The following is a 57,671-nucleotide window of genomic DNA, read 5'->3' as shown; positions in this document are numbered from 1 at the left end:
AAAACTGAAAAAGGCAACTGAAGAATTAGAAAATTTAAGGCAAGGTAATTTCAAAAAAGACTTATCCTTAAAACAGCTTAAAGAACTTAACAAATCACAAGAAGAAAGTATCAAAAATCTTTGATACTTTCTTCAATTGTAGCAATTTCTATATCGGACAACTCGTAGTAAGAATAAACCAATTTGTTTATTTGTGTTTTTACAGTATTTTTTGAATCAAAATCGGTATAAATTTCTTTACATAATTTAGAAATCTGGTTTTTTAATTTAACATCATTAGGAATATAGATAGTGCCTAAATCACCAATTTTTATTTGTGGTTGTTTGCCTTGTGAAAACCTTATAATATTCATTTGTTGAGCATAATAAGTTACAAAATCTGTGTTCAAAAAACCACATAAAAAATATAAAAATTCAATTGTTTCTGCCGAATTATTTCTCAATGAAAAAACATAAAGACTATTATTTGCAGCACTTTTGCCTAAATCTATTGTAGCAATTATTTCCTTTGCCGATTGCCTAATGAATAATTTTGGATTATCATAAATAATAGTTTCACCTAAACCTAATCTTTTTTTATTCTTAACACCTTGTTTTTCAAGTTCAATTTTTAACTCATCATTAATTGAATCTTGTAAGGGTTTGTGGTAATAAAAATATTTCTTGAAATCCAATTTACCATACTTTTCTGAAAGTGCTTTTGAACCTTGGTAATATGGATACAAAAAATCCTCTTCTCTACTTCCTTTATCTACGAAAGTAAATTTATCTTCCATATCTAAAAGCATCACACAGGTACGCAGATTTTTATTTGGGAATAATTGAAGTATTGTTTTATCTTTTTTGGCTTCGACCTTATCTAAAATTTGCTTTGATGTTGAGCAACCATTGTATCTGAATTTATACTCATCATTTTTATTGTACCAACTTGACTGTTCTACCAAATAACGGTTTTCTGTTTTATGATCAATGAATTGCACTTTATGGTTTATACTTTTAGTTTTTGAAAGTTTGATAATTACTTGACCACTTGCAACATCAAAATCTTTAATGTTCACCTGCAACTCATCAATAGTTGTATTATCCAATAAATATTTCCTTGTAAACTCATAAGCAGTTTCAAAAAATGAAACATCAATAATAAAACTCAACTTGCCATTTTCTTTCAAAAAATCAAGTGAGTGTTCTATGAACAACATTACAAGATTTAATTTTCCGTTTTTTACTGAACTTGGAAACTGATGATAGTTGTTTAAGTAATTTATCCTTTGTTCTTCATTTTCTTTTTTATCTCTTCGTCCATATAATGTAACGTAAGGTGGATTACCAATCACATAATCGAATGAATTATACAAACTAGAAAACGGAGTGGTTTTTATCTCATCAAATAATGATAATCCTGAAGGAACTTTGTCAGTAAAATCCCAAGTTATTCCGTTAAATGAAGCTTGAATGTCCTCATCAAATAGAAAAGTGAATAGTTCTTTAATATTTGTTTTGGTTTTTTCTACCATTTCTTCTTGTACATCAACAAAGAAAATGTTTTTTGATATAAAGTTTGAAATCAATGTGGGATCGGGAAATTTCAAATAAATGTCGGAGAGTAATTTTAAAATAAAAATACCCTGACCACAAGAAGGTTCAAGTATTCGTTTTGCGAAAATTTCTGAATCAATTATAACAATATCTAATAAGTTTTCGACTGTACTAACCGAGTTGGTTAAGAAAACACCTTTTTTCTTTCTATCTATTTTGTTTAGACCTTGCTCATATCCATTTTGCCCAAGAGCAATCCTACTAAGAAAAGACGAAATTTGATCAATGCTTTTAAGTTCTTTAACCAACATTTTACTAAGCCTTTTAAGTAACTTGGTAAAGATAAACAAAAAAATTAAAAATGATACTTATAATCTACAGTTGATTTTCCAAAGAATCGTCTAAATTTATAGACTAAAAACGCCAACAGGTAACAACAATTAGACAAAATGGCTAGCTCAACACTAAATTTTACGATAGTTCTTCTATTGAACTTTTATGGTAAACTGAACATTTGTTCTTCGGTTTTTACCACTTAGCCATGCTGCAAAACCCTACACTTATTCAAAACTTAACAAAAGCCTTATATTGAGGCGTTAAGCTTACATTGTTTATTTTGATGTATTTATCGGTCTTAGAAAAATCAGGAATATCGCTTGATTTCAAATCTACCAAGTAAGGGGCTCCTTTGTACATAGGCCTAAAATAAAATTGGATCTGGTCACCTTTTTTGTTGAACATATACTGTTTTAACCCAATTTGCCATGGTAAACCTTTATAAAGATTATCGGTAATTAATTTCCCATCAATAAATGCCATTCCCGTATCTCCAACATAATCGATATTCAAAAAGAAATCTTCAATTTGTTTATTGGGGCTAGGCATAGAAACCTGAATTTTTCTATCAGAAGTTTGGGTAAAATTGAGGCTATCCGCATATTTTGGGAGATTGACGCTAAATGTATCAAACAACCTATTTTTTATAGATGATAGTTTACCATCGCTCAATTTTGGAGTTAAATTATTCTTTGGATAAATAGAAAAATCAAACTCAGAATTACCTGTACTCAAAAACTTGATCTCATCTCCGTTTTGTAAAGGAAGCGCATTGGTAAAACATAAAACTTTTTTGTTAGTTGGATCTAGAACGTATGATTTTAACGCTGTTTCTTTTGTGAGTACTAGAATTTTGGTCTGCTTGCCATTCAGGTTTATCAAAAATTCTGAATTTTGGTTTTCTGCAGGCAACACTTTCCACTCTTTAGCTGTTTGTAAAATATTTGAAGAGATAGAATTTTTTATTTTTAAGCCCTTTGATTTAGAAAAAACAAAAACAGGTTTTTCTCCATCATTGATAAAAAAGACATAGTAGGGCAGTTTTGAATCTTCGCTTTTCATCATCAATTGGGCAGTTGCAAACTTTAAGTTAGCACCACCAACCATTAAATTGAAAGGATAAATGGCGTTTTCTCCACTTTTTATAGATATAGGAAAACTAATAGTCTCAGTTTTGGTTTTAACATTCACGCTTAGGCTTTTTTTATCCGTTAAAACCAAATCATCCTGAAAATTATTGATAAACAGGAAACCATGTTCCCCATCTGATCTTACCGAGTAACGCAATGTTTCTAGATCGGTAGGTTTGATGTCTTTATTGTTTTGGGGCAACGTTAGCACCATTGGCGCTAGTAGATCGCCAAAATCCTTTAAAAAGAAATGTATAGGTTTTAACCTCTGAAAAGAAGGCCTGATTTGCCCAAACTCGCCAATAGGAGCTTGGAAATCGTAAGATATTTTAGGTGAACCACCAGCTTCATCTTGGAAAAAAAAATCTCCTTTTGGAGTTGATCCACCATGAAACATATAATATCCCAAGCCGTTTACGCCACTTCCTAAACATCTGTTTACCAAGGCATCCAAACTTTTAGCGGGGACAAGAGGCCGTCTGGTATAGGTACACATAATCCCCGACCCTAACTCTGCGGCAAAAGCGGGATATTCTTGGGGGTTGTAACTAACGGGAGAATAGTCTGGAGTTTTAGTGAGGTCTTTGTATAGATAGAAAGGAGAAATATCCGCTTTTTTTGTCCATGTAGGGTAAGCATAAGCTGCCGTAACGGGTAAACTGCCTTTCTCTATTATGGCGGCATTGCCCCAACCGGTGGCGGTATAAAGTGGGGTTTGTATCCCTGCTTTTATAGCCAATTGCTTTAAGATTTTCATGTGGTTGTTGCCTAACTCTTGATAAGGGTTTTTAGTTTCTGATACCGATACTCCAAAATGTGTTACCCCTAAATCTCTCTCGGCAGCGGTATAATCATAAGGCTGGCCCGGATAGGTTAAGCCCCACGGTGCCGCAGAATGTTGAAATTCATTTTCAATTTGGGTTCCTATAATTGGCCCACCATCTTTAAAATATAGCCCTTTAAGTTGTTTGCCTATTTCATTGTAAAGTTTTTCAACCTCGGCAAGGTAACCGGGATCGTTAGAACGAACCGAGTAAGGTTTTGGCAACAACCAATCTGGCAAACCCCCATTTCTTATCTCGCCATGGCAAAACGGCCCAATACGAACAATTACGGGCATATCATTGTCTGCACAAATTTTAACAAACTTCCTTAGGTTTCTATTTCCATCCCAATTAAAAACATTTTCCTTTTCTTCATGCAGGTTCCAAAAAACATAAGTTGCAATGATAGTGATACCACCCGCCTTCATCTTCTTGATAGATTCATCCCAATATTGTTCGGGATAACGGCTAAAATGAAACTCACCGGTTACTGGTATAATGGGCTTTTTGTTAATCGAGATATAGTAATTATTTACCGCTATGGAATTTCCCTTATTATTTACCCCTCCTAAATCTAAACCGTTATAAATTATCGCTTTAGATGAGTTAGTGATGTCTATATCGTAAGATTTATTTTGTGCGTGTACCTCGCCGATCAAAAAGAAAAATATTAAATATAAAATTGCTTTGGCATTAAATGCTGCGTTTTTAGGGAAAACCATATTTATTAACATTGTTGTTTAACGGTAAATTTGAATTTTACACATATCGGCTTTTATAAGTTTCAAATCGGGTTTCTTGATTTATCACTTATCTATTTTTGTTACCTTAATATTATCAAAATATGCCTCGTTCCAACCTGTACCAATCGCAACTACACCCTGTTTATAGGTAGCATCAGTAATCTTTGCTTCAGATTTCTGATCTATTACCAACTCTATGGTGTTTGAATTAAAGATCATCTTGAAAGAGTGCCATTTATTTAAAGCATTCTTAATACTCCCAGAAGCGAGGGTTTTTCCACTTTCAATCTTTAATTCCCAGTTTCCGTTGGGTTTTATATGCAAACCATAACCTGTTGTTGCGTTGGTGCCATTTGCTGGTTCAGAATCTCTTCCAACAAAAAACACCTCCCCAGAATCGGGGATCAAAAAGCTCGAAGAAAATTCATAGTCTCTCCAATTGATATCTCCCATAATAGACAAAGGATGATCAAAACGGCAACGCCAGCAAATGCCCTGCATAGTAGAAACCTGTTTTAAGCATTTTCCGTTTTTTGTAGGGCTTGCAACCACCTCAAAAGTTCCATGCTGATCCATAAAATACAGGGCCGAAGAGTTTAAGTCTTGCTTTTCAAAATCGTTATAATAATTTAATGGTTGCTCTTTGGTGCTTGCAGGTATTTTGTTTACCGCTATTCCTTTATGTTGCCCTCTGGTTGTAGTTAAAGAGTAAATAGAATTAGGCTGCACAGTAATTAAAAATTCTTTGTTTTTAACTTCTATATCAGGCTGTTTGATAAATTCTTGGCCCATAAAAACGGTTTGGAAAACAGACAAGTTGTTTTTAGATAGATCTTCAGACAGTTTAATATGAAAAGTTTGGGGCTCTTTGGCATCCATAGTTTCAATAATGATGCTATAATCATCCGTATCCGGAGATTTAAGGGTAACCATGGATGGGCCTTCATAAAGACTGCCCTTATGGCTCCAAAATTTACAACCGCTATCTAAATATTTCCAGCCTGGCTGGGCAAACTGATTGATATGGGCAAGCGCCCAAATAGAGGCCAGGACATCATAATGCCCAGACCACGGCGTATTGGCTACCATTATCCCAGAATGTGGAACCACCAGATAATCATGATAAGAGGAGATAAGGCTCCAGTTGATGATCTTTGTAATGCCACCTACTATATAACTTCTGTATGATCTTGCCCAACTGGCCGCAGAGTACCAATTGGTACCATAGAAATGTGATTCTCCGGACCAAACTGGCTTTTTGATTTTACGAACGTTTTGAGTAGTAACATAATTTACCTCTTCTGGGATATGCGAGTTAATTACCCCAATTGCCTTGGCAAGTTCTGGATCTGCCATCATATCATCGGCAATTTTCCACCTTTGATCAGAGTATAGATCGCCTGCATCTATTGTAACGTTTTGCAAGCCTTGGGCATCAAGCCCTTTTCTTAAAAGTTTGATATATTCTTTATCGTAATCGATTTCATTCCTTACGCCTACATAATTAATATCCAAGCCCCAATATTTCTTTGCTCCCTTAACCCATGCGCACACAAAATCTATATTATCCTTTGTAAAAAAATTACCATTGCCGATCCAACCTGGTGCCCCCCATTGCAGGCCTTCAAATATGATGTTGGGATTACGTTTTTTTGCCTCAGACATCAGCCAATATTCGTAACCTCGCTTAAAATACGCTTCTTTAGGATGTTCAAATTCTTCTCGCGATACCGCTATGCTTGGCTCCGATCCATCCGTAGCATTTACATCGCCACCAATTTCTACTTTTAAATGATGAATGTTTGCGCCAAAATTGGGTTTAAATAAATAATCGAGTATGTCGCTTCTGTATGGTTCGGGATAATCGTACAATAACCTTGAAGATCCGCCTGAACTTATTGATCCAAAACCCTCAAACGTTTTTGAAGGTTTAGCACCATCTATATAAATTTGATGTTGAACGCTTGTTGCATCTAGCTCATCTGGCTTATGTTTTTGAGCATAGGCCTGGGAAAACCCAAAAAAGGCTAAAATAGCAACTAAAACTGGTTTCTGGATTGATTGCATAAAGATTGATTTTTAAAAGATTAATACATTTAAAATATTTTACTTCAACAGTTTTGACAATTGTTCTTGAGTAATGGTAACCTTTGGATTAAATTTTTCGCTATCTGCATAAGCCATTAAACTATATTTTAATTGCCTTGCTTCTATACGATTATCTAAATCATGGCTGATATCCATTGAGCATAATATCAATTTACCGTTCCCCACCTTTGCCTCGATCACATCTGCCATTTTCCTGTTCTTAAAAAAATTATCGATTACCCTCACTACCGGATGCGAAATTTCGGGCAAACTATCGATTATCATGGTTTTTGAACTGGTTACCAAATCCCACCATTGCCAGTTAGAATAAAATTCTGTGGGGAAAGCGGCTAATGCCGGATGCTGCGGATTTAACAAAAGCCCCATGGTACCGGGTTGGTCTGGAAAATGTACCGGGCTCCAAAAAACAGAGGTAAACCTACCATCTACGCCAATTATTTGTGAGGTATCTGGATTAAAGACCACGGTTTTACCCTCTGATAAAGCCTTAAACGCTGCCTCTTTAGACGTAGTAAATAATACATTATTCTTACTGGTTTCTTGTTTTGAAGGATAGACCCAGATAGTCCAATGGTTTTGATAAACCGTATGAGGAATGCTAACTTTAATATTTAAGGCCTCTGGTTTATATATTTTACTTAAATCAAGATTGATCTCTCCTAAATTACTTGAACCAAGATCTATTTCTTTTTTAGGTAAAGAGCCAGAGAAAACGATTAAGCCGCTTTTTGTAGTTATTTCATAATTTACAGCGGCATCAAGCTTTTGGCCACTAAAATTAGATACCTGGATTGTGGCTTTAAAGTTTTCATTGTTTAGGTAAGAAGCCTTTTTAAATCGCAATAAAGGCACTACTGGCGAGCAGAACTCTCTAAAGTTCTCTGGTTTTATTAAACCTTTGCTTTCCCAAAAAGCATCCAACAAACCTACCAAGGCCGTTCCCTGGCCCGGAAAATCATGCAGATCTAACAATTGGAAACCACTGATATTATTGGTTTTTAAAGCCCTTTCTATCTCCTCTTTATACAGGTTTATCGCAAACTTACCACTGGCTAGCGTAAATGAATCGGCCAATTGCAGCAAATCCTTTTTCTGCATATCGTATTTTACAGCTTTAAAATTTAGGGGCTCTAAAACGCCTGTATATTTATCAATTTCTTTTAGGTTGGGGAAAACAGAATATTGGCCAACCTCATGCGTTACCAAAGGCACCGGGATACCTTCTACAGATTTACTGTAATCTGTTATAAAGTTTGGCTTTTCTGCATTAAAAACCCCTTGTCCACGCACCCAGCCTTTTTTGGTGTACTGGGTAACAAAATAATCGTCGTTTGGTTCTGGCCAGCGGCCATGCCCTTTCTCAAAAGTGAAGGTTGTTGCGGTATAAAACCTTCGGTTATCCTGTTTTTTCAATTCGGCAACCAAAGTATTTAACCAATCAAAATCACCTTGCAACTCATTACCCATGCTAAAAAAGCAAAAAGAAGGGTGGTTGCCGTAGTTGCTGAGTATCTTTTGGGCTTCAGTTTTCAGAAAAGCTAGGGTAGGTTTGTCTTTTCCAACGTTTAGTTCCCAAAGCGGCAACTCTACCTGCAAATAAAAACCCATTGAATCTGCAACCTCAAAAGCCGCTTCTGGCGGGCACCAAGAATGGTAACGGATATGGTTTAAACCATAACTTTTAGCGGTATTAAAAACTTTTAACCATCCTGTTTTTTCCATTGGCGGATGCCCCTCTAAAGGATAAATATCACAATCTAAAGTACCGCGTAAAAAAATACGTTTCCCGTTTAAGGATAAATGAGCATCTGTATTGCCTAAATCCCTGAAACCGAATTGGCTCTGTTTTTCTGCGATAACCTTATCTTTTTTATCTAAAATTTGAGCAGTTATTTTGTAAAGCTGAGGGTTAAATTCGCTCCAAGGTTTAATATTTTTTAATTGGATCTTTGTATTACTTTCACTGCTGTTTGCTGCTAAAGAAACCGTTTTACTGGCAATTTCTTTGTTGCCTGCCCAAATTTTAATGAGCAAGTTCTTTTTTCTACGGGTTTTGTTCTCTATGGCCAATTTAGCGTTGACGCTTTGAGTAGCCAAATCAGGGTAAACCTGCAAATCTTTAATCACTGCATCGTTTTCGGCAGTTAATCTCATGCTGCCAATTACACCATTCCAGATAATCTGGGTGCCGTCTGTATAGGCATGGGCCATGTTTCTTAAGCTAATATCAAACTGTTTGCTATTATCTATTTTTAATACGATAGTGTGTTTACCAGCTTTTAATGAGCCTGTGTTAAATTTATGCGGAGCAATTAGACTTGACTGATTGCCTAGGTATTTACCATCAATCCAGCAATCGGTTTTCCATATCACACGCTCTAAAAATATCTCGCCATTACTGATATTATTTGAAAGGTTAATTTCTCTTTGGTACCAAGCTACGCCTACATAACGATGTTTACGGGTAAGCATCGTCATGATTTCTTTATTTAAAACGCTTGTATCTAAGGTTGGCGTTTCGCCAATTTTAGCATCGTCTAATGTGCCAGGCAAAGAGATAGCCTGCCCAGAAAACAAATTATTTTGCCAGTTCTCTTTGGTGCCAACGTTTAGCGAATCAATTCTTACCTGCCATTTTCCTTTAAGCGAAATGGGTGTGCTTTGGGCAAATACTCCTAAAAAAAGAATAGATAGGGAGATGCTTAGAAAAATTTTCTTCATCAGTTTATTTATATTAATTTTTCAATAGTTTATAATCCGGATTGTAATACGGGTTTATTAAAGGTGTTTTAGCGTTTGTAGATTTTTTCCAATCATTTAAACGTTGTAATAGGTCGGCGGTCTTTTCTGGAAATGCTCTAGACAAATCTCTACGTTCTTCTAAATCTATTCTTAGGTTGTATAGCTCTGTATGGTTATCATAATAAAATTGCACTAATTTCCAATCGCCCATACGTATAGATGAAGCGGGAGAACCTCCTTGATCGCCGTAATGAGGATAGTGCCAAAATAGTATTGGTTGATCAATAGATTTATCACCTTTTAGTAAGGGTACTATGCTCACACCATCTTTAGTTTGTTCTGGAAGTTGTGGAAGGCCCGACATCTCTAAAAGAGTTGGGTAAAAATCAGTATTTACTACCGGGAAATTACTAATAGTGCCAGGCTTTGCAAAACCAGGCCATTTAATGATCAAAGGTATTCTAACCCCTCCTTCATAATTCCAGCCTTTACCATAGCGCAACGGATAATTAGTGGTAGGAGATCTTTCTGCGGTAGATAAACCACCATTATCAGAAGTAAATACTATAATGGTATTTTTATCGATACCTAATTCCTTAAGTGTGGTCATAATACGGCCTACATTCTCATCTACGGTATAGATTAAGCCTGCATAAACAGGATCTGCCTGTATTATCCTTTCTTTAAAACTAGGGTTCTGTTGCATCCAATCTGCATCTTTTACAAATTGTTGAAGCGTATCTAACCCAAGGTTATGGGCCTTATCTGTAAACTTTTTGATGTATTCTTGTTTAGCTTCAATGGGTTCATGTACTGCATAAAAAGACAAATCTGCAAAAAAAGGCTTCCCAGATTTTGCCTGCTTTTTTATAAAATTGATTGTTTCAGTTGTTAAACGATCTGTTAAAAACTCACCCACAGGGCCATCTTTAAGTTTTGGGTTATTATATGGACTAAAATATCCTTTCATTCCTGCTGCCCTAGGATTGCCAGCTGCCCAGCCCCCGTAGTTATAATCGAAACCTTCTGCCTCTGGATAGTATTCTTCTGATTCTCCCAAGTGCCACTTACCCGAATAGCAAGTTGCATAACCGTTATTTTTGAAGGCCTGCCCCAAACTAATATTAGATTTAGGTAAGTTATTTACAATAGATTGCTCGATTAACTTTAGATAGGGCTGTGATTTTCTAAACCTGTTTGAGCCTGGTATCCAATCTGTTATACCTGTATTTACAGGGTATTGGCCAGTCATGATGCTAGATCTAGACGGGGAACAAACAGGGCTGCTAGCGTAAGCATCTGTAAACCGAACGCCCTGCGATGCCAATTTATCAATATTGGGAGATTCATAAAAGGTGCTACCATAAACACCTAAATCTTTCCATCCCATATCATCTACCAAAATAAAAATAACATTGGGCTTTTCTACCGTTTTATTTTGTTTGACTTTATTTTGTGCCTTAACAGAAAATATTATTCCCAATAAAAATAAAGAGGTAATTATTTGTTTGATATTTATTCTATTCATCATTATGGTATTTAAGTTTTTATTAATTATTTATATTTTGCTATAAGAGTAACCACTGATCTGCCCGGGATAGCGATATCACTTTTATCCATCACTGATTTGCTCAAATTTTTCGTTTTATCAGTAGTGTAAGCAAGTACTTTATTGCCGGCTAGAGTTAAATCTGATTGATCCATAGCAAACCTCTTCGTACTGTTATCCATATTAATGATCACAATAACAAGCTGTTTACTCGTTTTATCCTTATATGCGGTTATCATTTGTGTGTTTGCGGCTTCTTCTAAACTATTGATAGAAGATAAGGATGCGTTTACTCTAACCATACCCGGTCTTACAAAACGAGCGTAATTGCCCAAACACCACAGTTGTTTAGAATCAGATACAATTCCATCTTTTTTAGTTGCACCTAGATCATTACCGCCATTTAGATCATTGATATAAATCAGTGCATCGCTATAATTGTAAGGGCTTACCGCTAACCACCATTGCCATGCAGAAACGTTGGTTATGGATAAATCGTGATGGATAACCTTTGCTACATACAAGCCATAATCTATACTGGTATTGCGTGGACCACCGTTGTACACACCGCAAATATTTCCTAAAATGCCAAATTCAGTTTGCCATAATCTTAAATTTGGTGCAAACTTCTCTTTGGCAGCCATTACATCTTCACGATATTTTATCAATGCGGTATCAGGGCAGGTGGTAAAATAACTATGGGCCGAAATCAGGTTATCCAAATTAGGCACATCCCCAATATAGTTCTTAGATTGGGGGCTAAAGAAAGCCTTGATCTGGTTACCTCTTCCGTTATCATAGCTATTGCTCAAGAAATTCCATTGGGCAGCCTCGCCCAAGGCTATTTTCACGTTAGTATTATTAAGTTTAGGCCCCAAAATCTTTATGAAATCTGCAATTTCTTTATTAGTGGCCGCTGTACCTTCTTGTGTGGTTTTTTTCTCGCCCCAGTTCCACTGTGGTTCATTAAAAGGGCTTAAATAAGGCATGTGGTAACCTACTTCATTAAAATGCTTAACCACATTTACCATAAAATCAGCGTAAGCGTTTTCTTTCCCTTTTTTTAGGTTAAGGTTAGCGTTAATACCATGCGCTTTGCCATCAATGGTAAACTGAACCGGTGGAGATATGGAGAATGCCAAAAAATTATTTAAACCACGTTTTTTGGCGGCATCTAAAAACCATTGTTGCCCTTTTTGTTTTGTCCAATCGTAATTCCCGATGGCATCCAAAAAACATTCTTCCCTACGGTATTCATCGCCAATCCCACTTGCCTTGCCTTGCTCAAAACTTCCAGAACCGATATTGAAACGCCACAAACTTAAGCCGATGCCTTTTGGCTGCCCATTGGATAAGGTATCGGTGCTAAACAAATAATCGGCTATTAAATTTTTCTTTTTCGCATCAGCCCAATTGCCAATAAACTTGGTTGTCCAGCAATCAGAAGCACCAAAATTTTCTATGGTTTGCTTTTCATCATCAAGGTTGATTTTAATGATCGCTTTCTTATTGCTATCAACCAAAAAATTAAGGTTACTTGAGGCTAGTTCTAGGCAAGAAGCATTTTTACTCAAGATTAATGCGCCCAACAGGATTATAAACGAGAATGTTCTTTTCAAAACAAGTAGGTTTAAATATTTAACGATATAAAGCTACATACCATCCATAAGCCGGATGGTATGTAGGTATTGGTAAGTTTAAGATACCAGTTTGGTTTCTTTTAAGGCTAAATTACCCAGCAGATTAACATGGGCGTTTGCCCCAAAATTCATTGCATCAATGGCTAAAATCTGTGCAAAAAGCTCTTTGGCTTTTTTGCTCTCGCCAGTACCAAAGTAACCCAGACCCGCAATGTATAAACAATGGATTTTGTTGCTTACGTTTAAATCTGTCTCAAAAATCAACAGATCGGGTAAAGAAACCGCAAAATAATCCAAGCTTACTTTGTTGTTCATGTTTTGCTCGCCGTATTTGATCAATTTTTTAAATATGGTATCGGCTTTAGCTTGCTGGTTTAATTTAGCCCAGGCACATCCCTGGTAGAAAATTTTATCGGGTTGCTGGTCGTTATAAAACAGGGCAATGCCGGGTTCGTCTAAACCAATTGTAGCTTTTTCCCAATATTTTTTGGCTTTATCGTTTTCGCCCAAACCATCGTATGCACATCCCAACCAATAAAAAATATCGTTTTCTTGTGCGCCCGGAAGTTTCCCTTCGCCCAAATTCTCTGGATAAACTTGTGCTTTTTCTAAAAGTGTTATTGCCTTGGCATGCCTATTATTAAAAATATGTTGCTTGGCCATTTCTACCAGAGAGAAAATATATTGTTCGGATACTTTTCCTTCGCCGCCTTCCCACGGATGGAATTTACGCGACATCAATAAATCATACGCTTTTTCAAAATCGCCCAAAATATTATGGATGCTCAGTATTTCGAGGTATAGATCATCTCTTTGTGCTACAACCGTTTTATGTTCCGTGAAAAATGCCAACCGCTCTTCTGGTGCTCTGTTTAGCTTTTTATAAAGAGAATCCAACTCCATTAAAACCCTTGCATCTTTGGTGTTTAATGCAAAAGCCTTTTCATAATGCGTTAAAGCCTTGTTTTCATCTTGCCTTTTATTGTAATAAGCCAAACCTAAATTACGGTGAACCGTTGCGAATGTATCATCTAATTTTGCAGCTCTTTCCCATAAAGAAATGGCCAAATCATATTGTTGCTTATCGTAATATAAATTACCAAGATAATATAAAGCCTTGCCATCCTTTGCATTGTTTGCTATCGCAGCGTTCAATACCAAAATATCCTGCAAACGGTTGGGAAAACAATAAGCACTATCTGCTTTTGCTGCCTTTTCCAGGTGTTGAATTGCCTCTGTGTGCTTATCAAGATGCAAATAAGCATAGCCGATATAATAATTGATTAAAGGCTCGTTTAGGTTTTTAGCGGCTAGCAACTGCATAAAGTATATGGCTTTTTGATATTCGCCTAAACCAATGTAATCAATAGCATATTCTATGGCGTTGTGCGCTGTTTCACCACTTAGTTTCAAAAGTTCTGCTTTAGCCTCGGCAGCTTTTTCTTTATTACCATTAAGGTTCAATAGCAAATACTGCTCATACCTTGCACTAAGGTTAAACATATCTCGCTGCAAAGCTTGGTTTAGCATTTCTAAAGCTTTTTCTTTTAAACCTAGTTTATTTAAAGCCGAAGCTTTTACCACATAAGCTTTACCGTTACGGGCGTTTCTATCAATTGCCCAATTGATATGCTCCAAACATTCCTGATGGTGGCCTCTTACAAAATCAATTTGCGCAATGTAATAATAAGCTGCATCCTGATAGGCGTTGTCCCACGTGGCTTTAAAAAAAGCATCATAAGCATCATCAATTTTATTGAGGAACAACTGTGCTAAACCTAAATTATAATAAGGTTCGCAATGGTAAGGATTTGGGTTACGATTGGTAATTGTCTCGATTGCTTTTTTGAAATAAGGAACGCTTTCTGCAAATAAGCCTTTTTTGAAATACCACAAACCAATGGCATTGTTGTTCCTGATATCGTTTGGATTTCTTTTTAAAGCCTCCAAATAATAAGGCATTGGGCGATAAGTTGCATGGCGATATTGCTCTAAATGCTGACCTGTTAAAAACAGTTCTTCCTCACTTTTTATCTCCTCTGGTTGCAAAGCTGGTTTTGCAGCTTCGGGCAGAGGCTCTGGGTTTTCATCATCGGTAGGGTCGTATTTTAATAGCTGCTTTGCCTCTTTATTTAAGATAAAAACCTTAAAATCTTTTAGATTTACCACCTCATCAAATGCTATTTCCTCAACAAAAATATTTTCTGGAGATAATGTTAAGCTTTTGCTCAGGCATAACTCCTCATTTTTCATCAAGTTGATTTTTACCTCTTGTTTTGAGGTTACAAATACCTTTAAAACTATGTTATTCTCCTTGGCATCCAAGCTTAATAGCACATCTTTCGACGCATTTTTTACCACGCCCAATTCGCGGTAAGGGAAAAAATACTGCGTAAAAGTTTTTTCCTCAAAAGGTTTTAACCATGTAAAATCGGGCTGATTATCGGTAAAAACACCAGCCATCAATTCAATATATGGTCCATCTTCATCGGTTAAGTTTCTGTCCCAAGCCACGCCGAAATCTCCGTTGCCCCAAGTCCATTGTTTTTTACCTGGCGAAACATGATGATCGGCCACATGCAACATACCGGCTTCGATATCATGTTCATAACCGCCCAAAAAATTGTATTTTGAGTTTACCGCCATGTATGATGTTGGCACCGGAATATTTTTATAGTTAGAAATATCTGTACCCGGGGAATAATCTACTTTATAATAAGTACCTGTGGCAATTGGAAAGCTTGAAACATCTCTTTTTCCGTGATCAAAAACGGCATTAACATCAGGAGGGAAAACAGACTGGTAATCATCATGAACCTTAACCGCCGGGTTTGCCCACCATAAAAAAGTTTGTGGTGTGCTGGTTAAATTGCTCAACTTGGCTTTTATTTCTAAAAATGCTTTATCGGGATGCAAGGTAAAACCCGCCATACCTTTGGTGTGGAACATTTTTTCTACCTCGTTTACCCAAATGGTTTTACTACCGTCTTCGTTCTCTTCGATGGCGTATTCCACAGGTTCAAATGTACTTGGCCTATGGTGCTGTGGCCAGTTGAATTCTATGCCGCCAGAAATCCAAGGGCCGCATAAACCTACCAAAGCAGGTTTTACCACTTGGTTGTAATAAACAAAATGTCTTTGTTTGATTTTATCATAAGCCATTTGCACTCTCCCACCCAACTCGGGCAAAATCATGATTTTCAAATAGTCATTTTCTAGAAAAACACCATTATATGTTTTATCTACTTTTTCATCGTGAATTTTTTCAATCACAGGGTTTGGATAAACCACGCCACTACTTCCCTGATAAACACGTTTCTCAAAAAACATTGGGTTTTTATCCGGTTTACCAACCTCATAAGTTGGAATTAGGATTTTCTCTGACCACGCTTTAACACTCATAATAAAATATAAAAATTGATGATTAATGTGCAATAAAATTGCTTTCTAACTCTTCTAATGTTTGCCCTTTGGTTTCTTTTACCTTGATTTTAACAAACAGGAACCCTAAAACACAAATACCTGCATAGATATAAAATGGGGTATAAGCACCTAGTTTGCTGGCTATAATTGGGAATGTGAAAACTAGCAGGGCATAGGCCAACCACAAAGAAATCACAGCGACCGATGTTGCAGCCCCTCTAATATGATTTGGGAATATCTCTGATATAAGCACCCAAGTAACAGGGCCTATTGTCATGGCATAAACGCCAATTGCCGCCAACAAAGGCCAAGCGGCCAATGGCGATTTTGTCTGAAGCAGATACCCGCTAACGATATAAAGTGTTGCTAAGGCCAAACAGCCAAATATCATTAAAGGCTTACGTCCCATTTTATCTACCTGCCACATGGCTAAAACGGTAAATAATAAATTCACTATCCCAATAAAAACAGTTTGCTTTAACTGATCATCTGTACTAAAGCCCACGCTTTCAAAAATAGTGGTGGTAAAATTAAATACTACGTTTATGCCACAGAATTGCTGAAATACGGCTAAACCTATCCCTACTATTACAGCGGGTAAAACTGCTTTTTTGAAAACCGCAGAATAACTGAACTTAACGGTTACCCCTTTTAATGAAGATTTGATATTATTAACGGTCTCATCTACAAAGGTTTGATTGCCTATTTTGGATAGCACTCCGCTTGCTTTATCATCTCTACCTTCTTTCAATAGCCATCTAGGGCTTTCGGGCAGAAAAGCTACACCCAATAAAAATATGCCTGATGGCACAGCACCAAGCCCTACCATCCAACGCCAAGCATCGGGCCCACTGTTTCTTAAATAGTAATTTACCAAGTTGGTAACTAATATACCTGTAACAATAGTCAGTTGATTAACGGCAACCATACGGCCCCTTGTGCCGGGAGGCGCAATTTCAGCAATATATAATGGAGATAGCATAGAGGCCATACCTACGCCAATACCTGCTATAAACCTACCGAAAATGAACAAGTCTCTGTTGTGAGAAAATGCCATCCCTAAAGAAGAAATAAAGAATATGAATGCCGCCACCATTAAACCGGGTCTTCTACCGTATTTATCAGAAAAAGAACCGGCAAAAAGACAACCGGCAACACAACCCAATGCTAAGGAGGCTGTTGCGAAACCTTCCCAATATTCATTAAAGGCAAACTGTTCTCTCAAAAAAGGCAAGGCCCCTGCTATTACCGCAAAGTCAAAACCAAAAAGATAGCCGCCCATTGCAGAGATAAACGATATAAACAAGATATACCGATTGTTAAACACTACGTTGCTTTGTGTCATAAAAATATTTTAACTAAAGTTTATAATTCAGATCGCATCCAACAAAGAAGCTGGATTGCATGATTCAAGATAATGCAATTTTATTGATAACTCTAGCATTTATCAATGGACACATTAATTATTATGATAGACAAAATTACGATGTGAAAATCTTAATAAAAACCAGAAAGAATAATCAAAAGCCTATAAAACGCAAACAAATGAAAATAATTGATTTTATAAATAGATTTTTCTACTATTGTTTATGAAATCTGAAAAAGAAAAGTTTAAGAAAGATGGTTTTGACGGACAAAAAGCAATTGTGCTACCTAAATCCGTCATCAACAAATTTTGTGTAAATAATTCTTTGATAAACAAAGCTTTTATAACTGATGTTGGATATTATCCGAGAGCTAGGTTTCATTATCGTGAAAGACCTCATGGAGCTGAACAGAATATACTGATCTACTGTGTTGAAGGCAGTGGTTATGTAAGCATCGATAAAAAAAAACATACAATTTACCCGGGAGATTTTTTTGTGATACCAAGCGGTAAAGCACATGCTTACGAAACAGATTTGAAAAACCCTTGGACTATTTATTGGTGTCATTTTAAGGGTGAGCAAAGCGACGAAATTATTGAGCAGATACGTTTAAAGTATGGTTCTTTAAAAGCAAGTGTTTCTTTTACCGATATAAGATTAGAGCTTTTTAATAAGCTATACCAAAATTTAGAAAACGGTTATAGCTATGAAAACATTAGCTATGTTAACCTTATTTTACCACAGTTTTTGGCTACTTTTTTATTTTCTGATAGGTTTGTTTCTAACCTTGAGGGAAATGATGAAGATTTAATTGAAAAAACCATCCGTTATATGCAGGAAAACATTGACCAATCCATTACCTTAGAGAAACTTTCTAAGCACATTAATACTTCTGCTAGCCATTATTGCGCTATCTTTAAAAAGAAAACAGGTTTTCCGCCTATTGAATATTTAAACCATTTAAAAATACAAATGGCCTGTCAATACCTTCAGTTTACCGATTCAAGAATTAAAGAAATTGCCTTAAAGGTAGGCATAGATGACCAATATTATTTTTCGAGACTTTTTACAAAAACCATGGGTTTTTCACCATCTGAATATAGAGACCAAAGAAAAGCGGTTAAATAAATTTATTTTTTTGATTTTCATCGGTTTAATAGATGGTAAGCCATAAAATCAGAAACCTGTTTGCTAACCTCATCAATTGATGGGGATATATCCCTACCATTTAACCCATGCCCTGCATTTTTTACGGTAAGCAAAGTAACATCACTTCCTGCTTCTTTAGCTTTCGACAAGAAATAGGTAGAATTTAGATAAGAGAGGGTGGTATCATTTGTACCGTGGATCAATAAGATTGGGGGATTTCCCTTTTTTATATAATTAACCGGGCTTAAAAGTTTTGCTGTTGTTTGGTCACTTCCCATCATCTCCTCTAATTTTTTAGCGTTAAGGTAATTGGTAGCATGTAAAACATCGGTATCGGTAAATGTAGTTTGGGGGAAATAGGAAACAATACATTTAAAAGTAGGGTGGATTTTTGCCAGTTGGGTTTCTCCCTTAAAGTATCTGTCATATGCCAAACCCGTCATCAGGCTTAAATGCCCTCCTGCAGAACCGCCCCATACCCCTATTTTGCTTACATCCAGATCAAATTTATCCGCATTTTTTACCAGAAACTTTACGGCATCCTTACAATCGGTAACGGCATCTACCACCTTGTTGCCTCCTCTATTTAACCTGTATTCAATAGATGCACAAGCTATCCCGCTATCTAATAAAAATTGTAAAGGTTTAAAAAACAGATCTTTCAAAATCACATATCGGTCTCCATAAGCCCAGCCACCACCATGTGTAAATACCATAAATGGCGTTTTTTTGTATTTTTTATTTTTGGGCATAAAAATGATCATCTTTAATTCTTCTCCATTTACTTTTTTATAGATGATACTATCTTGGTAATTAAGTGTTTTTAAAATATTTTCATCTTTATCTGTAATTGATTGCGCCAATAAATCAGTCTGATAAAAAGCCGCAAAAACGATCAATAAGGTTAATATTTTTATATTTTTCATTCTCTGTTGTTTTTCTTTAAAAAATCAATAACTACCTAGTTCTTTTTAAGGTTGATTGCTCATCTTGAAATTTAAAGTGGCTCCCTTTAAAATCTCTAAATGGTTGATATAACGCCGCTCGGTATCTGTTCCATTTTCTTGCACAGATTTAATATAACACCGCTCTGCAGAGGTCCCATCTGCATTAATTATCAGGTGTTTATTGTTCTGCAGGCTGATATCAACTTGGTCAAAAATAGGGCTACCAAATTCATACTCGGGGTTTTGCTCTGTTCCTCCGTTCATCTGGAAAAGCCCAATTTTCATCAAAACAGCTAAACTCCCCATTAAGCCTTGGTCTTCATCGCCATTGTAGCCCGTATCTGGGGATAAACCACTAAAAACTTTATCAACAACACGCCTAGACCAATATTGTGTAAGATCTGGCCTACCCAACTGATTAAATATAAATGCTGTTTGTATGGAAGGCTGATTGCCATAATTGATAGGGATGCGCTTATACTCTGGGTGAGTTTCTTCTGCATGGGAAGTGCCCGCCGTAAATCCGAGTTTTTGGGCCAACTCAAACTGCGCATTTAGTTTATCTACCGCTTTTTCTTTACCTCCCATCATTTGCGCCAAACCTGCCATATCTTGAGGGACATACCAAGTGTTTTGTGCACCATTTGCTTCTATAAAGCCTTTCCCAAACTGGTAGGGATCATACTTTTTTAACCAATTCCCGTTTACATCCTTCGGGCGCATCCATCCTATGCTTTCATCAAAAACATTTCTCCAGTTAGATGAACGTTTGATAAAGTAATTATAATCTTCTGTTAAGTTCAGTTTTTTTGCCAGTTGCGCCAATGTCCAATCCTGATAGGCATATTCTAAAGTTAAACTTGCCCCATCTTGGTGCGAAGCAAAATTTCCGTCGGGATTGGGATAAGGGACGTAACCTTTTTTGATATAATATGCTAAGCCGCCGCCCTTAGCGGTCTTGTGCTCATAACCAGCTTTTTCCATCATACCGCCGGCTATGTGGTTTCTTTTCAAGGTTTGATAAACCTCTTGCAGATTCTCTGTAATTAAGCCTTTTTGCACTGCGCTCACTAAAAAAGGGGTTGTGCCAGCGCCGGTCATTACGTAAGTATAATTACCGCCCGATGGGCCACGAGGAACAAATCCTCCATCTTTTGCATATTGTAAAAGCGAATTAGAAAAACTCGCCATTACCTCTGGGTAAACCAAGCCCCAAAGTGTTTGGATAGTCCACTGCGATCCCCAAAAAGCATCAGAATTATACTGCTCAAATTTTGGTTTTCCGTTTTTATCCAGTGGCAATTGCCCAATGCGAAAGTTTTGTCCCGTGTTATCAGGATAGGCTCCATTAGCATCACTAATAGTTCTACGGCCTTGTAAAGCATGCCATAGATCGGTATAAAATCTTCGTTGTTGAATTTCTGTACCACCTTTTATTTTTATCCTAGCCAACATCCCATTCCACTCTTTTTTTGCATCTTCCACTATCGCATTAAAATCCCATTTGGGAAGTTCAGAATTGATATTGCTTTTTGCATTAGCCAATGAGGTGTAGGAAATACCTGCTTTCATTAAAACGGTTGCCTTTTTTTTATCTGTAAATACCAAGTAATTCCCAGTTTTTTCATCTCTATTTAAGGAGTCGATATTCGCATTAAGTACTATCTGGAAAAACACCTTAAAAACTTTTGGCCGGCGCATGGTTGGCGACATTGTTATTTCACCCGAAAGTGTTTTTGCGCCTGTTTGTTCCATTTTTCCATCCACGTTATTGCAAGGCCCCAAAAGGGTATTTAGGTTAAAAAGTATTGCTGGCGTAACTGCTTTTGGGAAAGTGTATCTATGAAAACCAACTCTTTTTGTGCTGGTGAGTTCGGCAGTTATCCCATACCTTTCTAATTTAACCAAATGATAGCCCGGAGAGACTTTTTCATTGCTATGTTTAAATTTGGAGTAAAAATCGGTAAAAACATTTTGCTTATTTTGATTGGTAATAGTTACCGGCATTACCGATAAAGCCGAAATTTGCCAACCATGCACATGGCTAAAACCCTTGATGGTATCTGTTTGGTAACGATAACCGCTATCCCAAGCACCATTAAGTTGAGTATCGGGACTTAGGTTTACCATCCCAAAGGGGCGAGAGGCCGATGAAAAGAAAAACCAACGCGAATGCTCGGTATCTAATTGCGGGTAAACCAGATCTACCGGTTTTTTTGCTTTTTGCTGCTTTTGTTGGGCAAAAACTGCTTGCAAAAAAATGAAAATAAAAAACAGAAAAAAACTGTAAGCTTTGAAAAAAAATTTGCCCATTGGTATCTCTTAACGGTTATAGCACCCAATTATAATGTAACATTACACCATCTAAATTTTATAAATATCTCAAAGATGCAAGATCAAAGTTAAACCTGATCATCAAAAATAAAATAGATTTTTATCGTTATATGATAGATTTTTTGATAGTTAATGATTTTTTGATCCCAAATACCTTTAATTCCTTAAAGTCAAATCCACAAAATTTAATCACAAAACCGCTAATTTATCCATCATTTACCTATAAATCTCTATTTACATTTATCTGTAAAAAAACAATATTTGCTGTCGTGTTCATTTAACAAAAGCTTCGACCCCTATTCTCGCTTATGCTTAAAAATATCAAAACGGTTATTTTGTTGCTGATGAGTTGCCTTGCAACAAATGCACAAAGTGCCGATAAAACTTACTCGCTAAAATCTACTGCCGGAAATTGGGAAGCCACTATCAATAGCAAAGGTGCTATTGAAAGTTTAAAAATGTGTTTTAACGGAAAATCAACAGCTATCCCGTGGAGAACAGATGAATGGGGCGGCCCTTCATGGCAGGGTGTTGATCTGCATAAAACTAAAAGTGAGGGCTTATATTTTGAAGGAAAGAAAGATCAGCAAACCTACAGCATAGAATATGCTGACGTTGAGGGGCAGCTGACCATAATTGCGGAATTAAAAAATGAAAGTAATACGGTTTTTAACGTTGCGCCTTACGCCAGATTAAATATTGGCATAGACAATGAATTAAAAGACCCTGCAACTTATTTTCAAAACTTTTTCCCTACTTTATTACGTTGCGAGAAGACTCATTTTTGGGGATATTTCCAAAACCCAAACGGGCAGATACTTGCCATTGGTTCTCCCGATGCTGTTGCATCCAGGCAAATTGAATATATTGGGCAAGGTCATCGTATCGCTACAAGTAGCTTAGATATGTTGCATGTTTTACCGCTGCCTCCACGCCATCCGCAAGAACTTACCAATCTGGCTCCCAGAGCATCCAAAAAATGGCGAATAATATTGCAACCTATTTCTTCCCTATCCGAAGTTACCCCGGCAATTGCAACTATATGCAAAGCTCCGTCAATCAGTTTAGACCGTACCACCATCGCTCCGGGCGAACAATTGGAAATCAAGATTTATAACAATATCATCCCGCTTGTTAATATTACCAATCCATCAGGGAAAGAATTGAAACTACCGAAACCTTTGATCGGAAAAAACTTCATCCGTTATGTTTTGCCATCTCCTAAAATTGTGGGAAATTATACCATCACAGCAAAAGGTAACGAAAAAGTGAGTGAAGCGATTTTTCATGTGCGCAAACCTTGGGGCTGGTATTTAAAACAAGCCAGAGCCGAAGCCTTACGTATGCAAATAAAACCTCAGAAACATCGTGAAGGCTGGCTTGGCTTCTTTAGTGCTTATTGGGCGCAGTTATATTTCCCCGATGATAAGAAATTAGCCGAAACTGAAAAAGTTTTTAAAAACTTTTATTCGCTGATGGTGGATACCACCATCACAGATTTTTATCACAGCAAACCCACCTGGGACACGCGTCCTCAAAATACATCGTGGATTGTTGGAATGATGACCGCAAGGTATGCTGCAACTAAAAAAATTGAAAATCTGGAAGAGGCTTCAAAATGGGGAGACCTTTTGATCAGGAAATTTCAACTGCCAAACGGAGCTTATAAGGGATATACTGCGCTTACTTTGGGCTCTAAATTTTTAAGTGAACTTGCCTGGTACGAACGCCAATTGGCAGAAAAAGATTCGGTTTGGAAAGCCAGGTACAAGCGACATGTACTTTCTGTAAAAAAAGCAACAGCCAATTTATATAGCGTTGGCGATTTGGGCGATACGGAAGGGCAGGCAACCTACGAGGACAACCAGGCTGGAAGCGCCTGGTCTTTATTGGCTTTGGATGCTTTAAACTGCACAGATACAACTTTGCGCAGAAAATATATAGAAAGCAGCTTAGAAATTCAGAAAAGACATGAGTGCTTAACGCAGGCTCTCATTCCAGACGGACGAATGCGAGGTGGAACATTACGATTTTGGGAAGCACAATACGATATTTTAACCACGCCAAATATGATGAACTCGCCACACGGATGGACGATGCGGAGTCAGTTTGGTGCATTATACCTTTATCTTTTAACCGGCGAGGAACGTTTTTTAAATATCATGAACAATGCCATGGGCGCATGTGTGCAGGCGATTGATGAAAAAACGGGCACTTTACGCTGGGCATTTGTGCCAGACCCCTATATTGAAGCGGAGCAATTTGTACAAGACAGTGCCCATCCCGGAAAAGGAAAAATTGTGAAAAATGTTATTGGCGAGCAATGGTTGCCGATGATTAGCGATTGGTGGCGTGTACCGGAAGGGGAAATAGGAAACCTTACCCAATTTAAAGAATTAGGACATCAGGGGGTTTCGCAGGGATGGAGTTGCGATAATGATGTGCATGAACATTTTAGGGTACTTACCGAAGAATTTGTTCCGAATGCTTTTGTGCTGGAGCGTGAAGACGGAAGTTTAAGAACGTTGAATTGTGCAGTGAAACGTAAAGGGAATACACTTTACGTGAATTTACCAGAAAAAGTAGTATCAAGAGTTCATTTTAATTTAAAGAATAACTACCAGGTTGTAGTTCCGTTTTCTGCAGAAAAAGTTAAACAAAAAGTAGCCAGAGGAATGCACTGGGTTGGCCCGGGAGTTAAAGCTGCAATCGCTCCGGATTTGTATTTATCGGGGAAGATAAATTAAGGCATCAATCCATATTTATGTGTTTGTCAATGCCTAAAAAAATTTATTGCTTTTTAACAAAAAACTTGTGTTTAATATTAACCCATTAATAAGCCGGTTTTAAACCTAAGTCGCAAAAGTTACTGTTTTTAATGGCTAACCTTTTTAGGCATAAAACTTAAAGTGGTTACAGCTAATTGGCAGAATATAAACAGCCAATTTCACATTTATTTAGGTTAACCTTTTCTTAAGCCTATTTACATCGTATTTAAAGGCATTCTGAAATGATCCTCGTCCGCATGCAGATTCCTTATACAGAACAGAAAATAGATTTTTGCCTGTACTTCTCCAATTTATTTTGAATAAATGAAGTTCATAAAAAATAGCACCTCAAATTACATGGAATAAAACCGCTAAAATGAATAAAATTTTGTTAAAAAATAAACCATAAAGCCTTTAACCACGCTTTTATCAAAATTCAAATCCTACCGGTTGACCAACAATAATATTATGAATAATAAATGTTGTTTTTTACTAGATTAAAACATCAATAAAAACTTAATATTATCCATTTTTAAGATGTTGATTATATTTAATAGCTCGTTTTTTTAACTAAAAAATTTATCCTTAATCGGTCAGAAAGACACATTTAAGTGATTTTAAATCCTTAGACAGAAAAAACAAGTTCAACCAGATTAAAAGCCCCTTTTTAATAATAATAAAATAATCCATTATTTTCCTAAAAAAATCTATTTAATGCTGTTTTAAAAAATTTGACATTTGTTAAACCAGTTAGGCCATTTTTAAAATTCAGGATTATTTTAAATTTTCTGTAGTTGATCTAAAATCAAAATTCTGTTTTTTATTTTTTGCCCATTTCTATATAAACCCAAATAAACTCTAAATTAAATTTAACATTATGACATTTCTAAAACTTTACCCTAAGTTAATCAAGTTTCACTTCATTGATCTTACTATGAATGTGAAATTCTTATTGTTTGTATTCTTGCTGTTTTTTGCAGTAAATTCTTACGCAAAAAAGAGCGTTGTTTCCGAAATAAAAAAAGCGAAATCATCCATTTTAACGGTTAAAGGCAAAGTAAGCGACACGGATGGGCAACCTTTGGTTGGAGTGGTAGTAACCGTAAAAGGCCAAAAAATAAATGCACAAACCAATGCCGATGGTAATTACCAAATTACCGCAAACCCAGGTGATATATTGGTTTTTAGCTATTTGGGCTTTCAAACCAAAGAAATTACTGTAGGCAGTAATACGGTAATCAATGTAAAATTGGAGGTTAACATAGGTTCTTTAGATGAAGTTGTGGTTGTGGGCTATGGCACTCAAAAAAAATCTACGCTAACGGGCTCGGTTTCAAGTGTCGATTTTAAAAATTTAGAAAATATACCGCAATCTAGTACGCTTAATATCTTATCGGGAAGAGTAGCGGGTTTATCGGTTGTACAGCAGAGTGGGCAACCAGGAGACGATGGTTCTGAAGTAAGTTTGAGAGGCCCATTAAATACTGATATTTCAGATTCATCCCCATTGGTTATAATAGATGGCGTTCTTTCTAGCTTAAAAGATTTAAGCACTCTTTCTCCGCAACAGATTTCTAATGTATCTGTACTAAAAGACGCATCTGCCACAGCAATTTATGGTGCCAGGGGTGGTAATGGAGTAATATTGGTAAGTACAAAAACACCTGCCGCCGGTAAAATGAGGGTGGTTTTTGATTCTTTCTATGGTTTACAAAAAGCTACCTATCTACCAGATTTTGTAGAATCTTGGCAATGGATGGAATTGCAAAACCAAGCCACAAATAGGCTTTTATTCCCTCTTGAAGCTATTGATGCCGTAAAAAAAGGGATCTTAACTGATACATTTGCCAACAACGATCCAGTAAAACACGTTTTTAGGGATGCCCCAATGAGTAATTATAACTTAGCGATAAGTGGTGGTAGCGAGACATTAAAATTTCAAGGTTCTATTGGATATTTAGACCAAGAAGGCATCATGAAAAACACCAATAGTAACAGAATTAATTATCGTTCTAATTTAACTTCAATTGTATCTAAAAATTTAGAAATTGGCGGAAACTTATCTGGTTATTTCCAAAACAATCATCGGGGTTATTATAGAACTGATCAGGTTTTAACGCAATTGTACCGCTCCTATCCTATCACTCCTGATACGTATTCTAACGGAAGCCCAGGTGTTATAAACCTTTACAATGGAACCAATATTCCGCCTGCAGATCTTTACCAAACTTTGGGCTCTTCTAATGATAAAATCCAAAAAAACAACTATGTAACTTATTTACAATTAAAACCTTTAAAAGGATTGGTATTACGATCTACCATTTCTTATTCTCAACAACAAAATATTGGCAGAGATTTTCTTCCTACTTTCAGTTATGCCGATCCATCTGGCACCCCGGCGTTTATAAATAAAATCAACGTATTAACAAATAGCAGCAACACCTCTAAACAGTTCCAAATTAGCAATACGGGTGTATATTCTTTTAAAATCACAAAAAAAGGATCATCTTCTGTATTATTAGGACAAGAATATACCAACTTCAAAAACGAGTATTTTGGATCTAAAGGATCTAATTTACCAAATAACGATCAACAAGAATTAGATAGGGTTACCACAGACTTTAATCCCTTTGGGAACGAATACGCTTGGAGGCTGCAATCTTTTTTCGGCAGATTTAATTACAATTTTGATAGAAAATACTTTTTTGAGGCAAGTTTTAGGGCAGATGGATCGTCTAGATTTCCAGTTACTAAGAGGTATAGTTATTTCCCATCCGCCTCTGCGGCTTGGGTTGTTTCAAACGAAAGTTTCTTTAAGAACCTAATGGGAGAAAAAAGCGTCATTGATCAATTGAAATTCCGTTTTAGCATTGGTAAGGCAGGGAACGATAGAATTGGTAATTACAGCTATCAACAAACTCTTAACCTAGATAATTACTACTATTTTGGCAATAACTTATCCCCAGGTGCAGCCCCAAGAAATTATGCAAACCCAGATATCCAATGGGAAACTACCACCAGTAAAGACCTAGGTTTAGATTTAACCATGCTTAAAGGCAAATTAGACCTTACGGCAGATGTTTACGACCGTACAACCGATGGTTTATTGTACACGCTACCATTAGCGCCGTCTTTTGGACTAATAAACCCCGCAGTACAAAATATAGCGGTTGTTAATAATCGTGGTTATGAGTTTGATTTACATTATAGGGGCGGATCTGGAAAGTTTAGATATAATATTGGCGGTAACCTTGCTTATGTAAAAAACAAAATTGTAGATCTGAAAGGTGTAACCGCAATTTCTGGCGCAAACATACTAGAAGAAGGGCAAGATGTAAATGCTTTTTATGGTTATAAAACTAACGGGCTTTTCCGTACTGCAGAAGACGTGGCGAATTATCCAAGCTACAGCAGAGGATTTATTTTGGGCTCCCTCAAGTATGTTGATCTAAACGGCGATAAGGTTATTAATGATGATGACAGGACTGTTCTGGGTACCGGCAGCACACCCTACACTTATGGGATAAGCGGAGGTGCTTCCTATAAAAACTTCGACTTCAGTTTTTTAATGCAAGGAGTGCAAGGCAAAAGCGTTTATACTTATGATTGGGGCAATAGACCCGGTAATGCAGGTATATTAAACTTTTGGCAGCAATGGTATGATGATCGTTTTGATGCAACCAACAATCCAAACGGTACCTACCCAGCTTTGGGTAGAGGTGTACCTGCCTTAGTTTCTGACTTTTATGTACGAAACGCTTCTTACATCAGGCTTAAAAACGTAGAAATAGGCTATAGTTTAACCCAAAAATCCTCTAATAAGATAGGCATCTCTAGTTTGCGTTTCTATGTTAGCGGACAAAACATATTCACGGTTACACCATTAATTCACCAAATAGACCCAGAAAGAGCGGCCAGACTAAATGGCAACACCAACTACCCTCAAACTTCGGTATTTACGGCAGGTCTTAATGCTTCTTTTTAATCGATTAAAAAATTAAAATCATGAAAAATTTTAAAATACACAGTTTTCTCATCGTTTTGGGTTTGATCATCCTTTGCGGTTGCGATAAAAGCGCACTTACTTTAACTGATCCTAATAATGTGGTTACAACAGATTTTTATAGATCAGAAGGCGATGCTTTGATAGGGCTTGCAGGCGTTCTTGACGCTTACCAATCAAATAACTTGATGGGAAGAAAATACAGGGAGTTTGATCATATTACTGATAACGCTACCACGGTGCAAGGAACCGGATGGAACGATTTTGAAACAGATGTTCAATCCGGAACATCCACATTGGTAAATAATGTTTTCTGGCCTTCTTATTATACGGTTATCGCAAGGGCAAATGATGTTATAGCTAATTTACAAAAAATGCCCTCAGGCTCAATAACTGATGCTTCAAAAAACAGGATTCTTGCAGAAGCTTCTTTTCTTAGGGATTACGCATACTGTGATCTTACCGCCCTTTGGGGAAATGTGCCATTATATTTAAAACCTTTGGGCCCCTTTGAAGACCCCAACGGAGCCACACCAAAAGCAGAGATATACACTACCATGATCAATGATCTAAAAGCGATGATTCCTAATCTTCCGCTAACCATTTCTTCTAGTGAAAAAGGAAGGATACCAAGGGGTGCGGCACAAGCTTTACTAGGTAAGTATTATTTATATCAAAAAGACTATGTAAATGCGGCTGCGATACTTAAGGTTGTTATTGATAGTAAAGTATATTCGCTTTACCCTAATTATGCAGATCTTTTTACAGAAAAAGGTGAGTTTTCTTCAGAAAGTTTGTTTGAGATAAATTTTACACCTAACAGCCTTGATAGAGGCGAGAATTTTTCTTTTCAAGTTGATACAAACGCTGCATTAGTGGTACCGTCTCAACATTGGGTGCCAATTGCAAGTTTGGTAAATTCTTATTTATGTAAAGATGGAAAACCAATTGCAGCAGACCCAACTTATGGCGCTAAATCTTCTTTGTATTTATCTACCAAACCTTATGCAAACAGAGATCCACGCTTAACAGCTACGATATATACCAATGCAGATGTTACACCTAGCGGCAAAAAGGTTTGGAAATGGGCAAACGTAAATAGTTTTGCAGTAAAAAAATATAGTACGATAAGCAACCTGCAATATTCTAATGGAGGGCCACAAAACTATTATGTTATACGTTATGCAGATGTATTATTAATGTATGCCGAGGCACAAAACGAAGCTGTTAGCGTACCAGATCAAAGTATTTATGATGCTGTGAATTTAATTAGAGACAGGGTAACAATGCCCCACTACCCTACTGGCCTGTCGCAAGATCAAATGAGGCAATACATCAGGGACGAAAGACGCTGGGAATTTGCACTAGAGCATCAAAGATATTTTGATACCCAACGCTGGGGAATTACCGGCCAATTAGTTAGGGCGGTATTACCAAAAAAATTGTTTACAGAACCAAGGGATTTTCTTTGGCCATATCCTCAAAACGAGTTCGATAGAAATGCGGCCCTAAAAGCACAAGGTCAGAATCCTGGTTTCTAGATCAACCAAACAAATATGCTAGGTAACAAACATTTAATAAGCATGTTAGCGGTAATAATTACCGCTAACGTGTCTTGTAACCAAAAAATTATTGCTCAAAAAAAGGTTGCAAAACAACCTAATGTGGTTTTTATCTTAATCGATGATCTAGGTTGGGCAGACACCTCTCCCTTTGGGAGCACTTTTTATGAGACACCCAACATCAGTAAACTAGCATCCGAAGGGATGAAGTTTACCAATGCCTATGCAGCCTGTCCGGTTTGTTCACCAACAAGGGCCAGCATCATGAGCGGGAAATATCCTGTTACCATGAACACAACCGATTGGTTTGGGGCACCACAACCACAAGCAATTGAAAAAAACATCAAGAACAAGAAAAATTTCCCGCTTCTACCTGCAAGTTATATCTCTCATCTCCCATTAAAAGAAGAAACTATAGCAGAAGCCTTAAAGACCGCAGGTTACAATACTTTTATTGCTGGTAAATGGCATTTAGGAGAAGAAGAAAAGTACTGGCCAGAGCATCAAGGCTTTGACATCAATAAAGGTGGGTATTTTATGGGGCATCCAAATTTGAACAGAAAGCTTGATTACGACGGTTATTTTTCTCCTTATGGTAACCCACGTTTAGAAGATGGCCCTAAAGGAGAATATCTTCCGATGAGGCTCGCAGCTGAGACTAATCATTTTATGGAAGAGAACAAAGACAAACCCTTTTTCGCTTATTTCTCTATGTATTCTGTGCATACACCACTTCAGGCAAGCGAAGAATTGATAGAAAAATACCGTAAAAAAAGGGAAAAGCTGGGCCTAACGGATGAAGTTGGAAAAGAAGGAAACGTAAACGTTAGGTTAAACCAAAGCAATATAACCTATGCCGCGATGGTAGAAGCTATGGATATAGCTGTTGGGAAAGTTTTGGATAAGATTAAAGAATTAGGCATTGAGGATAATACACTTGTGGTATTCTTTTCTGATAACGGCGGATTATCTACCACAGAGGGGATGCCTACATCCAATCTCCCTTTAAGAGGAGGTAAAGGTTGGATGTATGAAGGCGGTATTAGAGAGCCCATGATTGTTCGTTGGCCAAAAGTTGTAGAACCAGGAAGTGTTTGCGCTACACCTATTATCAGTAATGATTTTTACCCTACCATTTTAAACGCGTTACACTTGCCGCTTATACCTTCTCAGCATACAGGAGGGAAAAGTATTTTGCCTTTGCTTGAGCAGAAAAAAATGGAAAACAGACCATTATTTTGGCACTACCCTCATTACGGAAACCAAGGTGGAGCACCTGCCTCTGCTGTTAGAGACGGCCACTGGAAATTGATTCATTGGTATGTTGAAGATAGATATGAACTTTTCAATTTGAAGGATGATATAGGTGAACACAATAACCTTGTAAAGAAAAACCCAAAAGAAACTGAAAAACTTAAACAAGAATTACAAGCTTGGTTAAAATCTGAGAATGCAATATTGCCCCAAAAGTGGAACAATTAAATCTAATCAATATCTTAAAAGCCGTATAAAAATGAAAAAATTTTTAATATTATTCTATCTTACTTTGGCTTTTGTAGCTTGTAAAAAAGACAAGAAACAACCCGCTCCTACCCCAACTCCCGATCCTCTAAAAACAACTGATCTAAGTGTTTGGGCCAATGATAAAGTAACGATCAACCCAGAGATTTTTGGTGTAAATAACGACTGGAAAACTATCACGAACACAAATTTTCCTGCTTTTGCAAACAACCTAAAATTAATGAATTATAAATTGATGAGGTATCCTGGCGGTTGGGAATCTGAATATTATGATTGGAATAACAACACCACACCCGGATGGGATAAAACCCCTGATTCTCCTGGTGCTTCTGTTGCTTCATTAAAGGCCAATGTTGATAGTTACAGTATTGTGGTGCCTACTGTAAAAGCTATGAATGAGCAGGTATTTTCTACAAATTGGTGGAGTGCCGTAAGCTCTCTTAAAAATACTGCCGTAAATGCAATTAATAAGGCCGACCCTTCTAAAGTAAAAATTGTTGAAATAGGGAACGAATGGTTTTTACAATGGGGAGGAGGCGTTAGTAGGGCAGATAAACTTACCAAATATGCTAAAATTGCAATGAATATTGCAGAATACATTGATCAGCAATTTCCAAACAGAACTTTTAAATTGTTGGTAAATGGTGATTATACTGTGCCTTCTGAGTTTGCAGATATGAAAAATGCCTTTACAAAATCATATAATTCTATAGATGGCGTTGCATTACACACCTATACCGGATATACCACAGATGATCATAATATCAAAGACCTAGCCGCTCGCATTAAAGATTGTGCAAATAATTTTAATCCGGCAAAGAATTATGTTTATTGTTCTGAATGGATTCCTTCGAGAGCATACAATGATGGTAAGCTATATATGGAAGCAGCTAATATCATACCCGATATTATTCATATATATGCTCGTTCTGGGGTAAATGCCGCTGCATACTGGCCTCCGGCAAATAACTCCATCCCGGGTTTGGGATTATTTAATCCAGGCCAAACAGCAACTTATCCGTGTGCCCAAATTATGGGAGAATTATCCAAGTCTTATACCGGCGAGGCTTTAAAGACTACCTCTTCAGATATTCATATTTCTGCTACATTAAATGATAATAATACTATCACCCTATTTGTTACTGGTAGCAACCAACCAGCATCGGATGTAAGTATCAAAATAAACGACTTTGCCGTTGGCTCTATACAAAGCGTAACCAAATTAAGGCCTAGCGATTATTATAAAACAGATGATTCAAAACCTTATTTAACAGAAAATGCCTCTGCAACTTTAGATCAGGCCAACAACAAAATTAATTTCACGATAAATAAAGCAGGTAAGTATGAGATTTTTAAAATTGTACTTAAAAAATGATTTAAGTGATGTTAAGCGTAAATTTTAAACCTTTTTATTTAACATCTAAAATTAGATCCTATAAACCTTGCCAAAGAATAATTAATTAGGCATTATGGATATTATTGAGCCTTTGTGTTTCAGAATTAGTTAATAATCGTTTTTAAACTTTCATAAGAAATATAACAATTCATACAAACCAATTAAAATCAAATAAAATGAAAAGAACATTTATTTTTTTTGCTATAGGTACGGCTATCAGTTTTGCTGGTTGTAAAAAAACAACTATTAAACAAGACGTTACCTCTAAAGATTACGACAAGCAGTTACAAACACTTGCGGTAAACAATTTAACGGTATGGGCAAATGATAAGGTTGCGATAAACCCAAATATTTTTGGTGTAAATAATGATTGGAAAACGGTTACCAATACTAATTTCCCGGCATTTGCAAATAATTTAGATGCCATTCATTATAAGCTTATGAGATTTCCGGGCGGTTGGGAATCTGAATACTATGACTGGGATAACAACACAACACCAGGCTGGAACAATAAACCAGCTTCTCCGGGCGCTTCAGTTGCAACATTAAAAGCCAATGTTTCTAACTACAGTATTGTGGTGCCTACCGTAAAAGCTATGAATGAACAGGTATTTTCTACAAATTGGTGGAGCGCCGTGAGCACCCTTAAAAATACTGCCGTAAATGCGATCAATAAAGCGGGTGCAAACAAAGTTCAAGTTGTTGAGATTGGAAACGAATGGTGGTTGCAGTGGGGAGGCGGAGTTAGCAGGGCCGATAAGCTAACAAAATATGCAAAAGTAGCTATGAATATAGCTGAGTATATTGATCAGCAGTTTCCGAACAGAACTTTTAAAATAACCGTAAACGGAGATTATACGGTACCATCTGAGTTTACTGATATGAAAAATGCGTTTACCAAGGCATATAATGTAATTGATGGTGTATCCTTACATACCTATACTGGTTATTCTACCACAGATCATAACATCGCCGATCTAGCAAACCGTATCCAACAATGTGCTAATAACTTTAATCCAGCCAAAAACTTTGTTTATTGCTCAGAATGGATGCCATCTAAAGGATATAATAATGGTAAATTATATATGGAAGCAGCAAACGTGATTCCGGATATTGTACAAATAATGGCCCGTTCAAGAGTGGATGCAGCAGCATATTGGCCACCGGTAAATAATTCGGTCCCAGGTTTAGGTTTGTTTAATCCTGCTCAAACTGTTACCTATCCCTGCGCTCAAATATTAAATGAATTAGCACTTGGCTATACAGGTGATGCTGTTAATACGGCTTCTAGCAATGTACATATTGCTGCTGCATTAAATAATACCACAACTCTAACGCTTTTTATTACGGGAAGTGATCAACCTTCATCTTCTGTAAGCATTAAAATTAATGGCTTCACGGTAGCATCAATACAAAGTGTCAAAAAATTTAGGCCAAATGATTATTCCCAAACAAATGCCTCACAACCCTTCGTTACCGAAAACGCAACGGCAACACTTGATGCTGCTAACAATAAGATCAATTTTACTATAAATAGTGCGGGGAAGTACGAGATATATAAAATTGTGTTAAAAAAATAGAATAATAATATAACCATGAACAATAGATGAGTGAAACAATATCCATTTCACTCATCTTTTTTTTTTGATACTGATGAGAAAATCAATAGCTCAAATTTTAGAATGGTTAAATGAATAAATAGCCGTTAAATTATTATATAAATGATCATTAATATAAACTCTTTTCAAAATAAAAGAACAATTTCACTAATCTTTTTCATTACTGTATATGCACTTTTGGCATCCGCACAAGAAAAGCAACCTGTAATAGAAAGGATAAAAACAAAATGGGCCCAAACCGTAACGGCTGATAATGTTTGGAGAACTTACCCTCGCCCACAATTAAAGCGTGAAAATTGGTTAAATTTGAATGGGGAGTGGGAATATAAGGTTACAAATATCAACGCCGTTAAACCAACCACAAACTATGATGGGCAAATCCTTGTTCCGTTTTGCATAGAGTCATCTTTATCAGGTGTAACAAAGGCGTTTAAACCTACCGACAAATTATGGTACAAAAGAACCTTTATTATTGATAAAAGTTGGAAGGGACAAAATATCATACTGAATTTTGGGGCAGTAGATTATGAAGCTACCGTTTGGATAAACAAAAAACTTGTTGGTAAACATATAGGTGGTTATGATGCTTTTAGCTTTGATATCACAAAATACCTTAATAATAGCGGCGAACAACTGATTGAGGTAGCCGTGGTGGACCCTACCGATTCGCAATCTATCATCCGCGGGAAACAGCAGCTAGAACCAAGCAGGATTAGATATACAGCCGTATCTGGAATTTGGCAGACCGTATGGTTAGAACCTGTTGAAAAAACCTCAATCAATAGTTTTTTACCAGAAACAAATATTGATAATGGAGTAGTAAAAATCAATACTTCTATCAATGGATCGTCTGGTGATGAGCAACTATTGGTAAAAGTTTTAAAAGATGGCAAGGAAATTTTTAAGCAAAAGTTTGAATATAAAAATACAGTTGAAATCAAGCTTGATAAATTTGATCTTTGGTGGCCAGAATTACCAAATCTTTATAAAATTGAAGTGACACTATCTAGGGATAAAAAAGTTTTGGATCACGTAAGGAGCTACTTCGCCATGCGAAAAGTAGAAGCAAGATTTGATGAGAAGGGGTATAGAAGGGTTTTTCTAAACAATAAACCATTGTTCCAATTTGGGACACTTGATCAAGGCTGGTGGCCCGATGGACTATATACCGCACCATCTGCAGAAGCATTAAAATGGGATATTGAACAACTCAAAGAAATAGGCTTCAACACGTTTCGCAAACACATTAAAGTAGAGCCAGCTTTATACTATTATTACACAGATTCTATCGGGATGATGGTTTGGCAAGATATGCCTTCGGGAATGTCAAGACCTAAGCAGGACACAGAAATGGTGAAGTTTGGCCAAAAGAATGATTGGGATGCAGATTCAGCTTACCATAAACAATGGAAAAATGAATTTGATGCGATGGTTAATAATTTGAGGTTTTTTCCTAGCATTACTACTTGGGTAATTTTTAATGAAGGTTGGGGGCAATTTGATACAGAGAATTTAGTTAAAAGGGCTGCAGAAATGGATAAAACCAGAATTATTGATGGTGTTTCTGGATGGGAAGACCGTAAGGTTGGAGATATGATAGACATCCATAACTACCCATCAAGTACGATGCAATTGCCGCAGTTTTATGAAAACAGAATTGCTGCCATTGGAGAGTTTGGAGGCTTGGGATTAGCAGTAAAAGGGCATCTTTGGGATGCAAACAAGAAAAATTGGGGATATAGGGATATTGACGACCAAGCTTCTTTTTCGAGAGAATTTTTGAAATTAGTTAACGATTTAAAAACGTTGATTCCACAAGGTTTAGGTGCTGCAATATATACGCAAACAACAGATGTGGAAGGAGAGGTAAACGGGTTGATAACTTACGACAGGAAAGTTATCAAAGTTAACAAGGCTGAGTCTCATGACAAAATTTCTGAACTGTACAACATTAGCCCTGAACCTCTTAAAATTTTAATTTCTGATGCTAGAAGAGAGCAGAATTATAAACTGGTTAAGTTAAATAACAATCCTTTAGAAAAAAAACAGATGCCTTTTGCGGTTAAGTCTAAAGCAAAAATAACTTCGCAAGAAAAATTCTCTTTAGATGCTATACCAAAAAACTTATCGTTTTGGTTAAAAGGGAGCGGCGGAGATGTTACCATTAAAATAAACGGAAAAGAAATGACTCCTTTTGTAAGCAGAAATAGTTATTACTATAATCAGTTCAATATTAGCAATGCCAGCAGTTTTTTAAAACTTGGAGAAAACATATTTGAGGTTACAGTAGATCTTTCTGTAGAAAAAGCATCTTTTGATTACGGATTGGTGGGCTTTTAATTCTTAAACCCATAAACAGAAAGCCGTAAGTATAACCTTTCGGCTTTTTTTTATTTGAAATCGATTTTGTTTACCGCTGTTTGATGAATTTGAAAACACCTAGCACAAATGAATTTCATTCAACGAAATTAAATTATCCATTATTACAATAAGAATATCCATTTAAGCCTAAAACATCATTAAGTACCTTGTACAAGGCTTATTTCTATTATAAGACCCTATAACAAAGCTATTTTAGCATTTAGCGAAAATACCTACAACCAATTGTTTATTCCTTAAAAAAATTAAAATGAAAAAAAAACTACTTTTTATTGCGTTAGCGTTTTTGGCTAAATCCTCTTTTGGCCAAGTAATCGGAGATTACCGTACCGTGGCCTCTGCGACTGATATTGATTGGAAAAATGGTGTTGCAGCTAGTTGGGAAGTGTATAATGGCACTGCTTGGGTAGCAGCTACGGAGTATCCAAGTGCCACAACTACTCCTGTACCTACTACAATAACCATTGTTGCGCCAACTACTGTGGGTAGAATTTTAAGGGTTGCTACCAATGCCACACAAGCAAACCTACCAAATACCAATTTAGTTGTAGAAGATGGTGCAATTCTTCAGATGGGATATAATCAAAGGTTTGGTTATGCTTTAATTATTAAAAATTTAACTATTAACCCCGGAGGCACTTTTACCGTATCAACCACTGGAGAACTTTCAGCAACAGCAGCAACAAACCAACCTATCAGGACCCAAGATGTAAGAATAAATGGAAGTTTGACGGTAATAAGCGGAAACGGAACGGTAAACAATAACCCGGCAAAATTTATTGGCACATATACTTATTCTAATGCCCCAACAACAGTTGCCCCAGAAAGTTCTTACACCCAAAGGTTTATAGGCTACATAGGGACAAATGGACAGGGAAATACCTATCCTCCGGCTTCTGCAAATGTGGTATATCCAGCTGCTTCAGAAAATTTCACCACTGTACCAGCACCCGGAACATCAACTAACGCTACTTGGGTTTTTAACGGAACTGTTTTACCATTGGATTTAGTGAGCTTTAAAGCTAGTTTAAACTTAAATAATGCGGTACTAAAATGGACAACCGCAAACGAAGTGAATGTTTCTAGATTTGAGGTGGAAAAAAGTATTGATGGAAATGTGTTTTCTTCATTCAAAAGCGTACCCGCCAAAAATACTGCAGAATTACATAATTATTCAGTTAATGATGAAAACGTAAATACAGGTTTTACTTATTATAGATTAAAAATGATTGATAATGATGGGCAATTTAAGTATAGTGAAATACAATCAATAAATAACAAGAACATAAATATATCTGTATATCCAAATCCCGCAAACGATTTGCTTAAAGTACAATTTCCTTTAATTGCCAAAAACGGAGAGATTAAAGTTTTTAATATGAATGGCAGTTTAATAAGCAAAGTTAATTTACTTAAACAAAGCAATTTTACCGAAATTGATGTTAGTAAACTAGCTTATGGCATTTATACGCTTTCTATCGAAATAGACGGGCAAAAGCTAGAAAAGAAATTTAACAAACAATAATTATAACCAAAACTGGTTTAAGTGTTCCTATTTAAAGGAGCACTTAAATCTTTAAGATCAAAATTGAGAACTGTGCCCGGGTTTATTGCAATAAACTGTTTTTAATTTAGAAATTTACCAAAATCTTTCTTAAACACCCTAATTTTTATTTTTTAGAGATGTTTGAATAAAAACCGTTTTGAATTAATGTACATCATTTGTTTAATGGAACGTTGGTTAAAGTAACAAATGCTCCGGGCTCTACAGTTACCTCTTTTCCTTTAAAAGAGCTTGCAAGGTTGGGAGAATAAGGATCAACGGTTTCTATGGTATCAAAATCTACATTTGCCCAATTTATTTTAAGGTTGATCGGGTTTAAAGAACGGTTTAAAACCACCATGGTGGCAGCTTTGCCTTTCCCTTTAAATGCCACAACTTTTAAATCTTTATTGTTGGTTTTTACCTCAACACGCTGCATCCCTTCCTTTATCCTACGGGAATATGCCCCAAAAACACGTAACTGGTTAGAAGATGGTTCGGGCATAAAACCATTCTCGGGGCTGCTGATGAATAAAGAGCGGGTTGCCCCAAAGTTGGGTTGTTCTATATTGAGGATGTTCCAGCAGTAGCCCATTAGAACGGCATTGGCCAAAGTCAAGTTTTTTTGATACAACTGCCCTATGGTTAAAGCAATGCGGTAGCTATCTGTTTGAAAACGGACATCGTTTGTACAAATTTCTACTGCCAGAAAGGGTTTGCTTCCCATTGTTTTATCCCACCTAACCAATGTTGTATCAAAACCATCCGGATTGGAGTAAAAATTTTGGTAATCATATTCATTGCTGGCCGTATAATCAATGGCATTCCAAACTTCGGGGTTTTGGGTGTAACTTGATGCCCTTTCTAAAGCATCTATCACATGCCCCGCATTAGCCATGTGTATTTTAACGTTTTCAAAACCTGCTTTATCCAATGCGATCCTTAATGCCGGAACAAACTTTTTAACAGTTTCCTCTGGCATATTTAACTCGTTTTGAACACCAACGATACGTGGTGCTTTGCCTGTTTTTTTTAAAGCCTGTTGGCAATAACCAACAATGGCCCTGGTATATTCTTCGGGCTTGCCATCCATCCATTTCGGGAAATCCCAGAACTCAAAAATCACAAAACCACCTAAATCTTGTATTTTTTTGTTGTATTGAAAATTGCTGGTTTCTCCGTTCGGGAAATTATCGCCGTAATAATGGGCTTTTGCATCATTTGGGTTATCAAAATTATCCAGATTATAGTTTAGGGCACCGCCGGTGGGGTACTCCCGCTGGCAAAGTAGGTTGTATTCTTTAATGTAATCCCACCATTTTGCTTTGCCGGCTTCGCTCAATTCATTATAAGCCGTTGGGGTTGATGTACCGCCCCAGCCCAGTATTTGCTGATAGGTTTTATCAGGATTTACGCTTACCTGCTCTTCTTTCACTTCAGGTTCCAATATGCGGTAATCGAGCGTTCCATTATTGCCCGTTAACTGGATCTGGTTTCTTCTCACATCATCAATATATTTTTCCTTTATTAATTCCTGCCCGTTTAAGGATACAATGAGTTCTAGCTTATAATTAATTTCTACCGTAATGGCCTTAATGGGGCTATAGGTACTAAACTTAATGGTATCTGCAATGGATCGGGGGTAAACCAAGGCCTTTTGCAATCCTTCGTTAAATCCAAAAGAATCGTAATATTGGTGGTAAAACTTAAAAGTATTGTCTTTTAAGATAAGGTAGAAACCTGCCCTTGGGCCTGTGAAAATCCATTTTATGCCACGGTCTCCGTTGATCGAATCTAATACCAAGGTTTTTTTGAACAGGGAGGGTAGCACTTTTGAAAAATATTGCCTTTCGTTTAAAGAATATCGGCCCCAGCCAGCTCTGATGGTTTTACCATAACCAAGCGTCATTTTTGTGGTGGTAACGTTTGCTGGTTCTTTCCATTTGGGTAAACTTATTTTTAAAGAATCAGCCGGGTTTGCCAAAACGGTATGGCATAAGAAAAAAAAGAATGCCAAGGTTATTTGAATTCTTAAAGAACGCATGGTGGTTTTGTTGTTTTGATACATCATTGTGATATTAGATTAGGTAACAAAAATAAAGTTGTATTAGCTGTATGATGATTTATCTAATCAAATTATAACTAGTGAAGCCTGCAATCGTCTCGCTAGGTTTAAATATCGAGGGATTAAATATTTACTCATCTTCCTGTATAAAAAATTGATCGATGCTTCTTATTTTTGGTTCAACACGGGCGAGTTATAAATGCTTAAATCAGATACTTGGGTAAATATTGCGGGTAAAACTCCATTAGCCACCTCCGCTTTAAAATTATTGATCTCCAAACCATTGATATCTACGCAAGCCATCGGCGGGCGTTTATCTTCGTTTTGATAATCAACTTTAATGTTATTTAATTCTAAATTTTTAACATGGCGGGCATAAACTCCATAAGATGGGGTTGCTGATTTAAGATTAGCTATTTCTGGATAAGTTTTATCCAATTCTGGTAAATCTATATTTCCGAGCGCTTTTGAACCACCACCTTTATTGGTAAAAATCACATTATTGATCCTGATGTTTTCTAAATAATGCTTTGGTGTACCGGTTATGTGTATCCCGCTAAGTGAATCGGTGGTGTTAACCACCACATTAGAAATACTGATGTTTTTGCCAACGGGTATTGCAGTAGTATCTGGGTCGCGGTTGCGGTTTCCTAAAGTAATGTAAATAGGATATTCATTGATGTTGTACATGGCAAGGTTATCAATGGTAATGTTTTCCATTATTCCGCCATCAACTTCCTCTAATGCCAAACCATAGCAATAGTAAAATGTGCAATTAGAAATGGTTACATTACGAAAGCCCCCGTTTGATTCTGTCCCAAGCTTGATACGTCCGTTTCTAATAACTCTTGTAGAACCCTTTCTGTATTCATCATTCGGGATCAAAGTACCATCTATCAAAGTACCTTCTTTATAGCCTGATACCTGACAGTTGGTGATGGTAAGGTTTTCGGTAATTACTTTTTTTCCTAGGGCAAAGGTACTTTTTGGGCAAATAGCATCATCATGAGGAGAGTTTACCATGCAGTTAGAGACTACCGTATTGGTACAGCAATCAATATCAATTCCGTCCCTATTGGTATCTATAATCAGTTTATCCAATTTAACCAGATTACAACCTGTTACCAAAATGGCAAAATGACCGCCATGGAAAATGGTAATATCTTTAATAACCACGTTGTTGCAAAGCTTAAAAACCACGGCCTTTGTTGCTTTGCCTATTTTACCTTCATTCGCTCCTTTTGAGCCAGTAACCAAACCACCGCCATTTATCATCCCTAACCCAGATATGGTTACGTTTTTGAGGTTTTCGCCCCAAATTAAACTGTTATGGAAGTAACTATGGCCACCGTCTTGATATTGGGTACCCATAACATCTTCTTCCGGGTCATAAGCTCCAACATTTTGAGGTGCTCCTAAAATGATACAACCAGCATCCAAAAACAGATTGATATTGCTTTTCATGTGGATACTCCCACTCAGGTAAGTTCCGGCGGGTAAAAAAACAGTTCCTCCCCCATTTTTTGCTGCTGCATCTATGGCCTTGTTAATACTGGTATGGTCGAGCGTCTTTCCATCGCCCTTGGCACCATAAGCTTTCACATTATAAAAATCGGCTGCTTTTAAGGTGTTAAAAAAGGCATAAATAATCATAACAGAAAGCAAAAAAAAGGTATGTTTCTTCATCATCAATAAATTGGCTTGTAAAATAGTTTAGTACGTGATAAATTGGTTTTCAAATTTAATCTAATTGATAATTAATTTGGTAGAAAGATTACCAATTATGATGGATAATTTTCTGATTTTGATGGGCAATATTATTTAAAACCTTCCAAAACAAAATCTTATGCTTAGTTTTATCCTAATTATAAACAAAAGACCTCAAATATAAAAAGTGAAAAGAATAGGTATTTTATGTGCATTCATATTTGCAACATGGTTAGCAAAAGCTCAAGAAAACATCACCATTAACACCAATAAAACACAAATAGTACTAAAAGTGGATGGGGATAAAACCCTAAAGTTTGAGTATTACGGTAAAAAGCTAAAAACTGTTGATGATTTATTTAATGCCAATGCAAACCTAAATACAGAGGCTTACCCTTCATTTGGAGTTAGTCCGGATAAAACGGTGGCATTGCGGGTAAAGCATGCTAACGATGATTTAACATCGGTACTTAAATATCAATCGTATAAAACAGAAAAAATAGACGACAATATCGACCTTACTACCATTAGGTTAAAAGATGAGATTTATCCTTTTTATGTTGATATAAAATACAAAACCTATAAAACAGAAGACGTTATTGAAACCTGGACAGAGATTACGAACAAAGAGAAAGGCGAGGTAACACTTTATGATTACGCTTCTTCATACCTTGCTTTTGTTGCACCAAAGGCATACATCACCCATTTTCATGGCAATTGGGGCACAGAGTTTACCCAAGAAGAAACAGCGATTGAAAGAGGTACCTTTACGCTCGAAAATACCGAAGGAATAAGAAATTCGGCAAAAGATAATGCGTCTTTTTTTCTGAGCCTGAACAAAAAAGCTTCGGAAGATAATGGAGATATAATTGCAGGTTCACTTGCCTGGACAGGGAATTGGGCCATCACTTTTTCGCAGGATGCTGTTAAAAAATTCAATATTACCGCCGGCATCAACAATTACGGTTCAGATTACACGCTTGGTAAAGGTCAAAAATTTACAACTCCTCCCTTAATCCTTACTTACAGTACCCAAGGAAAAGGCCAGGCCAGCCGCAACCTACACAGTTATGCCCGTAAATATAAAATGGTGGATGGTGATAAAGAACGCAAAATTTTATTAAATAGCTGGGAAGGCGTTTACTTTAATTTTGATGAGCAAAAACTGGTTGAACTGATAGATGACACCCATAATATAGGTGCCGAACTTTTTGTTTTGGATGATGGGTGGTTTGGCAACAAATACCCAAGAAATAACGATAGGGACGGGCTTGGAGACTGGCAGGTAAACAAAAAAAAGTTGCCCAACGGAATTGAATACCTGATAGACCAGGCCGAAAAAAGAGGAATAAAATTTGGAATTTGGATTGAACCCGAAATGGTGGATGCCACCAGCGAACTTTACGACAAACACCCTGACTGGGTAATGCAAAGCTCAAGAGAACTGGTAAAAGGGCGGGGGAAATCTCAGTTGGTTTTAGATTTAAGCAACCCTAAAGTGCAGGATTTTGTATTTAACGTAGTTGATGATTTGTTGACCAAGCATCCACGCATTGATTATATCAAATGGGATGCAAACAGCAATATCGCTAATTATGGCTCAACTTATCTTTCAAAAGAGAAGCAATCTAATTTATATGTTGATTATCATTTAGGCTTGCAAAGCGTATTAAAACGTATCAGGGATAAATATCCGCACATTGTGATGCAAGCTTGCTCTAGCGGTGGCGGACGTGTGAACTATGGCTTTCTCCAATATTTTAATGAGTTTTGGACAAGTGACGATACCGATGCCTTACAAAGGATCTATACGCAATGGGGAATGTCTAATTTTTTTCCGGCAATAACCATGGCGGCCCATGTAAGTGCTTCTCCAAACCATCAAACCAAAAGAATTATACCCATTAAGTTTCGTTTTGATGTGGCCATGACAGGGCGTTTAGGCTTAGAAATTCAACCAAAAACCATGACGGAAAAGGAATTGCAGTTTTCTAAATCGGCAATAGAATTATATAAGGAAATAAGGCCTGTTGTGCAGTTTGGAGACCTATACAGGGTCCTTTCCCCTTACGAAAACAAAAGATTAGCATCCCTGATGTATGTAGATGAGCAAAAACAGAATGCCGTTTATTTTGCCTATTACTTAGAAAACAGTGTGCGAGAAAAATTCCCGGCTTTTAAGTTTAAAGGGCTTGATCCCGATAAAAAATACAAGGTTGTGGAGATAAATAAAGACGGGAAAACCCATTTTACCGGCGAGAACAAAACCTATAACGGTAGTTACTTAATGGAAGTTGGTGTTAACCTAAATTTTAATGATGAATATGATAGTGCTGTTTTAAAGTTAACCGCATTATAATAAAATATTTAACTGATAGGGAGGTGTTTAAATGTTGTGCCTCCCTTTCAAATATTTTAAAATCGAATAAATTCAGAATAGCTGTAATCCGCAAGGTAAATATTACAAAATCAGGCTATTCAACAATCAGTTCATCTAGGTTAGGCCCGCTTTCGCCTTTGGTTCTCAACTCTATATAATTTGCCCCGGGATTTAACCAAACTTTGGCCGATACCGTTTTCCAATCGGGATTCCAAGTGCCTGTATTATCAAAATTTAGGGTAGCAACCTCCTTATCGTTTACCCATAAAACCATTGGGCGTTTGCTTTTTTTATCATCGTTGGCATATTTAAAAGATAGGTCAAAACTTCCTTCGGAGCCATCATTTTCCAAGTACCATTTAACCGATCCTTCTTTATTATTATTAAAAGTGATAAAGCCTTCGCCTTTAAACCTTCTGCCATCGGCAGATTTTGTAGCACCTGTAAGCGTTGCATCTTCTGCCTGAAATGCGACACCACGGTTTTTCCATGGATCTTTGGTGTTTTCATCTCCCCAAAACAAACCTTCTTGTTCGCCAAACTTTTCGCTCATGCTTAAAATAATCTTATGGTTTTGTTTAACGATGGCCTTTACCGTTGTTCCATCGGTAATTTCAAAAGCTTTTTTATAGAGTTTACCTTTTGTTGAGGGATCATCGCCATTGGTAGTATAATAAACTTCGAGCTTACTTTTTTGGGCTTTTGCCCCCAATTTTAAATCCTCCGTATAAATAGAAATCAATTTAGAAGCATACAGTTTTTTATCACCAATGATGGATGCCAATACCACACTTTCTGTTTGGGCATTATTTGTTTGTTGCACAATGGCCAACGTTTTACCCATAAACATTTTACGGTAATTGGCAGTAACCTGATTGGTAGAATCAACCGGATCACCGTTTTCTAAAGACACCAAACGCAAAGAAGGCGACAAGTGGTAGTAAACTTTATTTTCTGTGTATGGATATAACTGATTTTTATCGTTAACGCCATCGCTGGTAATCATCCAATATTTTTTAACGCCCCCTTCGGCGGGTAAAACTTTTACTGTATTTTTTAATTTGGTTGGATAGTTTACCGTTTCTATTTCTTCTTTGGCAACTTGCTTCCCGTTTTTATAAGCAATTGCGGTCAACTTTCCTTCCTCGTAAGGTACCATCCAATCGCATTGCATTTCTTCTGCTTTTGTGCCGGGCTTGTCTTTTCCCAAAGATTTTCCGTTTAAAAAAAGTTCTACCTCATCCGTATTGGAATATACCCAAACCGGAATTTTTGTTCCTTTCTTCATCCGTGGATGGCTCCAATCTGGCAAAATATGAACCATTGGTTTTACAGTCCATTGGCTTTGGTAGAAATAAAACAGGTCTTTTTCAAACCCGGCGACATCAATTGCCCCACCCATAAACAACCTAAAAGGCCAGCCACCGTGTGCCAAACCTGCTTCGCCATAATAATCAAAGCCCGTCCACCTAAAATTACCCGCATACCAAGGTAAATCCCTAACCAATTCCCAGCTTTTCCGCGACGAAATCCTCACCGTTGCATTATCATAAGAGGAATCGAAATGGTTCTTCTTGCTGTTCCATTTATCGGGCGAAGCCCACTCGTAAAAGAAGATTTCTTTTTTGGTTAAATCTGGCAAGGGATAGGTGTTTTTTAGGATGCCATCCCGCCACCAGGTTTGCGTACGATAATATCCACGGGTTTGCCAGGTATGTGGTGCTTCGGTGGATAAAAAAGGCTTTTTAAAATTGGCCGTTTCTATGAATTTTTGCGTTTCTGAGCCTCCGTTTACACCAATCACATCCATGTCATCGCTATTACTTGCGCCTGAAGTTACCAGTCGGGTTGGGTCGAGTTGATGCGCATAGGCTACCAGTTGTGGCGCAATAGGGTCTTCTGTTTCGTTGCCTAAACTGTGCAAAATAATGCTTGGATGGTTTTTATCCTTGTTGATCCACTCTTCCATATCACGTTTCCACCAATCGGCGAAAGCCTGTTTACCATAATCTTCTGCTGCTTTTTTATGCCAACCATCAAAAATTTCATCTACCACCATAATCCCCATCTCGTCGCACAGATCAAAAAACATTTGCGGCCGAGGGTTATGAGCCGTTCTGATGGCATTAATACCCATTGCTTTTAGCTTTTGCAGTTTCCAGCGTAACAATGGTTTTGTCCATGCGCCACCTATCGGGCCTCCGTGGTAATGCTCGCAAACACCTCTGATTTTGATATTTTTTCCGTTTAACCAGAAACCGGTTGCGGTTTTCCACTCTACGGTTCTGATCCCGAAAGTATTTTTTACCTCATCAATTACCTGATTGTTTTTGAGGACTTTGGTTTGTAAAGTATAAACATCGGGATGCTCGGTATCCCATAATTTTGGCTGTTTAACCTCTAAACTAATTTCTGTTTGCTTGCTCTTTAATTTTTGAGTTTGTTGGGCAACTATCTTACCATCGGGCGCAATGATGTTGGTTTGTAAGCTTAAATCGTTTAAATCATCAATATTCTCCAATAAAATTTTCGATTTCACATTTGCCAAATTATTGTTGATCTTAGGCGTGGTAATGGTTACGCCCAAAGGTGCGATATGGGTTTTGTTCACAATAACCATTTTTACCGGAGCGTAAATTCCGCATGGGTGGTACCATCTGGCCGAAGGTTCTTTTTCGTTATCTGCCCTCACAAAAATGATGTTATTCCCCTCTTTTAAATATTTGGAGACCTCATATCTAAAACTGATGTAGCCATAGGGTCTTTTGCTCAAATAATTACCGTTTACCCAAATTTCGCTGTTCATGTAAACGCCTTCAAAATCTAAATAAACCGCTTTGTTGAGCCTATCTTTTTTAATGTTGAAGTCCTTTTTATACCAACCTATCCCGCCATTGTGATAGCCGCCGCCTTGCCCTTGCGTTCCGTTTTTGGTAATCCCCTCTTCAAAAGACCAATCGTGGGGTACATACACATTTTTCCAATTGCTTTGCTGAGAATTTAGGCTTGCTAAATCTTTTGCAGGATTTTTTTGGAATTGCCAATTATCGTTGAAATTAAATTCGAGGTGTTGTGCATTAGCTACTAAAGCCATGAGCAAAAGAAAAACAGAAAATTTTATTTTTAACATTTTAAATACATTTTTGGATGATATATTATTCTAAAAAACATTTTACTCCATATAAAAAATCTCTTCTAGCTCTACAGAAACCGGCGAATTATCTGGGTTTACCCGCATCGCGTCTGCCATAAAAGCCCACCATTTTTTTACAATTGCATTGTTGGCCAAATCTTGCGAACCTACATCGCCACTCACTTTTTGGAAAGCAAAAAGCGTGTTGGTTTCTTCATCTAAAAAAATGGAGTATTCGCTCAAACCAGCATCTTTTAAAAGCTTGTGGAGTTCTGGCCAAAGCTCGTTATGACGTTTTTTATACTCTTCTTTTTGCCCTGGGTTAAGATACATTTTAAAGGCTAATCTTTTCATTTTCAATTATTAAAAATATTTACAACCAATTCTACTTTATGAATGCCCGGGATTAAGCCCGAGCTACCAAAAGCCAGATTTACCGCTTCGCAGTTTAACATAATGGTATCTTTTGGAGTATAATTGAGCATCAAATCTGCCGACATATCAAAAGTAAATTGCATTTTTTCATATAAAATTGAGATAAATTTATGCCTGTAATTTTTAAGCTTCTTGCCTTATGCTTTAAGCCCTCTTTTACTTGGCACCTTCCAGCCAGCCATTCATTATCATCCAATTTTTGCAACGCTCTAACCAATTATCGGGCGTGGTTTTATTATAAGCCCCAAAACCATGCCCGCCATGTGGGTAAATGTGCATTTCTGCTTCAACTTTATTTTTGGTTAATGCTTCAAAATAAACGATAGAATTTGCCACCGGAACAGTAGGGTCGTCTTGTGCCTGAATTAATAAAGTTGGTGGCGTATCTGACGTTACGTTTAACTCGTTTGAATATTGTTTGATGAGTGCAGGCGAAGGATTTTTGCCTAAAAGGTTATCTCTTGAACCTTTGTGCATGATAGAATCTGCAAAGCTGATTACCGGATAAAGCAGCACAGAAAATGCAGGTCTCAAGCTATAATGTTTCGGGTTTTCTACAAAATTGGTAGCAAACTGAGTGCTACCCATGGCGGCTAAATGTCCGCCTGCCGAAGACCCTAAAATACCAACTTTTGCAGTATCTATCCCGTATTCTTCGGCGTGTTCTTTTACCCAAATAATAGCTTGCTGCAAGTCCTGTATCGGGCCTGTCTTTTTATCCAACATAAAATCATCCGTTGGCACACGGTATTTTAGGATAAATGCCGCCAAGCCCAAATTCTGAAAATATTCGGCTATACCGTTTCCCCCTCCGTTATAAGCTACAGAATTATAGCCTCCGCCAGGCAAAAAAATTATAGCTGCTCTGTTTTTCTGTGTTGTTTTGTTTACAAAGGCTGTGATGGTTGGTGCATAGCCTTTTTTATCATTGTTAAGATTTGCTTCTGCCAAATTTTTTGAGTTTGGCACTGCGCCATCGTACAAAGGAAAAGCAACTTGAGAAAATGATCTACTACTTAAACAACACGCAATAATTAAGCAACCAATTTTATACTTATTCATCATATCTAATTAAATTATTTGGGTTCTTCAACACTCCGCCACCGGGCGGATATATCTTTTTTGCTATTTGATAAATGGCAAGGACAAAAAAACCTGTCCGAGAACAGGCGGGGGATGCCATTACAATCGTTAGTGCAAAACACGGTATTAAAAACCACTATACTCAAACCAATCAAACAACGTATAGTTATTACTTTCTTTGCCCGTAGATGAGGCATACATCCCAATAAAAGTACCTGTAAAACGCCCTGTGCCCAAAGCATTGCTTAAAAAACTACCGTTTTGTTTATCAGCCATTTTTCGCCAATTTTTTCCATCCCCAGAAAAAGAGAAAGTAAAAGATTGTTCTTCAGCTTCCATTTTCAGATAAATGGTTTTAACGTCCATCTCTTTTTGGGCAATGGTATCCAATGTTTGCTCTATCACATCTTTCTTTATCAAACTGATAATTTTTTTTCCGTTTTTTAATCCATACATGAATTGAAACTGATTACCTGCGTCTCTGCTGATCACCATCCCGGCGGTTTCATTTTCCAACTTTGGCGTAAAATCCATTTTAGTGCTGGCGGTAAAACTTTTATCGGTTTGCCTTCTCCCTATAAATGACGGATTTACGCCACCTTGTATTATTTCTTTGCGGAGATTGATTTTTAAACTCCCTTTTACATCATCCAAACTCCACCAATTGCTAGCCGGTATCTGCATAAAATTCCAGTTTAGATTAAGTTTTGGCGTATCAAAATTGTCTCTAGCAGGTTCTTTTTTCCAAGGATGGTTTTTTAGATCTGGTTTTTTCTGATTTGTTAAAACCCTGCCCGGTGCTTCTTTAGGGTTTACTATTGGCCACTCGCCACTCCAATCTACCGGAACCAAAGATGTTTCTCTGCCCATATTGGTAAACGCACCGCCATAAGGCCTGCTGGTTAATAATACCATCCACCATTGGTTATTTTGGGTTTGCACCAAATCGGCATGACCGGTATGCACCAAAGGATGGGTGTGTGGTAAATCACGATGCGTGATAATTGGGTTGTTGGGGCAATATTCAAAAGGGCCGAATACGTTTTTACTTTTAAAGATAGATACCGCATGGTTCCAATCTGTACCGCCATGCGAAATCAGCATATAATAGGTTCCATCTTTTTTATACAAATGCGGCCCCTCAAAAAAAGTAAGGTATTTTTGTTCTTTTTCTGTCGGGCTTAGCTTTTTCCAGTAAGTTGCACTTTTTACCACATCTACTCTTTTCCCAACCAACTGCCAGGTTTTAGGATCAATTTCCTGTGTCCAGATATTTTTTTCTTTATCAAAAGTAATGCTGTCTGGGATGGTGTTTCCAGAATAGTAAATCTTGCCATCATCATCAAAAAACAAGGAAGGGTCTATCCTATCGGCACCTTTTATAAAATGCGCTTGGGACCACGAGCCAGCGGGGTTTGTGGCCGTAATCACAAAATTTCTGTCGGGCCTACTGCTTTGCCCGGTATTGGTATTGATGATATAAAAAGTTCCGTTATGGTATCGTATGGTTGCGGCGTAAAGATTCAGGCTTTCCTTTTCTTTCAATTTTAATTGTGATGCGCTATCAATACCATGCCCAATCAGTTTCCAGTTTACCAAATCTTTACTGTGATAAATGGGCAAACCCGGGAAAAAGCCGAAACTGGAGGTTACCATATAATAATCGTCCCCTACCCTGCAAATACTTGGGTCGGGATTCATTCCTTTTAAAATGGGGTTGCTAAAAGTTTCGTTTTTTGTACTTTTTTGGGCAATGGCACATGATGCGAAAAAAATCAACAATAGAAAATTAAGTTTTAGATTTTTAATTACTTGCATCATAAAATACATTTATTAAACTTAAAATAACCGAGATTAAACAAGATAAATCTACATCTCTTAAACATTCAATTATCAGCAGTTAATTATCCATGACTTTTTGAAACAAACATACTAAAAGGCTTTTTTGCTACTCATATATTCACTTTTTGGTACACCATGCGCCTTCTTCAAATCCTGATATCTTTTTCTTAGTGTATCGAGTTCGGTTTTATATTTTGGGTTTTTAGCCAGATTATCGGTTTCATGCGGATCAAACCTGATATCAAAAAGTTCCTCGTAATTGTTATCGATGTAATTCATGTATTTAAACCTAGGCGTAACCACCCCTTCTTGCCGGGGCAATTGCGCACTGCCCAAAAAGTAGTACTGGTAAAAGAAATCTTTCCTTTCGGGGATTTTATTTTCCAATACTTCAAACAAATCTTGTCCTTCCATGGCTGCTGGTGGTTTAATACCCGCAAAGCCTAAAATAGTGGGTGCTATATCAATATTTAAAGCCATTTGCGGTGCTTTATACTGCTTGATTTTATCTGGGGCTTTAGGGTTGTAGATCAATAATGGTATCCTTACCGATTCTTCATAACCCCACCATTTGCCTTCCATACCGTGTTCGCCCAAAAACATCCCGTTATCGCCCATTACCATAATTATGGTATTATCGGCAATTCCCAATTGATTTAATTTTTTCATCATTTTACCAATGGCATCATCCACTCCGGTAATTAAACGGTAATAATTTTTTACGTTTTCTTGGTAGAGTTCCGGAGTACCAAATAAGCCTTTCCATCTTGCTCTTCCAAAGTTGGTATCGGTCTGGAAAAAAGACGGAAACTGTTTCCAGTATTTAGGATCGGCGGTTACAGGCTCGGGTATGGTAACATCCTGATATAAATTTTTATATGGAGCCTGTACCACGTAAGTTGGCGGGTTGCCGTCCTGCTCATGCGGGGCTTTAAAACTTACCGACAGGCAAAAAGGTTTTTTGCCTTTTCCGTAATCAGTTAAAAAGTTTTGAATGGCATTGCTCAGCGTATCAGTATCATGAATTTCTTTTCCGCTTTTCCCTTTAATGATGTAATTGGGTTGCATTTGTTCCCCAGCTTCGGAGTTTACCCAATAATCAAAAATTTGCTGTGGAGGGTGGGTGCCAATACCAAACTTACCGATAAAACCAGTGCTGTATCCCGCTTTTTTTAGCAAAGCAGGATAGCTATTTGCGATTGAGTTTGCACTTAAATCTGTACTAAAATCATGGATATGGTGTTTGTTTTCATACTGCCCGGTTAAAATACTTGCCCTGCTTACACAGCAAATAGACGTGGTAACATAAGCGTTTTGGAACAATACCCCGGCATTTGCCAGCTTATCCATGTTGGGCGTTTTGATAATTGAATTGCCCATAGCGCCCATGGCATCCCAGCGCTGGTCATCGGTTAACAAATAGATGATATTAGGCCTTTTATTTTGTGCCGTGGCGTTGCAAACAAATAAACACAAGTAAATTACAAGGCAGTTAAATTCCTTAAAAAATATTTTAGATCGTATCATTTAAAAATATTGTTTTTTGTAAAATATTAAAACCCCTATCTAAATAGATTTCTCCGTGATCGTTGCTCATTAGTAATTATACAGTAATTTATAATGGCACTTGCCCACTTGCTATAATTTATCTATGGTCATATTGGCAAACAAGGTTCTAATCTCAAAAGGGCGAGATGCTTCATTGTAAACACCCCATTTCGGGTACGTTACCGATCCATCATTTGTTCTATGTAAAACCCTTTTATTATTGTTGGTTAAGGTAACATCGTAGTTAGAAGTTGAGTTTTGGGTGGTAAAGGTTTGCGCACTACCATTGTACCAAAGTTGTATATAACCTTTTTTAGAATTATCGGTGCCGATGTACCTAGAAACCTTAATACGAAATCCGATGCTTAGCCATTGACCCGCAGCTGCTGTGCCAGACCAAACGGTATTCTTTCTGCCACTTACAGATCCAGAAGTCCAATCTGGAGTGCCCGGTCCAAAAAGGTTTAAGTATAATTTACCGTTCTTATAAGTTAAATTGAACGGATAGTTTTGCCTATCCACATTACCATCTGTTTTCCATTGAAATACGGTAATTTCACTTGAACCAATATCTGTTTGAGGGTTGATTTTGAACTTGTAGTTTAGGTCTATGGTTTCGCCCTCTTGTTGGTTGTAGCCCTTTGCCCTACTCATTTCTGCTCTTTTAGCTCCGGCAGGTTTAATAACACGCCAAGCTTTACCATAAGTTGCATCAGTAATTGAAGTTAATGTTGGTGTTGTACCCCCATTATCTTCTGTGTTAAAATTCTCAAAAACATCTTGCCAAGGTTGGTTGGGATCACCTGTCCAAACCCTGGTACCTGCAAGCGTTTTAATCTGCCTATCAAACGAAGAATTAACTGGATTAACTGCAATTTCTTCTTGTGAACAAGCAGTAATAAAACAAAAGCCACCAAAGAGCATTACTTTTGCGCCGATGCGCATCATTGAAGTTAATTGATTGTTTCTCATTTTGTTTAATTGTTTTATTGTAGGATGAAGGGCACCCTACAAGGGTTAAAAATTAATATAATTGGTCGTTAAATATTTTTATTTGAAATTCTAAACAAAAATTCCGGTTCTAAAATCACCCGATTGTTTGAAACTATTTTCTTCTTATTTTTAAATCGCTTACATAGGCAGTAATATCGTAAGGTATTGATGACCCTCCATAAGCTCCCCACTTTGGATAAGTGATATTTCCATCAAGCGTTCTGTGGTAAGCTCTTTTTTTATCCGGAGATAAAATCACACGATAATCGATCCCTGAGTTATCTACATTAAAAGTTTGCTTAACCCCATTGAACCAAAACTCTATATAGCCCAATTTTGTGGTATCGGTACCTGTATAAGAAGATACTTTTATCCCAAAAACAATATTCTGCCATTGGTTTTGCGGAACTGCTTTTTTCCAAATTGTGTTTTTTTTAGTTGCTATATTTTTGCCTGGGTTTTTCCACCAATCTGTAGATGTTCCAGGGCCGTAAGCATTTAAAGAAAGTACTCCGTTGCCATAAGTTAAGTTAAAAGGATAGTTTTGCCTAACATCTCCACCACCTTCTGTTTTCCACTGAAAAACCGCACAGCCGGTTTTAAATTTTTTTTGCTTAACTTTAATTTTCCAATTGTAACTGATATAGATTGTTTCTCCATCATGCTGTTCATATCCTTTGGCCCTACTTATCTCTGCTCTTTTTGCTCCGGATGGTTTATAAACTTTCCAAACCTTACCATATTTAGGATCATTAATGGTGGTTAAAGTTGGGGTTGTACCGTGATTATCTTCATCGTTGAAATTAACAAATACATCTTTGTAAGGCTTATCGGGATTACCGTACCAGATTAACTTACCTGCTATTTGGCTGGTATCCGTAAATACTGCCTCTGTTGAAACAGTAGTTTTTTTTATAATACAGGCACAAAAAAAGCAAGTTAAGAATATCAAAAAATTAACTTTTTGCATAAAAGAGCTTATTAAATTTACTTACGTCTCAACCTTAAATCTGCCACATAAGCGGTAACATCATAATTTCTTGCGCCTTCGCCATAAGCTCCCCACTTTGGATAGGTGGTATTACCATCCAGCGTACGATGATAGGCCCTCTTTTTATCTGCAGAAAGGATAACCCTGTAATCCTTCCCTGCACCGGTAATTTCAAAAGGTTGCTTTACTCCGTTAAACCAATATTCTATATATCCTAACTGTGTGGTATCAGTACCTACGTAATCAGAAATTTTAATCCCTATGATGATACTTTGCCATTGATCTTGAGGTACAACTTTATTCCAAAGTGTGTTTTTTCTGTTGTTAATGGAAGAACCTTCGGTCCAGTCTGGTGTGCCTGGGCCATAAGCATTTAGAGTAAGGTTTCCTGAGCCGGCATTATAGGCTAAATTGAAAGGATAATTTTGTCTATCAGGCCCTTTGTTTCCGTCCTCGGTTTTCCACTGAAATACCGCAAAACCATTGGTTGCATCTTTTTGCCTAATGTTTATTTTCCATTTATAACTTATGTAGATTACTTCCCCGTTGGTTGGAGAGTAGTCTTTAATTCTACTTATTTCAGCTCTTTTTGCACCCGCGGGTTTAAAAACCTCCCATACTTTGCCGTAAGTGGGATCGGTAATTGGAGTTAATGTTGGGGTTGTACCTCCGTTATCTTCCGTATTGAAATTGGTAAAAACATCCCGCCATGGCTTATTAGGGTCGCCATACCAAATCTGTGTGGCAACTATTGAACTTGTATCATCGGTTGATCCCTGCTCTTGCTTGGTACTAAAAGTTACCTCATTACCATATGCAATACCCACTTCATTTTTAGCATAAGCTCTTAAATAATACTTTTTATCACTTTTAAGGTTCTCTAAAGTTTTAGAAAACCCTCCAGCATCATCATTAGATGAGGCCATTAAATGGCTTTTAATAATAGTTGGATTTGCCAAGGTATCCCAGCAAAAGCCGCTTTCGCTAATGTTTTTCCCTCCGCTGGCAGTAACTTTACCTTGTGCAGTAGCTGTACTGGTTGTAATGTTTAAGGTTTCTAAAGTTTGAACGGTTGGGATAGTTGGAGTTGGTATTACTTCTTGAGGGTTTGTGCTTTTTGATTTTTTACAGGCATGAAAGATACCGGCAACAAAAATCGCCATCAACATTAATTTGCTCGTATTTCTAAAATCCATGGTCATTTGTTTTATTATTGATTTTTCTTCAGTTTCAATATTTCGCTACCTGCCATTAAAAACGCACCTGTGCCAAAGTTTTGCCAGCTATCTGCGTCGGCAGGTTTGGGATCAGACCCTATGTTTTGCACCCAGCCAACTTTGCCGCTTACCTTTTGACATTTTAAGAGGGAATTCCAAGCTTTTGTAACCGATGGCCGATAGGTTGCTTTATTTAGCAAACCATTGTTTATCCCCCAAGCAAGTGCATAGGTAAAAAAACCACTTCCGCTTACCTCTCCATGGTTAAAAGATTCTGGGGATAATAAACTTGTTCTCCACAAGCCATCGTTAGGCTGTAAACCTTTAAGCTTGCCTGCCATTTCTTTAAACAAATTTTCATAAAAAGGCCGGGTAGGATAATCTTTTGGCAAATCGGTTAATACCAAAGCTAGGCCGGCAATTACCCAACCGTTTCCGCGAGACCAAAAAATCTTCTTCCCGTTTTTTTCTTTTAAATCGCTGTCTTTGCCCGTTAATAGATACCTGGTGTCTCGGGCAAAAAGATGTTCCTTTTTGTCATAGAGCAAATTGTAGGTTTGCTTATAATATTTATCCATTTCTTTTAAGTAGGCATCATCATTTTTAAGCTTTGCATAAGAAGTTAAAACTGGCGGGGCCATAAATAAGGCATCGCACCACCACCATAAAATTTTTTTCTCGTCTGTTGCCATACCGCTCTTCCAAGGATAATCTTTATATAAATGATCTTTTATGATTTGATCCGTTGGCTGTAAATTAGCATCCTGGCCTAAAGATTTTAAATAGATATAGCTGTAGCACATGGCTAAATCATCTGCATGGTAAAAACGCTCGCTAACTTGCCAATTGTTACGTTTTGCCATTTTTCCCAAGGCATCTAAATAGGTTTTATCTGCGGTTGCTTCATGTGCTTTTACTATGCCGGTGTAATAGGCAGCATTGGTCCAATCTGTTGGCGATTGTGATTGTATGGGGTTTGCCTCTTGCCATTGTAAAGCTTTAAGCATGGCGGCTTTGGTACTTTCTTTATCTATTTTTTGATACGTTTTACATGATTGTAAAATAAGAACGGCTAAAAACGAAATAGTGATTTTTAAAAGTAATTTTTGCATTGGTTATGTTTCTTTTATAAATGTTGATTTAAAGAGCATCCGCATTTGCGCTTATATAATACTGGTTAACCTAAAATTAGATTTTAAGCCTTCTGCCGATGATGGCCCTATCTGAACGGTATAATCCCCCACTTCGTAACCAAATTTCATATCTGCCCTAGTAAACTTCAAAATTTCTGGATTGATGGTAAAAGATACCGTTTTAGTTTCCCCGGCCTTAAGTTCAACTTTTTGGAAATCTTTAAGCTCTTTATCAGGGCGTGTAACCGATCCAATTAAATCTTTGATATATAATTGAACCACTTCTTTTCCGGTAAGCTTACCAGTATTGGTTACTTCAACCGTTACTGTGATTTTTGAATTAGGATTGATAGCCGTTGAAGAAAGCTTTAAATTATGGTACTTAAAAGTAGTGTAGCTTAGCCCATAGCCAAAAGGATATAAGGGACCATTTTCGATAAATAAATATCCCTTTTTAAAATTTATCTCTTTCTGGCTATAATGAAAAGGCAGCTGCCCAATGGTGCGAGGTACTGTTACGGGCA

General features: G+C 37.1%; 33 protein-coding genes and 1 pseudogene (2 of these 34 cut by a window edge). 11 read left to right on the top strand and 23 right to left on the bottom strand.

Annotated elements, in window-relative coordinates; all coding sequences use genetic code 11:
* Nucleotides 1–124, top strand: a pseudogene (locus I5M32_RS11750) (hypothetical protein); it begins 596 nt to the left of the window's first position.
* On the opposite strand, the gene I5M32_RS11745 reads toward I5M32_RS11750, so the two are convergent.
* The 8 genes from I5M32_RS11745 to I5M32_RS11710 all read right to left on the bottom strand — a co-directional run bounded on the left by I5M32_RS11745 (nucleotide 111) and on the right by I5M32_RS11710 (nucleotide 17,377).
* A complete protein-coding gene (locus I5M32_RS11745; RefSeq protein WP_200586538.1) occupies nucleotides 111–1,847 on the bottom strand; it encodes an Eco57I restriction-modification methylase domain-containing protein in 1,737 nt (578 codons plus the stop codon). The pseudogene I5M32_RS11750 and the gene I5M32_RS11745 sit on opposite strands and share 14 nt — an antisense overlap.
* Nucleotides 1,848–2,100: 253 nt before the next feature.
* Nucleotides 2,101–4,560, bottom strand: coding sequence for a beta-galactosidase (locus I5M32_RS11740; RefSeq protein WP_200586536.1), 2,460 nt, complete (start codon nucleotides 4,558–4,560; stop codon nucleotides 2,101–2,103).
* Nucleotides 4,561–4,632: 72 nt separating this feature from the next.
* Entirely contained in the window at nucleotides 4,633–6,636 is a 2,004-nt protein-coding gene (locus I5M32_RS11735; protein ID WP_200586534.1) for a galactocerebrosidase, read from the bottom strand.
* Nucleotides 6,637–6,675: 39 nt separating this feature from the next.
* The gene (locus I5M32_RS11730; RefSeq protein ID WP_234461943.1) at nucleotides 6,676–9,399 is read right to left on the bottom strand and encodes a sugar-binding domain-containing protein; all 2,724 of its coding nucleotides are present in this window, start codon (nucleotides 9,397–9,399) and stop codon (nucleotides 6,676–6,678) included.
* A 13-nt stretch (nucleotides 9,400–9,412) separates the two neighbouring features.
* A complete protein-coding gene (locus tag I5M32_RS11725) occupies nucleotides 9,413–10,951 on the bottom strand; it encodes a sulfatase (protein WP_200586532.1) in 1,539 nt (512 codons plus the stop codon).
* Between the two features lie 23 nt (nucleotides 10,952–10,974).
* Nucleotides 10,975–12,588 carry a glycoside hydrolase gene (locus I5M32_RS11720; protein WP_234461942.1) on the bottom strand — a complete coding sequence of 538 codons (1,614 nt, stop codon included), beginning with the start codon at nucleotides 12,586–12,588 and terminating at the stop codon, nucleotides 10,975–10,977.
* 78 nt (nucleotides 12,589–12,666) lie between these two features.
* Nucleotides 12,667–16,011, bottom strand: coding sequence for a DUF5107 domain-containing protein (locus I5M32_RS11715; RefSeq protein ID WP_200586530.1), 3,345 nt, complete (start codon nucleotides 16,009–16,011; stop codon nucleotides 12,667–12,669).
* Nucleotides 16,012–16,033: 22 nt separating this feature from the next.
* A complete protein-coding gene (locus I5M32_RS11710) occupies nucleotides 16,034–17,377 on the bottom strand; it encodes a sugar porter family MFS transporter (RefSeq protein ID WP_200586528.1) in 1,344 nt (447 codons plus the stop codon).
* 244 nt (nucleotides 17,378–17,621) lie between these two features.
* Here I5M32_RS11710 and I5M32_RS11705 point away from each other — a divergent pair, with 244 nt between their 5' ends.
* Nucleotides 17,622–18,527 (top strand): AraC family transcriptional regulator, encoded by a 906-nt coding sequence (locus tag I5M32_RS11705; protein ID WP_200586526.1) that lies wholly within the window; start codon nucleotides 17,622–17,624, stop codon nucleotides 18,525–18,527.
* Between the two features lie 17 nt (nucleotides 18,528–18,544).
* Here the strand turns inward: I5M32_RS11705 and I5M32_RS11700 are convergent, their stop codons facing one another.
* The gene (locus I5M32_RS11700; protein ID WP_200586524.1) at nucleotides 18,545–19,474 is read right to left on the bottom strand and encodes an alpha/beta hydrolase; all 930 of its coding nucleotides are present in this window, start codon (nucleotides 19,472–19,474) and stop codon (nucleotides 18,545–18,547) included.
* Between the two features lie 45 nt (nucleotides 19,475–19,519).
* Nucleotides 19,520–21,808 (bottom strand): GH92 family glycosyl hydrolase, encoded by a 2,289-nt coding sequence (locus tag I5M32_RS11695; protein ID WP_200586522.1) that lies wholly within the window; start codon nucleotides 21,806–21,808, stop codon nucleotides 19,520–19,522.
* A 329-nt stretch (nucleotides 21,809–22,137) separates the two neighbouring features.
* On the opposite strand from I5M32_RS11695, the gene I5M32_RS11690 reads away from it, so the two are divergent.
* The 8 genes from I5M32_RS11690 (at nucleotide 22,138) to I5M32_RS11655 (ending at nucleotide 38,602) form a co-directional block, all read left to right on the top strand.
* Complete coding sequence (locus tag I5M32_RS11690; protein ID WP_200586513.1) at nucleotides 22,138–24,576, top strand: hypothetical protein; 2,439 nt, start codon at nucleotides 22,138–22,140, stop codon at nucleotides 24,574–24,576.
* A gap of 898 nt (nucleotides 24,577–25,474) precedes the next feature.
* Nucleotides 25,475–28,582, top strand: a complete 3,108-nt coding sequence (locus tag I5M32_RS11685) for a SusC/RagA family TonB-linked outer membrane protein (RefSeq protein ID WP_200586511.1) — start codon at nucleotides 25,475–25,477, stop codon at nucleotides 28,580–28,582.
* 20 nt (nucleotides 28,583–28,602) lie between these two features.
* Complete coding sequence (locus I5M32_RS11680) at nucleotides 28,603–30,141, top strand: RagB/SusD family nutrient uptake outer membrane protein (RefSeq protein WP_200586509.1); 1,539 nt, start codon at nucleotides 28,603–28,605, stop codon at nucleotides 30,139–30,141.
* A 42-nt stretch (nucleotides 30,142–30,183) separates the two neighbouring features.
* Nucleotides 30,184–31,644 (top strand): sulfatase, encoded by a 1,461-nt coding sequence (locus I5M32_RS11675; RefSeq protein WP_200586507.1) that lies wholly within the window; start codon nucleotides 30,184–30,186, stop codon nucleotides 31,642–31,644.
* A gap of 31 nt (nucleotides 31,645–31,675) precedes the next feature.
* Nucleotides 31,676–33,058: a hypothetical protein gene (locus tag I5M32_RS11670; protein WP_200586506.1), complete on the top strand. Its 1,383-nt coding sequence runs from the start codon at nucleotides 31,676–31,678 to the stop codon at nucleotides 33,056–33,058.
* A 197-nt stretch (nucleotides 33,059–33,255) separates the two neighbouring features.
* A complete protein-coding gene (locus I5M32_RS11665) occupies nucleotides 33,256–34,659 on the top strand; it encodes a hypothetical protein (RefSeq protein ID WP_200586504.1) in 1,404 nt (467 codons plus the stop codon).
* A 141-nt stretch (nucleotides 34,660–34,800) separates the two neighbouring features.
* Nucleotides 34,801–37,038, top strand: a complete 2,238-nt coding sequence (locus I5M32_RS11660) for a glycoside hydrolase family 2 protein (protein ID WP_200586502.1) — start codon at nucleotides 34,801–34,803, stop codon at nucleotides 37,036–37,038.
* Nucleotides 37,039–37,327: 289 nt separating this feature from the next.
* Nucleotides 37,328–38,602, top strand: coding sequence for a T9SS type A sorting domain-containing protein (locus tag I5M32_RS11655; protein ID WP_200586500.1), 1,275 nt, complete (start codon nucleotides 37,328–37,330; stop codon nucleotides 38,600–38,602).
* Between the two features lie 193 nt (nucleotides 38,603–38,795).
* On the opposite strand, the gene I5M32_RS11650 is transcribed toward I5M32_RS11655, so the two are convergent.
* The gene (locus tag I5M32_RS11650; protein ID WP_200586498.1) at nucleotides 38,796–40,691 is read right to left on the bottom strand and encodes a glycoside hydrolase family 30 beta sandwich domain-containing protein; all 1,896 of its coding nucleotides are present in this window, start codon (nucleotides 40,689–40,691) and stop codon (nucleotides 38,796–38,798) included.
* A 162-nt stretch (nucleotides 40,692–40,853) separates the two neighbouring features.
* Nucleotides 40,854–42,374, bottom strand: coding sequence for a rhamnogalacturonidase (locus tag I5M32_RS11645; RefSeq protein ID WP_200586496.1), 1,521 nt, complete (start codon nucleotides 42,372–42,374; stop codon nucleotides 40,854–40,856).
* A 205-nt stretch (nucleotides 42,375–42,579) separates the two neighbouring features.
* Here I5M32_RS11645 and I5M32_RS11640 point away from each other — a divergent pair, with 205 nt between their 5' ends.
* On the top strand, nucleotides 42,580–44,751 hold the full coding sequence (locus tag I5M32_RS11640) for an alpha-galactosidase (RefSeq protein WP_200586494.1): 2,172 nt from the start codon (nucleotides 42,580–42,582) through the stop codon (nucleotides 44,749–44,751).
* Nucleotides 44,752–44,866: 115 nt separating this feature from the next.
* Here the strand turns inward: I5M32_RS11640 and I5M32_RS11635 are convergent, their stop codons facing one another.
* The 11 genes from I5M32_RS11635 to I5M32_RS11585 all read right to left on the bottom strand — a co-directional run.
* On the bottom strand, nucleotides 44,867–47,902 hold the full coding sequence (locus I5M32_RS11635; protein WP_200586492.1) for a glycoside hydrolase family 2 TIM barrel-domain containing protein: 3,036 nt from the start codon (nucleotides 47,900–47,902) through the stop codon (nucleotides 44,867–44,869).
* A 42-nt stretch (nucleotides 47,903–47,944) separates the two neighbouring features.
* The gene (gene rhaM, locus I5M32_RS11630; RefSeq protein ID WP_200586490.1) at nucleotides 47,945–48,259 is read right to left on the bottom strand and encodes an L-rhamnose mutarotase; all 315 of its coding nucleotides are present in this window, start codon (nucleotides 48,257–48,259) and stop codon (nucleotides 47,945–47,947) included.
* Between the two features lie 2 nt (nucleotides 48,260–48,261).
* Nucleotides 48,262–48,423: a hypothetical protein gene (locus tag I5M32_RS11625; RefSeq protein WP_200586480.1), complete on the bottom strand. Its 162-nt coding sequence runs from the start codon at nucleotides 48,421–48,423 to the stop codon at nucleotides 48,262–48,264.
* Between the two features lie 73 nt (nucleotides 48,424–48,496).
* Nucleotides 48,497–49,405, bottom strand: a complete 909-nt coding sequence (locus I5M32_RS11620; protein WP_200586478.1) for an alpha/beta hydrolase — start codon at nucleotides 49,403–49,405, stop codon at nucleotides 48,497–48,499.
* A gap of 144 nt (nucleotides 49,406–49,549) precedes the next feature.
* Nucleotides 49,550–51,244, bottom strand: coding sequence for a glycoside hydrolase family 43 protein (locus I5M32_RS11615; RefSeq protein WP_200586476.1), 1,695 nt, complete (start codon nucleotides 51,242–51,244; stop codon nucleotides 49,550–49,552).
* 111 nt (nucleotides 51,245–51,355) lie between these two features.
* Nucleotides 51,356–52,792 (bottom strand): sulfatase family protein, encoded by a 1,437-nt coding sequence (locus I5M32_RS11610; protein WP_200586474.1) that lies wholly within the window; start codon nucleotides 52,790–52,792, stop codon nucleotides 51,356–51,358.
* A 111-nt stretch (nucleotides 52,793–52,903) separates the two neighbouring features.
* Nucleotides 52,904–53,785 (bottom strand): heparin lyase I family protein, encoded by an 882-nt coding sequence (locus I5M32_RS11605; protein WP_200586472.1) that lies wholly within the window; start codon nucleotides 53,783–53,785, stop codon nucleotides 52,904–52,906.
* A gap of 133 nt (nucleotides 53,786–53,918) precedes the next feature.
* Nucleotides 53,919–54,776 carry a heparin lyase I family protein gene (locus tag I5M32_RS11600; RefSeq protein WP_200586471.1) on the bottom strand — a complete coding sequence of 286 codons (858 nt, stop codon included), beginning with the start codon at nucleotides 54,774–54,776 and terminating at the stop codon, nucleotides 53,919–53,921.
* Between the two features lie 17 nt (nucleotides 54,777–54,793).
* The gene (locus I5M32_RS11595; protein WP_200586469.1) at nucleotides 54,794–55,993 is read right to left on the bottom strand and encodes a hypothetical protein; all 1,200 of its coding nucleotides are present in this window, start codon (nucleotides 55,991–55,993) and stop codon (nucleotides 54,794–54,796) included.
* A 14-nt stretch (nucleotides 55,994–56,007) separates the two neighbouring features.
* Nucleotides 56,008–57,126 carry a glycoside hydrolase family 88/105 protein gene (locus I5M32_RS11590; RefSeq protein ID WP_200586467.1) on the bottom strand — a complete coding sequence of 373 codons (1,119 nt, stop codon included), beginning with the start codon at nucleotides 57,124–57,126 and terminating at the stop codon, nucleotides 56,008–56,010.
* A 51-nt stretch (nucleotides 57,127–57,177) separates the two neighbouring features.
* Nucleotides 57,178–57,671 carry the end of a glycoside hydrolase family 3 N-terminal domain-containing protein gene (locus tag I5M32_RS11585; RefSeq protein WP_200586465.1) on the bottom strand. Its footprint extends 1,792 nt past the window's final position, so only the last 494 of its 2,286 coding nucleotides appear in the window; the start codon falls outside the window, past its right edge — the gene reads right to left on this strand; it ends in the stop codon at nucleotides 57,178–57,180.

The organism is Pedobacter segetis (genome assembly GCF_016623585.1).
GTDB lineage: Bacteria > Bacteroidota > Bacteroidia > Sphingobacteriales > Sphingobacteriaceae > Pseudopedobacter > Pseudopedobacter segetis.
The sequence above is the reverse complement of the archived record's forward strand: the minus strand, read 5'-3'. Positions and strand labels throughout refer to the sequence as shown.

Coding starts and splice junctions, on each gene's coding strand:
- I5M32_RS11745 (WP_200586538.1), bottom strand. CDS start 1,847: ATGTTGGTTAAAGAACTTAAAAGCATTGATCAAATTTCGTCTTTTCTT.
- I5M32_RS11740 (WP_200586536.1), bottom strand. CDS start 4,560: ATGTTAATAAATATGGTTTTCCCTAAAAACGCAGCATTTAATGCCAAA.
- I5M32_RS11735 (WP_200586534.1), bottom strand. CDS start 6,636: ATGCAATCAATCCAGAAACCAGTTTTAGTTGCTATTTTAGCCTTTTTT.
- I5M32_RS11730 (WP_234461943.1), bottom strand. CDS start 9,399: ATGAAGAAAATTTTTCTAAGCATCTCCCTATCTATTCTTTTTTTAGGA.
- I5M32_RS11725 (WP_200586532.1), bottom strand. CDS start 10,951: ATGATGAATAGAATAAATATCAAACAAATAATTACCTCTTTATTTTTA.
- I5M32_RS11715 (WP_200586530.1), bottom strand. CDS start 16,011: ATGAGTGTTAAAGCGTGGTCAGAGAAAATCCTAATTCCAACTTATGAG.
- I5M32_RS11710 (WP_200586528.1), bottom strand. CDS start 17,377: ATGACACAAAGCAACGTAGTGTTTAACAATCGGTATATCTTGTTTATA.
- I5M32_RS11705 (WP_200586526.1), top strand. CDS start 17,622: ATGAAATCTGAAAAAGAAAAGTTTAAGAAAGATGGTTTTGACGGACAA.
- I5M32_RS11700 (WP_200586524.1), bottom strand. CDS start 19,474: ATGAAAAATATAAAAATATTAACCTTATTGATCGTTTTTGCGGCTTTT.
- I5M32_RS11695 (WP_200586522.1), bottom strand. CDS start 21,808: ATGGGCAAATTTTTTTTCAAAGCTTACAGTTTTTTTCTGTTTTTTATT.
- I5M32_RS11690 (WP_200586513.1), top strand. CDS start 22,138: ATGCTTAAAAATATCAAAACGGTTATTTTGTTGCTGATGAGTTGCCTT.
- I5M32_RS11685 (WP_200586511.1), top strand. CDS start 25,475: ATGACATTTCTAAAACTTTACCCTAAGTTAATCAAGTTTCACTTCATT.
- I5M32_RS11680 (WP_200586509.1), top strand. CDS start 28,603: ATGAAAAATTTTAAAATACACAGTTTTCTCATCGTTTTGGGTTTGATC.
- I5M32_RS11675 (WP_200586507.1), top strand. CDS start 30,184: ATGTTAGCGGTAATAATTACCGCTAACGTGTCTTGTAACCAAAAAATT.
- I5M32_RS11670 (WP_200586506.1), top strand. CDS start 31,676: ATGAAAAAATTTTTAATATTATTCTATCTTACTTTGGCTTTTGTAGCT.
- I5M32_RS11665 (WP_200586504.1), top strand. CDS start 33,256: ATGAAAAGAACATTTATTTTTTTTGCTATAGGTACGGCTATCAGTTTT.
- I5M32_RS11660 (WP_200586502.1), top strand. CDS start 34,801: ATGATCATTAATATAAACTCTTTTCAAAATAAAAGAACAATTTCACTA.
- I5M32_RS11655 (WP_200586500.1), top strand. CDS start 37,328: ATGAAAAAAAAACTACTTTTTATTGCGTTAGCGTTTTTGGCTAAATCC.
- I5M32_RS11650 (WP_200586498.1), bottom strand. CDS start 40,691: ATGATGTATCAAAACAACAAAACCACCATGCGTTCTTTAAGAATTCAA.
- I5M32_RS11645 (WP_200586496.1), bottom strand. CDS start 42,374: ATGATGAAGAAACATACCTTTTTTTTGCTTTCTGTTATGATTATTTAT.
- I5M32_RS11635 (WP_200586492.1), bottom strand. CDS start 47,902: ATGTTAAAAATAAAATTTTCTGTTTTTCTTTTGCTCATGGCTTTAGTA.
- rhaM (WP_200586490.1), bottom strand. CDS start 48,259: ATGAAAAGATTAGCCTTTAAAATGTATCTTAACCCAGGGCAAAAAGAA.
- I5M32_RS11625 (WP_200586480.1), bottom strand. CDS start 48,423: ATGCAATTTACTTTTGATATGTCGGCAGATTTGATGCTCAATTATACT.
- I5M32_RS11620 (WP_200586478.1), bottom strand. CDS start 49,405: ATGATGAATAAGTATAAAATTGGTTGCTTAATTATTGCGTGTTGTTTA.
- I5M32_RS11615 (WP_200586476.1), bottom strand. CDS start 51,244: ATGATGCAAGTAATTAAAAATCTAAAACTTAATTTTCTATTGTTGATT.
- I5M32_RS11610 (WP_200586474.1), bottom strand. CDS start 52,792: ATGATACGATCTAAAATATTTTTTAAGGAATTTAACTGCCTTGTAATT.
- I5M32_RS11605 (WP_200586472.1), bottom strand. CDS start 53,785: ATGAGAAACAATCAATTAACTTCAATGATGCGCATCGGCGCAAAAGTA.
- I5M32_RS11600 (WP_200586471.1), bottom strand. CDS start 54,776: ATGCAAAAAGTTAATTTTTTGATATTCTTAACTTGCTTTTTTTGTGCC.
- I5M32_RS11595 (WP_200586469.1), bottom strand. CDS start 55,993: ATGGATTTTAGAAATACGAGCAAATTAATGTTGATGGCGATTTTTGTT.
- I5M32_RS11590 (WP_200586467.1), bottom strand. CDS start 57,126: ATGCAAAAATTACTTTTAAAAATCACTATTTCGTTTTTAGCCGTTCTT.